Origin of the sequence: Mesorhizobium huakuii (genome assembly GCF_014189455.1) — a bacterium.
GTDB classification, from domain to species: Bacteria; Pseudomonadota; Alphaproteobacteria; order Rhizobiales; family Rhizobiaceae; genus Mesorhizobium; species Mesorhizobium huakuii_A.
This window is the reverse complement of the sequence record NZ_CP050297.1, coordinates 230,686-287,992: the sequence shown is the minus strand read 5'-3', so window position 1 is coordinate 287,992 and position 57,307 is coordinate 230,686. Positions and strand designations below refer to the sequence as shown.

General features: G+C 59.3%; 55 protein-coding genes and 4 pseudogenes (1 of these 59 cut by a window edge). 27 read left to right on the top strand and 32 right to left on the bottom strand.

Features of this window, described 5'->3' with window-relative positions:
- The 7 genes in view from tnpB (HB778_RS36085) to HB778_RS36060 are tightly spaced (at most 23 nt apart) and all read right to left on the bottom strand, a layout consistent with a single transcriptional unit that may run on beyond the window.
- Nucleotides 1-74, bottom strand: the beginning of a protein-coding gene (gene tnpB / locus HB778_RS36085; RefSeq protein ID WP_183465207.1) for an IS66 family insertion sequence element accessory protein TnpB. Its footprint begins 277 nt before the window's first position; only the first 74 of its 351 coding nucleotides appear in the window; the start codon lies at nt 72-74; the stop codon falls past the left edge of the window.
- Nucleotides 71-508, bottom strand: a complete 438-nt coding sequence (gene tnpA, locus HB778_RS36080) for an IS66-like element accessory protein TnpA (RefSeq protein WP_183457562.1) — start codon at nt 506-508, stop codon at nt 71-73. The genes tnpB (HB778_RS36085) and tnpA (HB778_RS36080) overlap by 4 nt, the downstream gene beginning before the upstream one ends.
- Nucleotides 509-526: 18 nt before the next feature.
- Complete coding sequence (locus HB778_RS36075; protein WP_183465401.1) at nt 527-1,141, bottom strand: DNA-binding protein; 615 nt, start codon at nt 1,139-1,141, stop codon at nt 527-529.
- Nucleotides 1,116-2,306 (bottom strand): helix-turn-helix domain-containing protein, encoded by a 1,191-nt coding sequence (locus HB778_RS36070; protein ID WP_183465400.1) that lies wholly within the window; start codon nt 2,304-2,306, stop codon nt 1,116-1,118. The genes HB778_RS36075 and HB778_RS36070 overlap by 26 nt, the downstream gene beginning before the upstream one ends.
- A complete protein-coding gene (locus tag HB778_RS42190; protein WP_244662049.1) occupies nt 2,290-2,886 on the bottom strand; it encodes a hypothetical protein in 597 nt (198 codons plus the stop codon). Before HB778_RS42190 ends, HB778_RS36070 begins: the two co-directional genes overlap by 17 nt.
- Nucleotides 2,840-3,649: a hypothetical protein gene (locus HB778_RS42185; RefSeq protein WP_244662048.1), complete on the bottom strand. Its 810-nt coding sequence runs from the start codon at nt 3,647-3,649 to the stop codon at nt 2,840-2,842. Before HB778_RS42185 ends, HB778_RS42190 begins: the two co-directional genes overlap by 47 nt.
- Before the next feature lie 23 nt (nt 3,650-3,672).
- On the bottom strand, nt 3,673-4,248 hold the full coding sequence (locus HB778_RS36060; protein WP_183465399.1) for a hypothetical protein: 576 nt from the start codon (nt 4,246-4,248) through the stop codon (nt 3,673-3,675).
- A gap of 171 nt (nt 4,249-4,419) precedes the next feature.
- Between HB778_RS36060 and HB778_RS36055 the strand changes: the two genes are divergently transcribed.
- Both HB778_RS36055 and HB778_RS36050 read left to right on the top strand, forming a co-directional pair.
- Complete coding sequence (locus HB778_RS36055) at nt 4,420-5,313, top strand: hypothetical protein (RefSeq protein ID WP_183465398.1); 894 nt, start codon at nt 4,420-4,422, stop codon at nt 5,311-5,313.
- 200 nt (nt 5,314-5,513) lie between these two features.
- Nucleotides 5,514-6,404: pseudogene (locus tag HB778_RS36050) on the top strand (IS1380 family transposase); the annotation flags it as partial.
- Between the two features lie 158 nt (nt 6,405-6,562).
- On the opposite strand, the gene HB778_RS36045 reads toward HB778_RS36050, so the two are convergent.
- Both HB778_RS36045 and HB778_RS36040 read right to left on the bottom strand, forming a co-directional pair.
- Entirely contained in the window at nt 6,563-7,657 is a 1,095-nt protein-coding gene (locus HB778_RS36045) for an IS1595 family transposase (RefSeq protein ID WP_183465397.1), read from the bottom strand.
- Nucleotides 7,658-7,772: 115 nt separating this feature from the next.
- On the bottom strand, nt 7,773-10,748 hold the full coding sequence (locus HB778_RS36040; protein ID WP_183465396.1) for a Tn3 family transposase: 2,976 nt from the start codon (nt 10,746-10,748) through the stop codon (nt 7,773-7,775).
- Nucleotides 10,749-10,902: 154 nt separating this feature from the next.
- Here HB778_RS36040 and HB778_RS36035 point away from each other — a divergent pair, with 154 nt between their 5' ends.
- Entirely contained in the window at nt 10,903-11,496 is a 594-nt protein-coding gene (locus tag HB778_RS36035) for a recombinase family protein (RefSeq protein ID WP_183465506.1), read from the top strand.
- 202 nt (nt 11,497-11,698) lie between these two features.
- Here HB778_RS36035 and HB778_RS36030 read toward each other — a convergent pair whose 3' ends face one another.
- The 20 genes and pseudogenes from HB778_RS36030 to HB778_RS35935 all read right to left on the bottom strand — a co-directional run bounded on the left by HB778_RS36030 (nt 11,699) and on the right by HB778_RS35935 (nt 32,728).
- Entirely contained in the window at nt 11,699-12,694 is a 996-nt protein-coding gene (locus HB778_RS36030; protein WP_183465395.1) for a tyrosine-type recombinase/integrase, read from the bottom strand.
- A complete protein-coding gene (locus HB778_RS36025) occupies nt 12,687-13,622 on the bottom strand; it encodes a tyrosine-type recombinase/integrase (RefSeq protein ID WP_183465394.1) in 936 nt (311 codons plus the stop codon). Before HB778_RS36025 ends, HB778_RS36030 begins: the two co-directional genes overlap by 8 nt.
- On the bottom strand, nt 13,619-14,869 hold the full coding sequence (locus tag HB778_RS36020; RefSeq protein WP_183465393.1) for a tyrosine-type recombinase/integrase: 1,251 nt from the start codon (nt 14,867-14,869) through the stop codon (nt 13,619-13,621). Before HB778_RS36020 ends, HB778_RS36025 begins: the two co-directional genes overlap by 4 nt.
- 144 nt (nt 14,870-15,013) lie before the next feature.
- Nucleotides 15,014-16,493, bottom strand: a pseudogene (gene ltrA, locus HB778_RS36015) (group II intron reverse transcriptase/maturase).
- A gap of 435 nt (nt 16,494-16,928) precedes the next feature.
- A complete protein-coding gene (locus HB778_RS36010) occupies nt 16,929-18,578 on the bottom strand; it encodes a hypothetical protein (protein ID WP_183465392.1) in 1,650 nt (549 codons plus the stop codon).
- 192 nt (nt 18,579-18,770) lie between these two features.
- Entirely contained in the window at nt 18,771-19,634 is an 864-nt protein-coding gene (locus HB778_RS36005) for a DUF3800 domain-containing protein (protein ID WP_183465391.1), read from the bottom strand.
- 46 nt (nt 19,635-19,680) lie between these two features.
- On the bottom strand, nt 19,681-20,190 hold the full coding sequence (locus HB778_RS36000; RefSeq protein WP_183465390.1) for a helix-turn-helix domain-containing protein: 510 nt from the start codon (nt 20,188-20,190) through the stop codon (nt 19,681-19,683).
- Between the two features lie 974 nt (nt 20,191-21,164).
- Entirely contained in the window at nt 21,165-21,611 is a 447-nt protein-coding gene (locus tag HB778_RS35995; protein WP_348524780.1) for an FAD-dependent thymidylate synthase, read from the bottom strand.
- A 34-nt stretch (nt 21,612-21,645) separates the two neighbouring features.
- Complete coding sequence (locus HB778_RS35990) at nt 21,646-22,272, bottom strand: UPF0149 family protein (RefSeq protein ID WP_244661595.1); 627 nt, start codon at nt 22,270-22,272, stop codon at nt 21,646-21,648.
- The gene (gene tnpC, locus HB778_RS35985; RefSeq protein ID WP_183457560.1) at nt 22,269-23,852 is read right to left on the bottom strand and encodes an IS66 family transposase; all 1,584 of its coding nucleotides are present in this window, start codon (nt 23,850-23,852) and stop codon (nt 22,269-22,271) included. Before tnpC (HB778_RS35985) ends, HB778_RS35990 begins: the two co-directional genes overlap by 4 nt.
- A 71-nt stretch (nt 23,853-23,923) precedes the next feature.
- Entirely contained in the window at nt 23,924-24,274 is a 351-nt protein-coding gene (gene tnpB, locus HB778_RS35980; protein WP_183465207.1) for an IS66 family insertion sequence element accessory protein TnpB, read from the bottom strand.
- On the bottom strand, nt 24,271-24,708 hold the full coding sequence (tnpA, locus tag HB778_RS35975; protein ID WP_183457562.1) for an IS66-like element accessory protein TnpA: 438 nt from the start codon (nt 24,706-24,708) through the stop codon (nt 24,271-24,273). The genes tnpB (HB778_RS35980) and tnpA (HB778_RS35975) overlap by 4 nt, the downstream gene beginning before the upstream one ends.
- 58 nt (nt 24,709-24,766) lie before the next feature.
- Nucleotides 24,767-25,293 (bottom strand): annotated as a pseudogene (gene thyX, locus HB778_RS35970) (FAD-dependent thymidylate synthase); the annotation flags it as partial.
- A 78-nt stretch (nt 25,294-25,371) separates the two neighbouring features.
- On the bottom strand, nt 25,372-26,400 hold the full coding sequence (locus HB778_RS35965; RefSeq protein WP_096460133.1) for a hypothetical protein: 1,029 nt from the start codon (nt 26,398-26,400) through the stop codon (nt 25,372-25,374).
- Nucleotides 26,393-28,492 carry an ATP-binding protein gene (locus HB778_RS35960; RefSeq protein WP_183465389.1) on the bottom strand — a complete coding sequence of 700 codons (2,100 nt, stop codon included), beginning with the start codon at nt 28,490-28,492 and terminating at the stop codon, nt 26,393-26,395. The genes HB778_RS35965 and HB778_RS35960 overlap by 8 nt, the downstream gene beginning before the upstream one ends.
- Nucleotides 28,493-29,761, bottom strand: a complete 1,269-nt coding sequence (locus HB778_RS35955) for a metallophosphoesterase family protein (RefSeq protein WP_183465388.1) — start codon at nt 29,759-29,761, stop codon at nt 28,493-28,495.
- Between the two features lie 330 nt (nt 29,762-30,091).
- Nucleotides 30,092-31,453 (bottom strand): ThiF family adenylyltransferase, encoded by a 1,362-nt coding sequence (locus tag HB778_RS35950; protein WP_183465387.1) that lies wholly within the window; start codon nt 31,451-31,453, stop codon nt 30,092-30,094.
- Complete coding sequence (locus tag HB778_RS35945; RefSeq protein WP_244662085.1) at nt 31,423-31,893, bottom strand: Mov34/MPN/PAD-1 family protein; 471 nt, start codon at nt 31,891-31,893, stop codon at nt 31,423-31,425. Before HB778_RS35945 ends, HB778_RS35950 begins: the two co-directional genes overlap by 31 nt.
- Nucleotides 31,894-31,970: 77 nt before the next feature.
- Nucleotides 31,971-32,426, bottom strand: coding sequence for a hypothetical protein (locus HB778_RS35940; protein ID WP_183465385.1), 456 nt, complete (start codon nt 32,424-32,426; stop codon nt 31,971-31,973).
- A 5-nt stretch (nt 32,427-32,431) separates the two neighbouring features.
- Complete coding sequence (locus tag HB778_RS35935) at nt 32,432-32,728, bottom strand: hypothetical protein (protein WP_183465384.1); 297 nt, start codon at nt 32,726-32,728, stop codon at nt 32,432-32,434.
- Nucleotides 32,729-32,914: 186 nt separating this feature from the next.
- Between HB778_RS35935 and HB778_RS35930 the strand changes: the two genes are divergently transcribed.
- From HB778_RS35930 to HB778_RS35915, 4 genes are all read left to right on the top strand, one after another.
- A complete protein-coding gene (locus tag HB778_RS35930) occupies nt 32,915-33,214 on the top strand; it encodes a hypothetical protein (RefSeq protein ID WP_183465383.1) in 300 nt (99 codons plus the stop codon).
- Nucleotides 33,211-33,858 (top strand): helix-turn-helix domain-containing protein, encoded by a 648-nt coding sequence (locus HB778_RS35925; protein WP_183465382.1) that lies wholly within the window; start codon nt 33,211-33,213, stop codon nt 33,856-33,858. Before HB778_RS35930 ends, HB778_RS35925 begins: the two co-directional genes overlap by 4 nt.
- Nucleotides 33,762-34,358 (top strand): ImmA/IrrE family metallo-endopeptidase, encoded by a 597-nt coding sequence (locus HB778_RS35920; protein WP_244662047.1) that lies wholly within the window; start codon nt 33,762-33,764, stop codon nt 34,356-34,358. The genes HB778_RS35925 and HB778_RS35920 overlap by 97 nt, the downstream gene beginning before the upstream one ends.
- A gap of 708 nt (nt 34,359-35,066) precedes the next feature.
- The gene (locus HB778_RS35915; RefSeq protein WP_183465380.1) at nt 35,067-36,833 is read left to right on the top strand and encodes a hypothetical protein; all 1,767 of its coding nucleotides are present in this window, start codon (nt 35,067-35,069) and stop codon (nt 36,831-36,833) included.
- On the opposite strand, the gene HB778_RS42180 is transcribed toward HB778_RS35915, so the two are convergent.
- Complete coding sequence (locus tag HB778_RS42180; protein WP_244662086.1) at nt 36,800-37,003, bottom strand: hypothetical protein; 204 nt, start codon at nt 37,001-37,003, stop codon at nt 36,800-36,802. The two genes, HB778_RS35915 and HB778_RS42180, sit on opposite strands and share 34 nt — an antisense overlap.
- Between HB778_RS42180 and HB778_RS35910 the strand changes: the two genes are divergently transcribed.
- Nucleotides 36,908-37,633: an ATP-binding protein gene (locus tag HB778_RS35910; RefSeq protein WP_244662084.1), complete on the top strand. Its 726-nt coding sequence runs from the start codon at nt 36,908-36,910 to the stop codon at nt 37,631-37,633. The two genes, HB778_RS42180 and HB778_RS35910, sit on opposite strands and share 96 nt — an antisense overlap.
- A 548-nt stretch (nt 37,634-38,181) precedes the next feature.
- On the opposite strand, the gene HB778_RS35905 is transcribed toward HB778_RS35910, so the two are convergent.
- A complete protein-coding gene (locus HB778_RS35905; RefSeq protein WP_010916042.1) occupies nt 38,182-38,871 on the bottom strand; it encodes a GntR family transcriptional regulator in 690 nt (229 codons plus the stop codon).
- A gap of 166 nt (nt 38,872-39,037) precedes the next feature.
- Between HB778_RS35905 and HB778_RS35900 the strand changes: the two genes are divergently transcribed.
- The 19 genes from HB778_RS35900 (at nt 39,038) to HB778_RS35815 (ending at nt 56,788) form a co-directional block, all read left to right on the top strand.
- Nucleotides 39,038-41,047 carry a hydantoinase/oxoprolinase family protein gene (locus tag HB778_RS35900; RefSeq protein WP_183465378.1) on the top strand — a complete coding sequence of 670 codons (2,010 nt, stop codon included), beginning with the start codon at nt 39,038-39,040 and terminating at the stop codon, nt 41,045-41,047.
- Nucleotides 41,044-42,414, top strand: coding sequence for a hydantoinase B/oxoprolinase family protein (locus tag HB778_RS35895; RefSeq protein WP_244662046.1), 1,371 nt, complete (start codon nt 41,044-41,046; stop codon nt 42,412-42,414). Before HB778_RS35900 ends, HB778_RS35895 begins: the two co-directional genes overlap by 4 nt.
- A complete protein-coding gene (locus HB778_RS42175) occupies nt 42,383-42,802 on the top strand; it encodes a hypothetical protein (RefSeq protein ID WP_244662045.1) in 420 nt (139 codons plus the stop codon). Before HB778_RS35895 ends, HB778_RS42175 begins: the two co-directional genes overlap by 32 nt.
- Nucleotides 42,799-43,689, top strand: a complete 891-nt coding sequence (locus HB778_RS35890; protein WP_183465377.1) for a 3-keto-5-aminohexanoate cleavage protein — start codon at nt 42,799-42,801, stop codon at nt 43,687-43,689. Before HB778_RS42175 ends, HB778_RS35890 begins: the two co-directional genes overlap by 4 nt.
- Entirely contained in the window at nt 43,686-44,462 is a 777-nt protein-coding gene (locus HB778_RS35885; protein ID WP_183465376.1) for an SDR family oxidoreductase, read from the top strand. Before HB778_RS35890 ends, HB778_RS35885 begins: the two co-directional genes overlap by 4 nt.
- A 35-nt stretch (nt 44,463-44,497) precedes the next feature.
- Complete coding sequence (locus HB778_RS35880; RefSeq protein ID WP_183465375.1) at nt 44,498-45,760, top strand: ABC transporter substrate-binding protein; 1,263 nt, start codon at nt 44,498-44,500, stop codon at nt 45,758-45,760.
- A gap of 67 nt (nt 45,761-45,827) precedes the next feature.
- Nucleotides 45,828-46,691 (top strand): branched-chain amino acid ABC transporter permease, encoded by an 864-nt coding sequence (locus HB778_RS35875; RefSeq protein ID WP_244662044.1) that lies wholly within the window; start codon nt 45,828-45,830, stop codon nt 46,689-46,691.
- A complete protein-coding gene (locus tag HB778_RS35870) occupies nt 46,688-47,623 on the top strand; it encodes a branched-chain amino acid ABC transporter permease (protein WP_183465374.1) in 936 nt (311 codons plus the stop codon). Before HB778_RS35875 ends, HB778_RS35870 begins: the two co-directional genes overlap by 4 nt.
- On the top strand, nt 47,616-48,374 hold the full coding sequence (locus HB778_RS35865; RefSeq protein ID WP_096459277.1) for an ABC transporter ATP-binding protein: 759 nt from the start codon (nt 47,616-47,618) through the stop codon (nt 48,372-48,374). The genes HB778_RS35870 and HB778_RS35865 overlap by 8 nt, the downstream gene beginning before the upstream one ends.
- Nucleotides 48,367-49,071 (top strand): ABC transporter ATP-binding protein, encoded by a 705-nt coding sequence (locus HB778_RS35860; RefSeq protein ID WP_010915900.1) that lies wholly within the window; start codon nt 48,367-48,369, stop codon nt 49,069-49,071. The genes HB778_RS35865 and HB778_RS35860 overlap by 8 nt, the downstream gene beginning before the upstream one ends.
- A 41-nt stretch (nt 49,072-49,112) precedes the next feature.
- Entirely contained in the window at nt 49,113-49,577 is a 465-nt protein-coding gene (locus HB778_RS35855) for an acyl-CoA thioesterase (protein WP_244662043.1), read from the top strand.
- A gap of 931 nt (nt 49,578-50,508) precedes the next feature.
- Nucleotides 50,509-50,946, top strand: a complete 438-nt coding sequence (gene tnpA / locus HB778_RS35850) for an IS66-like element accessory protein TnpA (RefSeq protein WP_183457562.1) — start codon at nt 50,509-50,511, stop codon at nt 50,944-50,946.
- Nucleotides 50,943-51,293, top strand: a complete 351-nt coding sequence (gene tnpB, locus HB778_RS35845) for an IS66 family insertion sequence element accessory protein TnpB (protein WP_183465207.1) — start codon at nt 50,943-50,945, stop codon at nt 51,291-51,293. The genes tnpA (HB778_RS35850) and tnpB (HB778_RS35845) overlap by 4 nt, the downstream gene beginning before the upstream one ends.
- A 71-nt stretch (nt 51,294-51,364) precedes the next feature.
- Nucleotides 51,365-52,948 carry an IS66 family transposase gene (tnpC, locus tag HB778_RS35840; RefSeq protein ID WP_183457560.1) on the top strand — a complete coding sequence of 528 codons (1,584 nt, stop codon included), beginning with the start codon at nt 51,365-51,367 and terminating at the stop codon, nt 52,946-52,948.
- Nucleotides 52,945-53,550, top strand: a complete 606-nt coding sequence (locus HB778_RS35835) for a UPF0149 family protein (RefSeq protein WP_183465373.1) — start codon at nt 52,945-52,947, stop codon at nt 53,548-53,550. Before tnpC (HB778_RS35840) ends, HB778_RS35835 begins: the two co-directional genes overlap by 4 nt.
- Before the next feature lie 175 nt (nt 53,551-53,725).
- Entirely contained in the window at nt 53,726-54,163 is a 438-nt protein-coding gene (gene tnpA, locus HB778_RS35830) for an IS66-like element accessory protein TnpA (RefSeq protein ID WP_183457562.1), read from the top strand.
- On the top strand, nt 54,160-54,510 hold the full coding sequence (gene tnpB / locus HB778_RS35825) for an IS66 family insertion sequence element accessory protein TnpB (protein WP_183465207.1): 351 nt from the start codon (nt 54,160-54,162) through the stop codon (nt 54,508-54,510). Before tnpA (HB778_RS35830) ends, tnpB (HB778_RS35825) begins: the two co-directional genes overlap by 4 nt.
- A 71-nt stretch (nt 54,511-54,581) precedes the next feature.
- A complete protein-coding gene (gene tnpC / locus HB778_RS35820) occupies nt 54,582-56,165 on the top strand; it encodes an IS66 family transposase (RefSeq protein ID WP_183457560.1) in 1,584 nt (527 codons plus the stop codon).
- Nucleotides 56,162-56,788, top strand: a complete 627-nt coding sequence (locus HB778_RS35815; RefSeq protein ID WP_244661595.1) for a UPF0149 family protein — start codon at nt 56,162-56,164, stop codon at nt 56,786-56,788. Before tnpC (HB778_RS35820) ends, HB778_RS35815 begins: the two co-directional genes overlap by 4 nt.
- A gap of 22 nt (nt 56,789-56,810) precedes the next feature.
- Here HB778_RS35815 and HB778_RS35810 read toward each other — a convergent pair.
- Nucleotides 56,811-57,059 (bottom strand): annotated as a pseudogene (locus HB778_RS35810) (transposase domain-containing protein); the annotation flags it as partial.
- Nucleotides 57,060-57,307: the final 248 nt, after the last annotated feature.

Below are 57,307 nucleotides of genomic sequence, written 5' to 3'. Positions count from 1 at the left end.
CTGTTGATCCCGCGGCGCATGTCGGTCGCGCCGCAGCACAGATAAATCCGGTCGGTCGGCACCACCGTGATCACCTGGTCACCTCCGCCAGAACGATGCGCAGTGCTGTCGGATCGACGATCCCGTCGATCCGCAATCGCGTGCCGCTCGGAAAGGCCACGACGATCCTGCCGGCCGGGTCCGGGCAATCGGCGACCGGACGCTCGACCTCGGGCAGATCGTTCACTTCGATCCGTGCGAAAGTTGCCATCGCCTGATCGGTATCGAGCTCGCCGCCGGCCATCTGCTTGCGCCAGGCATAGAGCTGGGATGGAGCTACGCCGAACGCTTCCGCGACCTCCGTCACCGACGACCCCGCCGCGCTCGCCAGGTCGACCAACGCGCGCTTCTCGGTGCAACTCCATAGCCTCCGTTGCCGCGAGCGCCCGGGCATCGTTGCACGATCTTCGGCCGCCGCGGCACCGCTTAACTCGGCGACCAGATCGCCCCTTGCATGTTCCAATGTCATGGCCCGAAAACTCCATGTTCATCGGCCTATTGCAAGGTGCCTTCGCGCACCGCTTACGGTGCAATCGTACGAACGTTCCATGCCAATAAGTGCGATGATATTGTCCACACTTTCCGATGGGACTCGCATGCGTCCCTCGCGAAGGGCGAGGTAGAGCGCTTCGATGACAAGTTGATCGCCGAGGACGGCAATTGCCGTCGGATGATGGAAAAGGTCTAACGACCAGCCAACAGTTCGCGTGTTCATAAGGGCGCTGGCGCGCCGTCGCCCCCTCCGTTCGTCGATAACGGGCAAAAAATTTCTAGCCTCAGCGATGGCGATCGTCGCGGCTTCGCCGTCGTCGAGGGAGGGCGAGGTGGACGTGAGCTCATGAAAAATTTCATACTCCGCGTCGGTCATAGTGGCGAGCGTCACGATTCCACCTGTCACGAGGCCATGCAGAAAGAGATGCTCGCCGTTCCGGCGGCTCGTCTCGTGCTCCAGTTCTCCAGCTACGATCTCCGGCACGACGACATCGTTAGGAATGGCCGAGAGGATGCGCTCGCCATATTTGCAAGCGTGAAGGTTGATCAGAACACTCGTGTCGAGAACCAGCGGATCCGCGATATTAATCAGGGAGCTTGAGCAACTCATCCGTGCCTCTTTCCTCAAGCTCGATCTGGTCGATAATACCGCGAAGCTCCACTCTGCCCACCTTCAGAAGCTCCGCCAATTGTCCTTCTGACATCAGCTCACGTTTCCAGGCGGCATGCGCCATCAGGCTCAGGCGGTGGGAAATGGTTCGGTCCGCGTCGCTCTTCGCCGAATCGCGCCGATCGGCCATCTCGCCCATAACTTCTCTGACATGGTCATCGGTGATGCCTCCGTTGTTTTCGAACCATGCCCAGGTACCCTTCTTGGCCAGGCCTAGTTCCTCGAGCCGAAGCCCGCATGCTTGGCGCGAGATATTATATTGCTGGGCGAGGAGAATGATCAGGCGCCGGGTAGTTTTGCCGGTGATCTCCTTCAGTTGGCGGAAGCTTTCTGAGAAGCTCTCGGCTGGCGTCAGGAATGCACGGCCAAAGGCGTTGGCGTAGCGTTCATCGCGCGAGAGGAATTTCTCATCGTCTTCGAGCACTTCGGGAGTTTGGCGGGTACCATAGAAGTGGCCGACCTCATGCGCCGCCGACTGGATGCGCCTCGGCAATGGATGATTGGCGTTGAGAAGAATGCAGGCGCCGACGCTCTCATCGTGGCTAAAGAGGCCGGCAACCTTTGAACTGGAGGAGAGACGGCGCTGATACAACCGGATGCCGAGACCCAGTTCAATGACCGAGAAGATGTCGGCAATCGGTCCCGGGCCGAGGCCCAGCCAGTCGCGCAATTCCTTGGCATGCTTTTCGGCGAGAGCCACAACGTCGCCGTCGTTGATGCCGCGCTCTGGAGGGTAATTTCGCCGCCGCTGGATTCCGAGGATATTCTCCATTTCAACGTCGGCTTTGATCAGGTCGTTGAATAACTTAACGGCTTCAGTGGTGTGCGTGTCCTCGGTCTCGCGCAGCTTGCGGAAGCGCGGCATCAAATCGGTATGCACTGCCTCGCGGCGGAGAAGGGCATTTACCGATACGCCGTAGCGGCGGGCGAGCATCTGGATTTCCTGGATACGCACACGGCGCACACCCTTCTCGATGGATACGAGGGTGGGACGGGACATGCCGATGACCTCGGCGGCGTCATCCTGGCGGATGTCTGCGTTCTCCCGTGCTATCCGCAAGCGGCGTCCTATCTCCCGTGCGCTCAGCTCATTCAGATCGGCCATAGCGCCCTCCATCCATCCAGCTATTCAAAAACCCTTGATCTCCTTGTGCGGATAGAAATACCCGCCATTCCGCGGCATGCGTCACCAACATCGTCCTCAGTTTCTTCAGAGTTTCCTCGTAGGTTGCCTCAGTCGCGGCCGCGATTTGCGAGGCGTGAACGCGAAGGGCGTCGTCCGGCAGGTCGGCCATTTCCGCAAGATGCTGCAGGTGCCGCGCGCCAACGCTTCCGTACTCGACCATGATGTCCCGATCGGCCTTTTGGGGTATGACCGACAAAGCATTGGATGCGTCAGAAGCGGCAAGGTTGGACACGACGTACGTACCGGACGCTTCGTTGACGCCAGCGGCATGCAGGCTGAGGCGCCTCAGCAAGCATGCAGCGCACAGGCCACACTGCTTCCTGCCGCCTACATTGACGATGCGGCGCGTTTGCCAGCAAGAATGGGTACTCGTCAGGTGCTGTTCGGACTTTCCGACTATGCCCAAAAACGCGCGCAACGTTTGGCCTTTCGTCGACCACAGGCGTGGCTGCTCAAACCGGACCCGGTGGCCCAGCAATGCCTTGGTGAATCGCTCCATTTTCCGGAAGAACGTCGGATGGTTGCGATAGTCGGCGTAGATGTTGTGCAGCGGAAGCAGCACCGGCCCGAGTGCGCCCTGGCCGCTCTCCGGAACAATGATACGCGTCACACCTGAGAGTTGTGCGGCAATCGCCGTCACCGCCGCAAACTGAAATCCCCCGCGAGCGGAAGCTGCTCTCGTTGCCGCGATACCCCTTCACCTTGAACGGAATCTGCGTGAAATAGCTATCTTCCTTTTTCCGGCTTTGACGATTGCCGGCGACCCGGATGCACAGTGCCTCGTCCTCGTTCCCGCTCAGAGCCGAGACGGCACGCGAATCCAAACCATCGCTGTAAGCGACGGCGAACGTCTTGGCCTTGCCGAAGTCCAACGGAATCTGCCGTGAGCCGATTGGCGACAGGTTCTTCGCCTGAACAAAGGTCAGTCGCCACGCGTCGCCGGTCAGGTGATTCAAGACACTGTGCAGGGTCTTCAGAACGTCCGGCTTTTGCCACGTCTTAAGGTCGATTACTGGGACCGTCACATCCAAGGTGCGGCGCCATCCCAACGGGCGCTTCCAACGCCGGTCGGCGAACTCGATCGCGGCGCTGAGAACGAGCATGTCATAGTGCCGCGGCTTGCATCCCTTCACGTCGAAGGTATCCAGAACCGCCGCGTTAAAGTGAATATGACGGCCGACTCCCGCGATCGCAGCGTCCTTTGGGAGCATTCGACCCGGATCCTGCCTCTCCTCGATAACGAAGAGGCGCTTATCCGCCATTGGTGACATTTTCGGATCGGCTCTCACTCTTCCGGCCCTACATCCACGCTGCCATTCTTCTGAACCGCCTGACGGAAAGCGCGCTTGTTGCAGGTTGCCAAGGCATCACTGAGCTCGCTGGACTTGATCGCAGCGAACGTCTCGCGATTCCGCTCGATTCCTTTGCGGTAATCTTCTCGGCTCATATCGCCGAGTTCACGGGCACGGATGCATTCCTCGTCGAGCCTGTTCTTGGTGGTGCCGATCCACTCTTTCGCCGTGGTTTCGAGTGCCTCACTAAGTGCCCTATCGGGAGATATTTGATCGCGGAGGTTGGCTATCAAGTGCCGTTGCAACGTATCCGCCAAAGGCGATGGCACATGGTTCTCGAAAATCGTTTCGACCATCGTGACAGGGTCCAGGTCCATTTGGGCACGCTCTGCGTAGGTTTTGAGTTCGTCGAAAACAGGACTGAATGCCTTCATGTCCACATCACCAACCATGCTGTGGCAGGCATGCATCGTGCGCTCTTCGAGGCTCGCGGCATCGCTAACCAGTTCTTGGCCGTACCGCTTCCAGCGGCTGGGCAATTCCGCATTCCTGAACGGTCCATCAGTCATGATCACCTCCCGTGTCGGGAAAGTAGGCGCAGGAGCTGACAAAGTCAATATATCGGTTCCAATTTCTGACATCGCCACGTAAAGTCGAGGAAGAGCCAATTCGCGTGACGCGTCTTACAGGTTTGAGTGCTAACTTCCGATCGGCTAGTCGAACAGGGGAAGAGACGATCCATGGCTCAAGGCCAGTTGCAGGCTAGCAAGCTCGAAACACTCGCTGCCAGACTCCAGGAGCTGCTGACGGATGAGTTTTCTACTCAGGTCCTATCAGGCTCAATGATGGCTTTGTGGGTGACGGCGAATCCATTGAGGCTTTCGCACTTTTCCGCGGGGCTTCGAGAACTATATGGCCACACACTCCATACTGTGGCCCCAGACGACGAGGTGAAAAGCTGCGAATGGTTCTCGGCGGAGACACAAGATGGTCGTCCCAGTCGTCGTCAGAGAATCAGATTTGGCATCCAGGGAGGCCTATCAGACGAGGCGGTAGCAGCCTTAGGCGTAGAATCGAATGAAATCCATGGCGAGATGCTCGCGGTCATAGACCAGCTCAGCAAATTCACTCACGTACGTCCCAACACCATCGAGGTTGCCCCCGAAGAAGCAGAGGCCTTCGCGTGCGATGCCGTTGCCACGTTTGTGGCCTTTTTCGAAACGTTGGAGGAATGTCGCAGGGGGGTGCGCAGAGCCGTCGAATATGCCGTCAATGACCATGCATTGGAAGTATTTACTCAGGAGATGTTCAGCGAGATCGACATTCTTTCGACCCGATCCGCCGTCGATGGAGTTCAGATTGGAAGCCTGGAAATTACATCCATTGGTCCAGCCCTAGTCAATTATCGCGTGACCGGAGATGTCTATGTCGAACTGTCTTACGGATCGAAAAGTGACTTCCAGAGGGACATGGGAGCCGAGATCCGCACGGATTTCCCCTTTCTGCTCACCATGTCGGCGCCAGTCGGCGCGTTGAAGGCGTTTCAGGACCCCAACCCGTCAATCGACACGTCGAGCTGGTATGACGACGGGGATAGCGAGGACGACAATTTCGCGAAGATCACGGACTACTAGGCACTTGTCAGGCTCTTTATCAGGTGCCCGCTAGAAACATCCATCTAGCCCGAAAAATTCATGGTGGGTTGGCGGATGTGGTGCAAGCCGTTGAAATGACGTAGATTTGGTTGCTAAGGCCGATCCGTATCATTTCCCGGAGACCACACCCGCCATGAACGATCCTACGCTGCCGCTGAGCGGTTTGTCATCAGTGGGCGGTGCTCGACATCGACGATACTTTTGATGCCGTGCATGGCGGTCAGCAATTGCGCCTGTTCAACGCGCATTACGACGAATACGGCTTCCAGCCGATCGTGGTGTTCGATGGCGATGGCCGGTTCGTCAGCGCGATCCTGCGGCCGGCCAAGCGGCCGAGTGGGGCAGAAATCCGCCCCCACCTGCGCCGCCTGGTGCGGGCGATCCGGAGCAATTGGCCGAACACACGGATCCTGATCCGGGCCGACAGCCATTATTGCAGTCCACTGGTCATTGGCTGCTGCCGCGCCAACGGTGTCGACTTCATCCTCGGCTTGGCGCCCACCACGACCCTGCACAAGCATGTCGCGCATTTGGAAGCCACCACGCTGGCGCGTTTTGAGGCGTCGGCGAAAACAGCCAAGGTCCGCCGCTTCAAGGAGTTTGTCGACGGCGCCGGCAGCTGGAGCCGCGTCGAGCGGATCATCGCCCGCGTCGAGGTCGGAACTCAAGGGACTGAGACCCGCTTCATCGTCACCAATCTTGCCGGTGGGAAGGCCAAGGCGCTCTACGAGGATGTCTACTGCCAGCGCGGCGCAGCCGAGAACCACATCAAGTCGTGGAAGACGCATCTTGCCGCTGACCGCACATCCTGCACCAGAGCGACGGCCAACCAGTTCCGGCTTCTCCTACATGCGGGCGCCTATTGGCTGATGTGGGGCCTGCGCGCTGCGATGCCGAAACGCTCGAGCTTTGCCGTCGCCCAATTCGACACGCTGCGATTGCGCCTCATCAAGATCGCTGCGCGGGTGGTCGAGATGAAGACCCAGATCCGCCTGCACCTGCCGACATCCTGCCCTGACCAGCGCATCCTGCGCATCGTCCTCGACCGCATCCCGCGGCTTGTGACATAGCGACGGGGCCAAGATGCCCCGAACCGAACCCGCCAACATCAACCCGCAAACCCCGCCTCCCATCACCGACGGATCAGCCCCGCCGCCCGACCAGGCTTGTCAAAATGCACCTACATGGGGTCAGAACAAGAACTGCTCGAAATCATACGCGGCCTTTATCAACCAAAGACAGCTACGGCTGATTTGATGATGATGCCGCCATGCGGGCTTCGGCGCATCTGACGACCCGTGGCGGTGCGAAAAACATTCGTCAATTGCAGCGCAGGCGGCACGCGCGACCACAAGGTTCGCACGCTCTCCCGGCCATGCCGGGTTTTGCGAATGACGTTTCCTGTGACGACGCGCTGCGACCATCGGAAGCCGATCTCGTGGAAATACAGGTCGGCATGCTGCGGGCTGATATGATGAAAGACGCCGGCGATGGTACGGCGGACGCGGGAGTTGAAACCTTCGACCGAATTGACGTGGACGGCGTCCCGGACATACTCACCGCTGGAATGCTTCACGGTCTCGTGCTTGGCAAAGCTCTCACCAATGGCCATGAATGCCTTCCACTCGTCGCTCATCAAATGAGCTCCCAATTCGATCTGCGCTTCAGTGACGCGTTCGCTTGCTCGCGCCGAGAGACTGGTCACGACCGCGGCACGCGCGTCACCGGACGGAGCGCCAGGCGTGACGTCGGTCGGCCGCTGCACCATGGCCATGACTGGCGTTTTGTCCGTATTCGCCTGGCCTTTCCGGCCCCGTCCCGGAGGTGGGTCATCCGGCCGCTTTCGGGGACTTCCCCCGAGATGGAAATGGTCGATCTCAACCGTGCCGACGAGCATGTTTTCCCGCGCCACCATGAGACGCAGTGCATGTCCCATCCGCCAGGCCGTTGGCTGGCTCACCCCGAGCGCCTCGGCCAGGCGCACCGACGACAAGCCCTTGTCGGATTGCAGTAACAGCCACATTGCCTTCAGCCAAACACGCATGGGAAGCTTCGTGGAGTGCAGAGGCGTGTGTGTCGTCACCGTGAACTGGAACCGGCAATCGCCGCTGGAACATTGATAAAGGCCCGGTCGGGCGCGACGCTTGCCGGTATCGCGACCGGCAAGCGCGATCGAACGTTTGTATCCGCAGGCGGGGCAGATCCGGCCATCCGGCCACACCATGCTTTCCAGCAACCGACGGGAATGCTGCTCATCCCGGAAGGCCGCGATCATTTCTTCAACAGTCCGAATGTTGGAAAGCGCTGCAAGTATTTCAGGCATTCTCACCTCCTTCAGACCAGCCCGAAGAATCGCATGAAAAGCTATAGGTCACAAGGATATTGCGGTCTTTGGTTGATAAGGGCCTCATACGCTAAGGTCGAACGGAGCATGAACATTATGCCGCCCAGAGCAATTTCGTCGGCAAGCGGAGCGGCCTGAAGCCTTCCGGGAGGTCCGGCGCAGCGTCCCAAGCGTAAATGCCGGTGAGATTGATGTGCTCCCAACTGAGCGGCGAGACGTGCTTGAGCAAGATATCGGGAATATTCCGACCATTCTGCCGCAAATGGGCGACGGCGCGGCTAAGGTAGACGGTGTTCCAATGGACGATGGCACTGACGACCAGATTAAGGCCGGAGGCGCGGAATGCCTGGCTCTCGAACGATCGGTCGCGGATTTCGCCGCGCTCATGGAAGAAGACGGCACGCTTGAGTTTGTGCGCGGCCTCGCCCTTGTTGAGACCGGCTTGGCACCGCCGACGCAGGGCCGGGCTGGAATACCACTCGATCATGAATAAGGATCGCTCGATACGGCCGAGTTCCCGCAGGGCTTTGGCCAACTGACTCGGATTCGGTGACGCTGCCAGCTTTTTGAGAATCGTCGAGGGTGCAACGGCGCGCGTGCGGATCGACGCCGCCAGATGCAGCAGATCATCCCAATATTCCATGATGAGCGCGGTATTGATCTGCACGCCGATATGGTCCGCGAGGGCCGGATGGATATCGGCTTTTTCGAACGTGTGGAATTTTCGGTCCTTGAGATTGCGCAGGCGGGGCGCAAAGCGTTTGCCGATCAGGGCAAAGAGAGCAAACACATGGTCGCTAGCGCCGCCTGTGTCCGTAAAATGCTCATCGATGTCGAGGAAGGTGTCATGATCGAACAGCCCGTCCAGAACATAGGCCGCCTCGCTTTCGGTCGGACTGATCGGCAGGATGCTGAAGTAGCCGTACTGATCGGAGAGATGGCTATAGAATTTGGTGCCTGGCTCGCTGCCATAGTGCAGATTGATGTCGCCGCGCCCTGCAGCACGATCACTGGCCCGGAAGAATTGACCGTCGGAAGACGCGGTCGTTCCATTGCCCCAGAGCAGAGCATGGGGATGACGCGCATGGGCGTCGGTCACGCTTGCCTGCGCCGCCCGATAAGTTTCGGTCCTGGCATGGAACATGCGCATCCAGCCGATCTGATGGGCGCTGATCCCTTTCGATGCACCCGCCATGCGTTTCGGCCCGAGATTGGTGGCGTCCGCGAGGGTGCCGGCGAGCATAGCAGCGATGTTTTGCGGCATGTCGCCCGTTCGCACATGGGTGAACTGGTCGGCAAAGCCCGTCCACTCATGCACCTCTCTGAGAAGATCTGGCACCTCGACGAGCGGGTACATGTCGTTCAGCTCAAGATTCAGTTCCTCGGCTGCGGCGGGAACCTCGCTGGCCAGCGGCGTCACCAGCAGGGTTCCGGCCTCGAGACGGACACCCTCAAGCTTGCCGTTCCGGGCGCGGTGTGCGAGGCGTTTCAGATTGAAGTCGAGCAATTGCTGCATTTGCGCGAGCCATGCCGCCCCGTCGCGCTGTACGCCGAGACCGAGCTGGTCGGTTTCTTTGAGATCGGAGAAGGCCGGACGCGGCATAAGATGCTCATCCATCGGGCGAAATGCCCTGCTGCCTTCGACCCAGACATCTGCTGAGCGAAGGCGCTCCCGCAACGCCGCCAGCGTGGCAATCTCGTAGAGACGACGATCAGGTTTTGATCCGCTGAAGATCAATTTGCGGGCCGTCGCGCCGAGATGGGCAACCGGAACCCGATCTGGAAGGCTGCGCCGCCCATCTTCGTAGAGGGATTTGAGGGTCTCAATCGCCGCAAGCAGGGGATCGTTCCGGCGAGCCGAGCGGAAAGCGAAGGTCCGTAGGAACAGCGCCGCATATTTGCGGACGTTCGCGTATTGCTCCACCGCCACAAGCAATGGATCAGGATCTCCATTTTCCACCATGGCTTCGAGAGCGGGCTTTACCTGCAAAAGACGATGCCAGCCGACGTGCCGGTTGATCGTCTCGATCGCATCCTCATCGTTGTCGTTGGCGGCCTGAAGGGCGGAAATCGTATCGAGAAACAGCCGGAGCACCTTCGCCGTCTCTTTGCGCGTTTCGGCATGGCGCTGCTTCTTGCGATTGTTGGCCTGGGAAAAGAGCCTGCCGATCAGCTTGATGAACATGGTGATCGCGTCGTCGGTCAGCTTGTGGCCGAGCTTGATAACCTGGGCGACGATCGTCGCGCGTCGACGGCTGGCGTTGAAATCAGCGGCAAGCCAAGCCGGCGTGACATCGCCCTCCCGGATCATCTGGTCCCAGCGTCCGGAATGGATACGGCCCTGCAGGCGGGGATCGATATCAAGGGTGCGAATGAAGGAGAGCCTTTCCATCATCGCGACCAGGTTGCTGGCGCCGGGTGCGTCCGGGGCCGATCGTAGCCAATAGAACCGCGTCTGTGCAATTGCAGGATCGACCTTCAGCAAATCGTCGAGGCTCTGAAGCTGCTCAGGGGAAAAGCCGGAGATCAACGCCGCTTCCGCACGCCGTCGCGCTATGGCGCGTGCCGCCAGCCCGATCCGCTCTATGGTGTCCGGCGTGGGAAGCACCACATTGCGTTCCCGCATGGTGGTGACGATTGCCTTGGCAATAGGAGACCCCTTGTCGGTTGTCGCTGCCGTTTCGATTGCGGACATCAAGGCGGCTCGCCGGTCCGGAGCTGCCGCGGTTCTCATCCCAAGATAGGCGAGGAGGTGCGAGACGTGTTCCAGTCGGGTCGGCTCTCGCCTCGCATAGGAGCTAAAGCTTTCCGGATCGGCATCCAGTTGCTCGGCGATATAGTTGAGCATTGCCCGCGGCGGTATTTCGGCCGCCATGAGCGTCCTGCCCGGATATCGCATCATGCAAAGCTGGGCAGCAAAGCCGAGTTGGTTATGTTTTCGCCTGCGCACTTCGATCTCCAGCCGGTCGACCGGAGACAGAGTATAGTGACGGATCAAACTGTCTTCATCGGTTGGCACGCCGAACAGCTCCTGTCGATCCTGAATTTTGAGAAGCTTCCGCCGGGCCATTTCTTTACTCCATGCAACATCGCGCCGATGGCCTCCGGCATGTCCGAAAACGACCGGTTCCGTACAGGGTGAAATCGCACTGTCCACAAATTAGCTTGACATAATTACGGACATGCCCGACATTTCGGACAGCCTATTCGGACGAATCGAGCTTATGCCACGCACCTTTGCCTACGTCCGTGTCTCCACGACCGGCCAAACGACTGAAAACCAGATCCAGGAAATCCAGGCCGCCGGGTTCCACATCGAGCCACGTCGCATCGTCACCGAAACTATTTCCGGCAGTATCGCCATTGCGCGGCGCCGGGGCTTCATCCGGCTCATGGATAAGCTCGAAGCCGGGGATGTGCTCATCGTGACGAAGCTCGACCGTCTTGGTCGGGACGCCATCGATGTGAGCACCACAGTAGGAAAACTGGAGGAATTGGGTGTCCGGGTTCACTGCCTCGCTCTGGGTGGTGTCGATCTCGCAAGCTCCGCTGGCAAAATGACCATGAACGTCATCAATGCCGTCGCACAGTTCGAACGTGATCTGCTTATCGAACGCACGCAGTCTGGCCTCAAACGGGCAAGATCAGAAGGAAAGACCCTTGGCCGACCAGCGCGGCTCAACGAAACGCGGAAGCATGATGTTCTTCAAGGGCTGGCCAACGGGATGAGCGTTTCAGCTCTCGCCAGAAAGTTCCAAACCAGCCGACAAACCATCATGCGCGTCAGAGACGACAGTTCACGTTCCGTTCAACCTTAGCGTATGATTTCGAGCAGCTATCGCGGTAGGGATGCCCATTACTGGGTACCCCCGCACAGATCCGGACGAGCGGAATTCCGGCATCAAATGTGCTCAAACACATTTGATGCGTAATGTGGCTTCGGTAGAGATGTGGCGTCGGCCGCCGCGGGCCAGAAGCGGCAGGCCGGTGAGGATGCCGAGCGCCACATAACAAAGCGGGTTACAGGGACCGAAGGAAGTCCATCAGCGCCGGTTGGTCACGCCATCGTTTTGGGATCTTGCCGAGACTCGGCGCCTCGCATTTTTCGAGCGCCTTAGCCTTGGTCTCGAAGTCGACCTCTGCATAGACGTTCGTGGTGTCCAGCGAGACGTGCCCGAGCCATCCGCGGACTGTGTTGATGTCGACGCCGGCGCGCAGGAGATGGGTCGCCGTGGTGTGGCGGATAGAGTGAGGGCTTACGCGCTTTGTCGCCAACGACGGCATTTTGGCGACGACCTTGAGGCCATAACGCTCGACGGCGGTATGGATCCCGAAGCGAGTGATGGGTTGGCCGCAGCGATTGAGGAAGACGGATCGAGAAGGGGCTCCGTCAGCGACGAGTGCCCGTAACTCGACGACGGTGGCGGTCCACAATGGGCAGTATCGCTGCTTGCCGCCCTTGCCATGGATTTTGACGCTGGGGGCGTTCAGGTCCAGGTCCGCCACCTTGACGCCGACCGCCTCTGACGCTCTCGCACCAGTGTTGTAGAGGAACAGCAGCAGGGCGTAGTCGCGCCGACCCTGCTCCGTCCGCCGATCTGGAGCGGCGAGCAAGGCGTCGATCTCCGCCTTTTCGAGGTAAGGAACGACCGCCTGATAGGTCTTCTTGAACGGGATCGAACGGATCTGGCCCGACCATTCGATGTGGACGGGGCTATGCTCACCGACAAAGCCAGCGAACGCCCGAACGGCGGCAAGACGTTGATTTCGGGTGGCGATCGAACATCGACGCGTCACTTCGATATCGGTCAAGAAGGCGCGGATTAGCTCGGCCGATAAATCGACGACATTCAGGCGATCAATAGACTTGCCGACCCGCTTCGCAACGAACGGGAGAAGCTGACATAAGCCGTCGCGGTAACCCTGCTGGGTGTTGCGGGCGAGATTGCGTTCGGCAACCACGTGTTCGAGTAGGAACCGCCGGATCCAGGGGCCAAGGAGCGCCTCGTCACGCATTGGGCATCTCCATGGCGTAATGCTCGAAGCGCGCGCTGGCCTCACGCAGAAGGTCCGGGGTTAGGGTTAGGTATCGCTGCGTGCCCGAGATGTTGACGTGGCCAAGGTAGGTTGAGAGCTTGGGCAGAAGCCGTTGGACGTCGGCGCCTTGGCGATACCAGGAGAGGAGGCGGTGAACTGCAAAACTATGACGAAGGTCATGCAAGCGAGGCTGATGTCGCGGCCCGGCGCCGGCGCAGACGACATTCGCTTTGACGCGTAATCGGCAGAACACCCTCTCAGCGTGTTGCAGGGTCACAGGGGCGCCCCGGCGCGTGAGGAACCAGAGGGATTCTGCAGACTGGCCTTCGCGGCGGCGAGAAGCGTGCCGGGATAAGATGCGCACGAGGTCGTGGCCGATCGGAGCCAGTCTGGTCTTGTAAAACTTGCTCTCGCGGACGCACAGGACCCCTTCCTCGAGGTCGACGTCGGCTAAGGTGAGGGACAGTGCCTCGCCAAGGCGAAGCCCCGCGCCGTAAAGGACAAGCAGGAGCGTTCGGTATGTGTCCGGATCAATAGGACAGCGAGGATGGTCGATCAGGACGACGGCGTCGAGTAAACGACCGATCTCCTCGCGGGAGTAAATATAGGGAACGAAGGCTTCCGTCGGCTTGGGGACGGCGCGTGGCAACGGCCATATGTTTGTATGCCCCCGGGCCATCGCGAACCGATAGAAGCCCGCCAGAACAGAATGCTTTCGTTCCCAGAAACGGGTCACCGGGCCGCGTCCCGCCAGAAAGGGCAACACTCGGTCGGCCGTCACCTCCGGCAGAGGTCTGTCGCCGACGAAGCGACAGAACGACTTGAGCGTGCGCGCCTCCGTGCGGAAGCGCATTCCGATTGCTTGCCGGTGATCGACAAAGCTGGCGATAATTTCTGAAAGGATCATGCCAGTCCTCCCAGATCGAACGCCCCGACCTCGCGCAGTCCGGCAAGGTCGACCCTGGCGTAGGTGCGGGTCGCAAAGGCGCTGCGATGGCCGAGATGGTCCCCGATCTCCTTCAGGCTCAGACCTTGCGCAACAAGGTGGGTGGCGCAGGCGTGGCGAAGTCCATGAGGGCCAAAATGCATCGACTGAACGCCCAGGGCGCTCAGTCGGCTTGCAACCACATGGTACACTGCGCTCGCCGACAGCGGCCGGAACGGGGCCTTGAGGGTGAGGAAGACCTCATGGCGACGGCAGCGGGGGCGCGCCAGCTGAAGGTAACTCACAACAGCGTCGCCGACGGAGGTCACCAGGGGGTAGTATTGCGTCTTGCGCTGCTTGGACCGGGTCACCTTGATGACCTCTCTCGTCCAATCGATGTCTTCGAGACAAAGACCGCGGACTTCGCCGCTTCGCAGTCCGTAGATCGCGAGCAGCTTTAGAATCGCGTGGTCACGGACGTCACGCGCGGTCCTGTCCCTCGTGCTCTCAAGGAGCCGCTGGACATCGGGCCATGCCGGGCCCATCGGCAAAGCTTCTTCCCTGAACAGTCGCGGCGCGTCGATCGCTGCGGCGATTCCGGGGCAACACCATTGTCGACGCTGAGCATGGCGGAAGAACGCGCGCAGGGCGTGCGCGCTCGTCGCTACCGACACCCGAGACCACCCGCCACGACCCTTTACGTTGAGGAAAGCGTCTACGTCTGCAACGGTGATGTCGGCGATCGAAGATTTTTCGACGCCTAAATGTTCGAGGAAAGTCTCTACCTGCCAGCGTTGGTTGGCTAGGGTGCTCGCCGACAAGCCACGCTCATCATGTTGATAGGCGATGAAGTCGTCGACCTTTTCACAATGGGCCTTCGGTTCGTTGGGAGCCGGTTCGTCAAGCTGGCCAAGAAAGCAAAGCCACGCTGCGGCGACGTCATGGAACAAACGCCGTGACCACTTCTCACCGCAGGCTCTGTTTCGCGCGTGCTGGTATCGGGCCCAAGATTGAGCGGCCGCGTCGATCTCGGCCTGCCTGACGCACCTGCCGCCGGACAGGTCCAGCCGCTCCGCAATGACCAGCAGTTCGCGGGCCGTGCGCAGCAAAGTCTCACGAGCCGCACGCTGATCGGCGAGATGCTTGAGATAGCGCAGCCGCTTCGAGGCCTCGGGCCCGTCATGGTGACGCGCTACGACCTTCGGGTAGGCGAATAAGTCCTCGAACATGCCTCGGATCTCCAGTGAGGTGGGAAATCCGATCACCTATATCCAGTTTGTTATGTGGCGCTCGGCATCCTCACCGGCCTGCCGCCTCTGGCCCGCCGCGGCCGACGCCACATCTCTACCGAAGCCACATTACGCATCCGGCTCCTACCTTGGGTGTTTGACGGCGAAGCGTATACGCGGCCAAGGATGAAGGATCCGGGGGCGCGGGAGCCAGTCATTGGCAAGCCGTATCATTCTCTCCCAGATCAATCGATGTCTCTGGCTCCGCCGCCGAAGCGTCTGAGCCCAGAGCCTGATGATGCGGTCGCGAAAGACGCCGAGCGACCGAAAATTGGTCGGTACAGCGTGATAGGCATAATAGCCAGTAAGCACCTGCTTCAGCCATCGTCCCTGCTCTGGGATGGGCCAATGCATGCGCCGTCGCAACTCGTTCTTGACCTCCGTCAGCTTCGCCATTCTGCGGTCCCTCCGGCTTTTCCGGAGGATCTGGAACCGGCCATGCCGGGTCTTGCCGCAGATGTGCGTAAAACCGAGGAAGTTGAACGTCTCCGGTTTGCCAAGCCCTTTCCTGCGGCGGGCCTGAGCCGCATAGCGGCCAAACTCGATCAGTCGGGTCTTTTCCGGATGGAGTTGCAACGCAAACTCCTGCAGCCGTTGCCGCATCATGTCCCAGAAACGCCGGGCATCGGCTTCGTGTTCGAAGCCAACCACGATATCGTCCGCGTAGCGCACGATAATCACGTCGCCGGTGGCCTCACGTCGTCGCCAACGATCGGCCCAAAGATCAAAGACGTAGTGCAGGTAGATATTGGAAAGTAGCGGCGAAATCACCGATCCTTGTCCCGTTCCCCTTTCACTTACAGTAACGATCCCGTCTTCCAGAACACCCGCCCTGAGCCATTTGCGGATCAGGTGGATGATGCGCCTGTCACCGACGCGGTGCTCCACGAAACGGACCAGCCAATCCTGGCTGACGCCGTCGAAAAAAGCCCGCAACGTCGGCGTCCAGAATGAAGCTCACCTTCCGCGTTTCGATTCCGACAAACAGAGCGTCCAGCGCATCATGCTGGCCGCACTCTGGTCGGAACCCATAGCTGAACCCGAGGAAGTCTTCCTCGTAGATTTGGTTCAGCACCGTCGCCGTCGCCCTCTGGACAATCTTGTCTTCAAGGGCGGCAATTGCGATCGGTCGCTGCCGTCCGTCTGGCTTCGGTATATACGTCCGCCGGGACGGAAGGGCACGATACACTCCCCGTTGAACCCGACTATGCAGGTCCACGATCCTTTGATCGAGGTCTGCTTCGTAGGTTCGCCACGTTTGTCCGTCCACGCCGGGGGCTGCGTTACGCTTGAGTGCGTAGAACGCCGTCCTCAGCATCTCTGGATTGATGTGATGGAAGAGAGCGGTGAACTTCTCCTTCTTCCTTTGCCTTGCAGCATTCCGTATGCGGTCCAGCGCATGGGACACACTTTCCCGGTCCTGTGCCCGGCGCGTGCTTTGCTGGTCCGCATTCCCCTTGGTTCCTGCCCTTGGCTCCCCTTGCTCCGCCACCGATACTCCGGCGTTGTTCGCAAGGTTCGTTGCTACTATGGCAGGATCTGACTCCTCGAGATCGTTCTTCACCGGATTCGGCTCCTCGCCTTCCCGATGCGGACCAGCAGTGGCATCCCACTCTGGCCAATCCCGAGGTCTCCCGGTTCCCGCGCAAGGAGCGTCCATGCATGCCAGGGTCTCAGACCACGCCGGGTTGAATCGACACTCGCGCTGTCGCACCGATTCATATTGCCTTCCGCACACAAGACGAACGTCGGCACCCGAGAAGCGTCAATTTCGCGGTTCAATGGCTGGCCTACATGCTCCCCTGTCAACGCTTCACGCACAGCCTCACGGCTGCCCGCGCATGACTCGGGGTCAATGTGGATCGCTACTCCTTCATTGCAATGGACTTTCACCATCTACTCCTTGCCGGTTTCTACCGGCGCACCTTGTTCTGACCCCTACATCGCGACCAAATCGTCGCTCAGGCCGCCGAAAACTCATCGCTGTGCATCAAGGCGGCTAGGTCAGCTCGAAATCGTCTGGGTGGTGGCCAAACGCCGCCTTGAAACCATTCTTGGCCCAGGTTTCCATGGCTTCGTTTTGAACGTTGCCGGTCAGCGATTGAAAATCGTAGTGAAAGGGTCCGTCTCGAAGAACCCATTGAAATGTTAGGTCGTAGAGAACCGTCGACACCATGAACGTATCGAGCATGCGCTTCAGCGCGGTGCCCTCTCGGCCCGCAAACGCACGGGTGAAGATTTGCTGTGTGTCAGCGCGATCCGTGAAGAGTGACAAGTGTCGCAGGAAAAGCTCTTGGAACACCTGAGTGGTATGGCCCAGAGCTAAGGCCTTGCCCGCCCAGCAGAAGAAGTGTGGACGGGTGAGTTTGCTCCTACAGAAATCCACAAAATGTGAGGTCATGACGCGGATCGGCAGATTGCCGGTCGAGTACGCGAAACTCGCCCATTCGGCCATGAGGGCTTGGCCCGATGCCGTCTCAGACAAGGCTATAACTGCTTGCAGGGCGACAACCGGATCATCGTAGCCGCAGCGGTTGGTGAGGACGCGCGAAACGAGTGCGTATTCTTCAAAGCTATAGGCCTGGATCGCTTGCTTCACTTCAGGATGCTCTCGGGCGGCCTGACAAAGCAGAGCGAAGCGCGCGCCAGGATCGACGTCTGAAATGAAATCCTCGAAACGATCGATATCGAGGGGAAAGCCACGGGTCGGGTTTATCGAGAGGTCACAGATCAGCAGAAACAGCCCGACGAGGGGGCTGTCGATCGTGTCGGGCCATTCGGATTCACTGAGGCCAAGGAATTCTGTAAACGCATCGACGTAGATGCCGCTCAGATAGCCATCAGCGGCGTAGGCTGCGCACGTCGACGGACCGCCAGACGCAGCGAGAAACTGAAGTTGGATGAAGCGCGCCTGGCCCTCGAAGATTGCGTGGAGCCCCACGTTACCGCGGGTGATCGGCGACCCGTGGTAGAAGCCCTCGTGGCGCGTAACCGTGAGGCGGTCGAACTCTGTTTGCCATCGCTCCGGGTCAGGCAAGCTATCGGGCGCGAGATCACAAGACTGCAGGAGTGCCATCAGCGTGTTGCTGTAGGCGATACGGTATGAATGACCGACACTTTCAAAATGCTGGTTCTGCTGCAGCTGGAAGGAGAGATTTGGGCTATGCGCAAAGCACTTGTAGAACTCGACGTCCAGCGCATTGTTGACGGCAATGTTCGCCTCGGCAAGTGCCTCAGCCGAAGGCGCCGTGCCGTGGCGAAGCGCATCATCAGCCCATCGTTTTAGCGATTTCTTTGGCCCAATCGCGGCGATAGCGTTCTGAAGATGCTCGAGGCTGCTTGAGAATTGTGCCGGGTAGCAGAGGCTGAAAATAAGGCCTGCGGTCGAGCCCACATGCTGCCACCAGTGGACAGTCTCGTGGATGTAGGTCGAGTAGGCTTGGATGAGGTCCGCAGGGTCATGACTCTCAAAGTCGCCCGAGGCAAGGGCGTCGACCAGTTCATGAACACGCGGGCTCAAGCGCAGCACGAACTGTTTGGTGCTGTAGAGACCATGGGCTTCCAACGTCGCCGCGAACGTCGTAGGAGCCACCGAGACGTCGCCGTGCGGTTCCAGCAAATCCTGTTTGAGGTCGTTGAAGACTATCATATAGCGGCCCGTGAAATGGCAGCGCCGTCGCGCGCATGGTTGAGGCAAGGTTTGATCTGCGGTACCCTGCGGAGGTTATGTGGTTTCGCCGTCGGTATCCTGGGCGATCTGCGGTAAGGTTGACATTAGCGCCCCCATGACATAGATGTCTCCTCGGAGGCTTTGTACGCGGAAACGTGGGCATTGCCTTTTTTATGCCGGGTTGAGGGGAATTGGCCTCAAATCCCGAATGTGCTTGATCCCCCAGATTTTTTCACCTCCTTCGGTCTCGCGACTGAATCGGATTCGCTTCACGCGATCAGCTAGTCCCGCCAGTTCGGGTCTGGCGGGCAGGGTCATGCCATTCAATCGCAAGCCCCAACTGATCACATACGCAACGATGTCGGTCAGCTGAATTAGCGTCGTTAGATCGCTGTGCACGAAGAAGGGCTCCGGGATAATGAGTCGGGAGCGCACCCTGCCGTTCCGCGTTCTTATGAAGTAGTTCGACACCTGCCCAAGCAGGACATGGCTTTGAGCTTTGTCGAGCTCGTCGAACACGAGATATCCCATCGGATCGTCCGGCATTCCATTCAAAAAATAATAGAAGCGCTCGAATAGGAAAGCGTAGTCCTTTCGCATCGCGTCATCGCTCGGCGGCCGCGGTGCTGATTGCGGGACCATAGTCGCGAAGACCTGTGCGCCGTGACTACGAGCAAGGTTGAGCGCAAACTCGCAATAGGCGATCTTTGCCTGAGCAAGCGCAGTCAACCGATCGCGTGTCACTGCTGTTCCATCAAGAAGGATTTCCCGCGCAAGGCGACTGCGGGTGTCCTGCTCGAAGGCTGGCAATTGTGCAGCGTGTCTGAAAGTTTTTGGCTTGAGCAGCTCCTTGGCTTTCGCCTCCTGGCCGTAGGCCTGATAAAGACGCATCCCGAAGATATGCTGCTGAGCGTCGGACAGTTGCCGGATGAGGGGCCATATCTTTCGGTCCTCGATCGCAACGCCTGCCAGCACTTCATACGGCGAATTCCTGCGATCTTGGCCTGACTCGTCAATAAATAGCGCCCAACTCATGCCAATCCCTCGCTCGCGTTCTTCTTATCCGCCGGACTCGAGGCGATCACCGTGCGGCCTCGCCGCTCGGTTTGGCTGCCGCCTTGTAGCCACGCTTCATCACTGCCTTACGGGCTGCCTTGGCCGACTCTTCGATTTCGCGGAATTCAGGTTCGAGTTCCTGAAGGCGCTTCACCAGACCGCTCAGGTCGTAGGTATTGCTGAGCTTGCCGCCGTTGCTGCTGCGACGCTCGATCCGCTGAACCAATCCAGCCTGCTCGAGTTCTGCAATGTATCGTTGCACCTGGCGTTCACTCAGGCTCAACCGCTGGGCGAGGGTCTCCTTGCTCGGGAAAGGTTTCCGCTCCTTGTCCCACCAGAAATCGCACAATTGCAGGAGAACTGCGAGCTGGGTGGGATTGAGCCCAATGCGCTGCTGCGCGCGCAGCAAAAGCGAGGGGACGAGACAGAAGCCCAACTCGATCACCTGTTGACCCCATTTATCGGCGGAGGCTTTGTTGGTTTTGATCGTCGGCGCCAGCTTTGCGTCGTCTTCTTGTGGAGGAATTGCGGTCATGGTAATGTCCTTTTGTCAGCTTCTGGGACACAAATGCGCAGTGTTGGCGCTGTCCGCAAGGGCGCGCAACCGGACGTATATGTCTTTAGGGACCAGACATAAGTGTCGCTAGGTCACCAGTCAAGGATGGCTGGTAAAGAAAGACGTATCGTCTAATCGCAGATGAAAGCGGATTGCACATAAACGAGTAGTAGTTCCGCACCAGGCGCCCATGACCAGTGGGAGTGCCAGTTTTCCGATAATCAGTCTTGTTCTGTCTGATGGTGACCCTGTCCGGGGCTCATTGCGGCCAATGCCCGGCCGTGGCCGCAAAGAGAAGCAGGGCGACGAACGGTTTGCGTTTGACCAGCTTCAAGGTTGCTGCCCCTTTTCTCGATGCTATCCCCAAAGGGGTACAGCGTCAGGGCATGTGGCAGCCATGGTTCACTCAACCGGTCATATCTTGCGGCCAAGCCGTCTGAAACAGACCGCGAGAACACGACGGTCATTGCGGGACTTCAATCCAGGTTCCGCCAATCGGGCAACGACCGCAGTGAAGGGCGCTTCCAGATTTCGACGGGATCGAGGGTAGCGTTATGCAACAGACCAACATGACGACGTCACAGAGACCTTCAGGTTTGATAGTTCCGATCCGCTGACTGCGCCCAGTTGTGAATCGGCGGGCAATTTGTGACCCCCTAGACGGGAGGATAGGCGTCCAGTTTTGGGCCCCTCATGAAGTCGATCTGCGACCAAGCCTCTCACTGCTCGAACACATGCTTCGTCATCACGCGATGAAGAGGAGCATGGCGACCAAAGCTAGCCCGAAGATGCTTTCAGGCAGGCGACGGTCAGTCGTGACACTTTACCAGAATAGGAGGGTTAATCGCCGATGACGATGGACCTTGTGCCGCCGCCGATCGAACGCCCCAGGCGTAGTCACCTGAATGCCGGCGTTCGCCAACATGGTGAAAATTCTACCGTGGAGATGCGTATCAACTTAGTTCCAGCTTCGCTAAGAATTCCTCCCACTCACGCTTAGACATTGAGGTGTCAAGTTGCTCGACGTGTTCGCCCGCAAGCATGCGGCGAAGTGCCTTAAGGGCCTCCCCGGAAAATGTCGCCGCTTCCAGTCGATGCTCGCGAAACGCTTCGTAGGTCAGCGGGACCCATTTTTTCAGGATGTCCAAAATTACCTCCGCATACACCCTGATCTCATACTGCGCATGGGGATCAGCGCGAAGCCGGAGAAAATTCATGAGGTTGTGCAGATCGGTCTTCCAGTACCACTGGGTATAGAAGTTGAGCGACAGGTTCATGCGAGCAAGCTCTCGTGCTAGCCCTTCTTGGTCATCACGAAGCTGCTGGCCGCCTTCATCATGATTTAGCAGATCGAGATAGTGATCGTAGTTGGTAAGCGGTGCGCCAAGGCACCTCCCAATATCGTCTTGTGATGCGTCTATGGTAGGTCAGCCGTTAGTCGGCGCGCCGGCGGCGATCACTCCGGGTTGCCATAGCCATAGCGGGTGACGTAGTGGAGTTCGCGCAGTGCGGGGATGACGAGGGCGATGTCTTTGTAGGCCTCATGCTCGATGAAGCGCGCGGTCTCGGGCCCCGGCCTGGGCTTGCCGAGGACGGGCCTCCCCTTTTGTCGACGCAGTAGATCAGGATCGGCAGCAGCAGGCCGTGGTTGGGGTTGTCGAGGTCGAGTAGCCGTCTCCAGCTTTTGATGTTGAGATTCATGGCCGCGTAGAACCCCTGGCACCACGGCCGGGGGTCGATGCCGCCGCTGGGCTTGGTTGCGAATCGGGGCGCATAATCCTGCGGTCTGTCGAAGAGCGTCTCGTTGATCCGGTTGTGGATCCTGGCGACGCTGGCAAACACGGCGTGATCGGTTGCAGACCCTTTGGCCAGGACGTCGCGCGGCAACCCCATGAGCGGGCACATCCAGTCTTGCGGGTCCGGGTAGCGCGGCCCGGTGACCGCCGCCGTTACGAAGCCATCCAGCGCCGACATGGTCCGCACCAGCGGGCGGTTGGTCTTGGCGGCCATCCAGGCCTCGAGCGCCTCGTCCGACAGCGCCATGTCATCGAGCGCGCTCATGCCGCCAAGGAGAGCTGCATCTCTTGGCGGCGCACCCAATTCCACGGCATCAGTTCGTCCCAGCGCGAGGCTGGCCAATCATTCTGGATGCGCTCGGTGACGTCGGCCATGTAGGCTTCGGCATCGACGCCGCAGAGCTTGCAGGTCTCAATGATGCTGAGCACGACCGCTGACCGCTCTGCCGCGGCGAAGCTGCCCGAGAAGAGCCAATTGCGCCTGCCGACCGTAAATCCACGAATCGCCCGCTCCGCGATCAGGTTGTCGGGCTCGAGCTGGCCATCGTAGAGGAAGCGATTGAACGCGCGCCATCGCCTGGTGCCATAGGCGAAGGCCTTGGCGATATCGGCATGGCGCGACAAACCCTTGCCCTGGCGCATGAGCTGTCGTCGCAGCGCGCGAACCAGTGGTCGGGTCCGCCTTCGTCGTGCGGCCAATCGCTCGGCGGGCGGGAGCCCCCGTATCTCTTCCTCGATCCGGTAGATCGCCTGGATACCAGCCATGGCCGTCGTGCTGAGCTCGGTCGGCTGGCTGTCGTGAACGTCGAATATCTTGCGACGCAGATGGGCCAGGCAGGCTGCTTCTCGAATGGCGCCGCCCTTGTAGAGCTGGTTATAGCCGCTGAATCCGTCGGCTTGGAGGGTGCCGGCAAATCCGGCGAGTTCGCTCATCACGCTCTCGCCGGCGCGGCCCATGGTGGCGCGATACCAGGCGATCGGCGGCTCCTTCGAACCCGAGTTGCGGTCGTCGGCGACATAAACCCAGAGCGCGCCCTTGTGGGTCTTGCCGGTGCCGGGCGCCAGGATCGGAAGCCGCGTGTCGTCGGTGTGAATCTTGCTGCGGGTACGGCCGATCTCACGGATGCGATTGTAGATGGGATCGAGCAAAGCGGCGGCGTAGCCGGCGCTGCGCGCAAGCGTGGAACGCTCGATATCGACGCCCTTGGCGGCCATCATCTGTACCTGACGGTAGAAGGGCAGATGATAACCCCACTTGGCCATCATGATATGGGCGAGCGCGGCATAGCTGAGCTTACCGCGTGCAATGGCCTTGGCTGGCGCCGGCGCCTGGATGATTTTATCGCAGGTCCGGCAGCTGTACTTGGGTCGAATGGTCTCCATAACCTGCCAGGCCTGGGCGACCAGATCGAGCATCTCGTCGCCATCTTCGCCCATGGCGCGCAGATCGCCGCCGCAGCCCGGGCAGCATGCGCAAGACGGCTCGCGAACGACCCGCTTGCGCGGCAGGTTGGGGTTGAACTTACGCACCGGCAACACCCGGACCTTGTCGGTGTCAGCAACGATGGGCAGCTCGAGATCCGGCACGCTGGCGGCGAAATCGGTCTCGAGATCTTCGAGTTCGAGCAGCATCTGGCCGAGCTTCTCGGACGAACGGCCGAAGGCCTTGCGGTTGAAGCGATCGATCCGCAGCTGCAGGCGCTGGATGCGAAGTGCGGCCTCGGCGCGCTCTCTTCGAAGCTGCTCATCGCGTTCGGCGATGGTGATGTCACGGGCAGAAACGGCCGCCTCCAGAAGGGCGATCCGGGCGAAGAAATCAGCGGTTGAGGGAGCTTGTTCCGACACCCAAATTACATACCCGAAAGACCCTCGTTACGGAAGAAGAATCAACACAAAATCAATTAGAAACATCAAAATCAGCCAGCCAAACGCGGTCGATAAATCTTGCTCGGTCGGCGCCAATCGATCCCGTCCAAAAGCAGCGAAAGCTGCGCCTTGGTGAGCGACACGGCGACCTGATCCCTGGTAGTTGGCCAGGCAAAACAACCATCGGTAAGCCGCTTGGTGAACAGACAGAACCCCTGGTCGTCATGCGCCAGAATCTTGATGATATGACCCTTGCGTCCACGGAAGCAGAAGATCGCGCCGGTGTGCGGGTTGAGCGCGAGCACCTGCTGCACCATCCGCGCCAGGCTGTTGATCCCGCGGCGCATGTCGGTCGCGCCGCAGCACAGATAAATCCGGTCGGTCGGCACCACCGTGATCACCTGGTCACCTCCGCCAGAACGATGCGCAGTGCTGTCGGATCGACGATCCCGTCGATCCGCAATCGCGTGCCGCTCGGAAAGGCCACGACGATCCTGCCGGCCGGGTCCGGGCAATCGGCGACCGGACGCTCGACCTCGGGCAGATCGTTCACTTCGATCCGTGCGAAAGTTGCCATCGCCTGATCGGTATCGAGCTCGCCGCCGGCCATCTGCTTGCGCCAGGCATAGAGCTGGGATGGAGCTACGCCGAACGCTTCCGCGACCTCCGTCACCGACGACCCCGCCGCGCTCGCCAGGTCGACCAACGCGCGCTTCTCGGTGCAACTCCATAGCCTCCGTTGCCGCGAGCGCCCGGGCATCGTTGCACGATCTTCGGCCGCCGCGGCACCGCTTAACTCGGCGACCAGATCGCCCCTTGCATGTTCCAATGTCATGGCCCGAAAACTCCATGTTCATCGGCCTATTGCAAGGTGCCTTCGCGCACCGCTTACCGTAGTTGCGTTGCGCATCGTCTGTGAGAATTCGCAGTACTCGCTCCGCCTCAGCAGCTCCCACGACCTCTCCGCGACCTTGGCGATTTTGCACCGATTGTGCTGACAGATGTTCCGGGGCGGGAATGTAGAATTCGCGATCGAGAATAGAATAGCGGGCCGAATATTCATTAACGCTCGCCATCCGATGCCGGATCCACTGGCGTGCAACGAAGATCGGCAGCTTTACGTGGAACTTGATTTCCGCCATTTCGAACGGCGTGGTGTGCCAGTGGCGGAGCAGATAGTGGATTAAGCCCCGATCTTCAGAGATTTTTTCGTGCCCCGGCCGTAGGATACACGCGCCGCCTGCACGACGGCACCGTCGTCGCCCATATAGTCGACGACACGTACAAACCCGTGGTCGAGAACCGGAACGGCTTGATAGAGAATTTCCTCAAGCCCCTCGGATACAACGCGGCGTGTCGCCCTCGAGGCAGCGCGCGCCTCCTTGATCTCGAGTGACTGTTCTTCCGTAAGATTGGTCATCGTGTCTCCAAGTTTGGGCTAGCGTGCGCTCGAGTTTTACACTTCGGCTCATAAGAAAAATCGAGACGCTCGCCGCTTTCATTGGCTCCAGAAAGAGGCGGGATCGAAGCGGTCGTTGATGCGATAGAAATAGATATTCCCAGAAGCCTTCACCTCATTCACGACATAGGTCGTTGGAGTCCGGCAGACGACCTGAATCTGGTCATCGGCGAGCGCCGCAATCGCGAATGCGACAGCATGAGTCTTGGGGCCGATCGCAAAACAAGTAGTGCCGGCTGAACGGTTTTGAAGGACGCTGAGGGCGACAGCGGCAATTTCGTGAAGCTCGAATTGCTCCTGCCTGACGCCAGGAAAAGCCGCCAGTTGCTGAAGCGCCGGCCGCTCCCGGTCGATCACCGACGAAGGCAATCTGCGATGCCCTTCGGTAATGTGATAAAGGACCAAGCCGTTGGGCTCAAAACGGTCGACGATGGGACTCGCCTGCGTGAGCTCGGCACCAACGGAAATATAGAGATTTCTCCGATCCGGTACGTAGTCTTCCGACTCCAGATAGGGAATTTGCGACGTCGTCCATTCGCCTTCTGATATCAGCCCAAGCGGTTTGCCAGCGACATCGATCTGTGCGGCCCGCATCTCGTACTTCTCAGCCTCCGCATAGACAAGGTCGATAGAGGTGAACAGTTCGCGACGGAATCCCAATCCGAGCAAAAAAAGCAAATAGCGTTTTGGAATGCACGTCATGTCCATCAGCACCCGGAGAGCGTGGCCCTTCTTGCGCGCGACCCCGAAAATTTCCTGCTCTAGCTTCTCAGCGTTGTCTGTAAATTGTGCAGACCGTTCCAGATCTAAAATCCGGCAGTCGGCCATCGCGCCCTCAATCGTGGCGCGATTGCCGCTCTTGCGGCTCTCCATTTCGGTATCAGACGATGCGAAATGGATAATTAAACTCTCGTCGCTGCGCCCCGAGAGAAGCGGGCTACAGGCGTGGCAGCGGCTCTCCCAGCTGACAGCCGCGATGACGAGATCGTATTGTTCGCGCAGGATGCTGTGATCTTTGAGGATCGTCTGCGATATGCTGAGCGTCCCGATCGCTATCTCGTCAATCATCGAAACTCGGAACCTCGTGAGCCAGGGGGAGCGTCAGCTGTGAGCTCGAATTCGGTCGTCGCGCGAACTGCTTTGCCCAATCATCCGCGTCGACCTCAGGTGAGCCGATGCAGATCTGGTAGAGGATGTCCTCGGTCAGTTTCACAGGTTCGTAGGCACCCCGGTATGAGAACATAAAGCGAGGCGCGAAGCGTCGATGCAGCCGGAAACCAGAGATCTTCGGAGCCTCATCGTCCTCTCCGGACTTCGCCCCCCGCTTTGATGTCGTAGCGCGTAAATACCCTGACAATTCGGCGCGATGGATGATCTGGTTAATAAGCTCAATCTGGGTGGCGTTTGCCGGGTAGCTACGAGCTGGGTCAATGAAGAAAAGGCCGCGCTCGGTCGTTGCCAGCGACGAAGGATCTTCGAAATTCGCTTGGAGATGGTGCGTTAGGCGCCCGAGAACCGTGATGAATCGCATCACTGCTTCGGCATTGGAGTCGGTAAGAATTCCGATGCCGTCATAGAAGGCCTCGCTAGAGGCATAAATGCCATCAGTCTGAGTCTTGGCAGCAATCTTCGTTCTCGAGCGAGCAAACTTCTCCAGGACTTCTTCGGCCGAAAGCGATCCGCGGTCCTTCGAAAAGCGGTCGAAAATCTCGGCCATGATCTCCAAGAAGTCGCGGATCGAGCCGTCGGCCAGCGACGTGATCACACCCACCCCAGACATCGGCAATCTGCGGAAGCCGAGCCGGTTTGCAATATGGAGCATTGCACCGACGCTCTTGCGCCGTATCCAGGCCTGCTGGCTTTTGGCTTTCATCACCTTTGCGTTCGTTGCGATCCTACTGAAATCCTCAGGTCGCGAGATCGGCGAGAAATTCTCCTTTTGACCAGTCCAGTGCCAAAGCACATAGGTCTGATAGTAAGGGAGAGCTCCGGCTGGAGTACGATCAAGCCCATATTGACCGAGATCCAGGCCATGAAGGAACTCGGCAGCTTCGCGAAGCTGCCGTGCAAGCGGGCTAGTCGAGCGCGATATCATCGTTTCGATGATGTCGTTCACTACAATCGTCCCGAGCCGGCCTTTGAGCGAGAAATAGCGCTCGACCTCAGAACCCGTCACCAGGGGGCGTCGATCTTGCCTCAAAGAGAAATACACCCGCAGACTGGCGACCGCCTCGCAGAGCGCCTGGAATTCTGGCCGGTCTCTGTCGTCGAGCGATACGACACGGCGATCAGCGTCGGTCAAAGGCTGTTCATCGATGAAAGTCTCGCCTGCCTCTACCGCCTCGCCCACCGAGCAAATGACCCAAGAGGTTGGAAATCTGCTTTTGCGCACGAGCGTATTCACCGATTTTCTCTGAAGCGGGCTCATCACCTCGCAATCGTCGAGGCAAAACTTAAAGCCGAGCCTCTGGCCGCAGGTAAGCTTGCTGTGGGCCATGGATTGCGACAGACGCTCGATCACGAAGGAAAGAAGTTCATGCGGCTCGCGGACCGGAAGCTTTTCGGCCAGACTCTTGACGTAACCGCGGCCGCAGGCTTCGTTCATTCGCCTGACCATATTGCGAAGCGCTCGCGAAAGGTCGACAAACGTCTTTGGGGGCTGCTCTGTGAAGGACAAGATTTCTGGAAACTCCGCCGTCGTGTCTGCGACAATTGAAAGCTCGCTGCCAGCCGACAGCGTCAAGACGTCCTCGACGCGTAAGGTATGGGCTGCAGAAAGTGCCTTCTCGACGGCAATTAATTCGAGCGCGAGGGAATAGAAGCGGAAGAACTCGTAATCAGGACGCGGCGAGTCCGGAAAGATCTCGGACCAGCGCATATAGCCCATCGAGCCCGAAACATGATCCGGCAGGCGTATATAGACGCCAATGTGGTTGAAGTCCGAGATGGTCTTCTGGATTCGCAGTGAAGGATTGGAGAACAGATCCTCCCAGCAAATGCTCCGAAGAAGCGTAGTCTTGCCGCTGCCCCGGCTTCCATAAACGAACACCGATTTGTCGGCGGCCAAATGTGCCGCAGTCGGCGTAAACCATATTAGGGGAGAGCCGGAGCTCTCGTGCTCCCATCGCGTCGGTCGGAAAGGGTTCACGACGGCTGCCACCTACTTCTCCGCTCTTAAAATCCAATGCGTCGGCGAAAGATCGTAGTTGTCGATCGTGATACTACTTTCAGCCTGCAACTCCTCGACGATGATCGTCAGTCGTCGTTCATCCAAGCCGTTCGCCTCGTTCAGAAAATGTTTTGTCAGCTCTGGCCAATACATCTGCCCCACTTCCAGCACCTTTCCATAGATAATACCGGTGTTGCGATCGGAGCTGCGTCTACGCCCAAGGGCGATCGATATCGCGGTTTCCCGCTTCAAGATCCCTGATTTGTCGACCCGGTAGGGAGTGATGTGACAGGCAAGCGGAGCCGTGTTCTCGCCGAAAAGAATATCGACCAAATTAAAGCCCTTCGGAATGTCAGGGGCACTGATCGAGACAACGGGGAAGCCGCCCGGAAGCTGCAAAACCTCGACTGGATCCTCATGGATATGGCCGTGCAAATATATCGCCGGCCGCCCGAGTTCTCCGAGAGCGCCACGCAACGCACCGCCGTTGACGAGTTCGGTATAGGGCGCAAGACGCGGCCGCCTTTGCGGAAGCAAATTGTGGTGGGCGACGAGCACCGGAATGGCGCCCCCCGATAGGGCTTCCATTTTCGTTACAACACTCTCGATCGTTTCCTCGGAGATCGCAGGAGTGTCCAACTGGCGATCGTAGTAAGCCCGCATCGCGGCGTCCGAATCAGGCCCGCTCATGACAGTTTTAATTGCCTCGGCAATCTGGAAGCGAAACTCGGGCGGAATGTAGCTTTCTTCGCCGCAGCCCCAGCAACTGTTGAGAAGAAAAAGCTCTATGCGAGCATTCTCTTTTTCGAGCGATCGATGCATCGCCTTGTTGATCGGCAAGGCGGGCAGCCCCGCCGCGATTAAGGCCTCCACCAGTGGTGTGAACTTGGTACTAATGCCTGGTTTAAGGGCAAGAGTGCGGTTGATGTCGTGGTTTCCGGGAACAATCCCGACCGGGATATCGCGAAAAAGGCCATTTGACCCGATCTGCAGCGCACTGGCGATGTAGTTTGCGCAGGCCGCGTAGCCGTCAAGCTTGCCATAGTCGGTCAGGTCGCCCATGAAAAGGACGGCATCGATATCTTGTTCCTTTATGATCTCAAAGATGCGCCGGAAGACGGTCTTTATCGGGCTGCGCGATATGATGTTCTTCAGGTTCAGCGGAAACGTTGTGTCCTTATCGTCCACGAAGGCCTTATTGCCAGCGTTGGAAACTAGGTGGATGTCGCCGATCTGCAGAAGCCGAATTTTTGGTAGCACTGCATGTCCCCCTCCCGAAGACTGCAGTATCGTTCTTGTCGGTGCATTGCAACGTCAAGGCGGGAACTTGAAACTCTCTCAGTGCAAGAGGCGAACGACGTTGCGGTTTGGGGTAAGGCCCTAGCAATACCGCCTTCCCCTAAGAATCGAGCCTCCGCGAACGGATCAACGAGAACTCGTGGAAACTTGCAGCCTGTCACGTTTTGGAAGGTCTATCCGAGAGGCTCGGTGGACACCGCTCCCGGACCAAAATGCCCGCTTTTCACAAGATCCCGTTGCCGTCCATCGGCCCAGCTCATTTCTTGACGGTTGGTCCTCGAGCTACTGCGGCTATCGCCCGACTTCCGCCTGGCCTACGAACACAACATAGCGCGAGCCCGCGACTGCGGCTATGTGCACGCTTTTGTCACGACCCTCGCATAGGCAGCCAGTACGATGCGGAATCGGCGTGCCGATCAACAGCGGCTGGCCCTTGAGGCCAAGCATTACTCGTTCGGCCGAGAACGGGTAACCGGGAGCGTTTAGCTTGAGAACCTCTGCTGCGGTCATTAGACCCGCGGCGAAGGAGAGGAAGGGCAGAGCCGCGTCGGTGCGCTTTTCCTCGACCGTCGTCTGGGACGCGGTGGACCCGTCTGTGGCGCACGTAGTTGGAGCGTACTTCTCGTCGGGCGGGAACACGCAGAGCGAACACGCTTTCGCTCCGGGTACATGCCGCATCAAGGTCGCCTGCCAATTCCGACCCGTGGTGGCGTAGAACTGGATCGGAGGGAACCCCATCTCGATATGGTAGCGCACGTTGAACTCGTTGGCGGCCGAGATCAGAATGTCCGTCGAACCGGCCTCACGGAGACTCCAGAGCGCGGACTCATGCAAGGCGACCGCGTCGACCGCTACGTCCTCGACACCGGCTCGGCGCAGAAAGGCGGCGACGGCGTCGACTTTGGCCATGTCGACCTTAGCATGGGCATCTGTGAAGATGGGTGAGCGGGTGATGTTATGGATTCCGATCCCGTCGTGATCGATGAGGCTTGCGCGGAAGTCCCTCGTCGCAAGCGCCAGAAAGTAGTTGGCGGCGGACCCCACCGAGCCGAGCCCTGCAGTCATGACGTGGCCTAGCGAGACCTCGACTGGGGAGAATTCCACCCGCTTGGGGACATCGGTCCAATCCCAAGCGTTGCAGGCGAAGGACTCGGTCATGGCGCCGAAGCGGGTGCGGAACAGATGCGCGGCACCCAATACCACGGCCAGCGCCGCGCCTATTCCGACATCCGATTCGATCGGGGATAGCGGCGACGGCCCCGGACCAATGTAGGCGTTCCACCCAGAGCCGTGGATGACAGTGTTGTGGCCGTCGGGTCCGAGATGGAAGCGAAAATCGCCTGCGGTCACTTGGCGTGTGCCGTAGCTGCCGAACGGGTCGGCGGCTCTCATTCCATCAAGGGCATGCTCGACAAGCGAACGGCCGGCCCATGGAAGGCGCGGGTGGATAGGTATGTCCGGGAAGCCTACCTGCACCGAGGGTGACAGCCGTCCCAACAGGTTGGAGGCGACGAGCGTTGCCACTTGCCCATCGTAACTGGCGAGGTAATCGGGCGACGCGGTGATCGCGACGACCTGCGTTTGGTCGAGTGGCGACGCGCCGTAGCGAAGCATGCGATCGTTCAAACGGTCGTAAAACTGTTGCTGGTCCATGGCCCGCCTGCCGGAATGATAATGATGTCGTCGTCCGAAAGCTCGATCCAGCCGTGCGGCTTCTGCCACAGATAGGCGGCGGCGCCAGCCAGCGAGGGTAGAAACCGTCCATAATCAGGCAGCACGAGTGAGGCGTATCCCGGGTAACGGATCTTGGCGCCTTCGACGTCGCCATCGCTATGGAAGGCTTGGCCCGGATGGGTGTGGACCTGGGCTACCACCTGCAACTCGAACCGCGCCGCCGCCTGCATGCAGGACACCATGGCGCGAGGCGGAACATGAAAACTGCCCGCCGTCGTCCGCGCCTCGGGCGCGAAGACCGCTACGGCAAGAGTGACGGCACCGTCGGTCCGGCCGAGCAGATAGGCGATCCCCTCATGCCGCTGCTGTTGAGACCGGACCAGCGCGGCCATCAAGTCTTGGAGCGCATCCGTGGTCACCAGCAACCTGGCCGGCTGTGGCGAAATTGCAATGCTCTTTGGCTTTCGGCCGAGAACACGCTTGAGCCAACCGGGGATCATGCTGCCAGCCTGCCTTCGTAGCTCTTCATCAGTTCGCAGGCGATACGCAGGGCCATGGCACCCAAGGTGCGGCACGCCCTCGTGTATGCGTTGTTCTGCCAGGCGCCGATCTGCCAATCCGAATGCGGTCCGCGGGAATAGACAGTTTTATAGGCGAGGCGATTCCATGGCGCGCAGATCACGCCGTTACCGTGCAGGAAATTGCCGCCCCGCGGCGTATCCGGCCGATTGTCGATCCTGCCGGTCGCCGGGTTGAACCAGTGCCAGGCAGGAGGTGTGGCAGGATAGCCGTCACACCTCACGCGCAGGTGGTAGGTCAAGCCGTCCTTAGCAGGGAGCCCGAGGACGAAGGTCAGGTCATCGATCTGCTCGATCGACCAGCCCATAAGGCTGGCATTCTCCTTAAGCGCGTCGAGTTCAACCTTCACCAGCAGGGCAGCGGGGGTGCTCATGATGATCAGACCCCGGAACCAGTGGCGACCAGCGTCAACTTGTACCTGCCCTTCTTGAGCCCGAAGCTCACCAGCGGACGGTTGACAGGCTCGAGGTGGACGTCCCCGTAGTAGAGCTCGAAGGCGTCGCCTTCGGCGAGGTCGCGGTCCTTGACCACTTCCTTGATCACTTTCTCCACCTTTTCGTTCTTGTCGAACGTGCCGCGGAATACGCCGTTCGGCGTCGCGATCTCGAGCACGACATCGTCGTCGTTATGATCCTTCCCCGAATTCTCGCCGGGGCTTTTGTTGTCCTGAGACATTCGCCAACTCCATTGTTGTCGCCCCGAATCTGCGCAGGGGAGGGCGGAGCAAACCCCTTGGCCCCAGCGTCGTTGCATGTTAGTCCCACTTCCGGGAACACTAATTCCGATATGGCATAGCGTGAGGTCAAGTGCAATAGTCGTCCCACATTTGGGAACCATTTTGTATTGGAGCCGCGGTTTGCCATGAAGCTGATAGGGATATCGAGATTGCGCGAACTTGCGCGTCGTACCCGTGGCGACCTTGATGGAGCCGTACCGGCGCTCGTTGCCGAACTTGAGGCCGGGTCATGGCGTTCGATGGCTGAAATCGCGGAATTCTATCCGTCAGCCCTGATCAAAGGCATCAAGGTCCGAATCCCACTCAACGCTGACTATCGGGTCGATCTCGTCGCTGACTGCGAGGCGCAGATAGTTCTCATCGAATATGCGGGCGCGACTACTGGGGCACGCGCCACGACCAAGGCAGGGAGCAAGGTGACATGACAGTTCGACCTATACGCACTGAGGAAGACTACCAATCGGCACTCAAGCGTGCCACTGCGCTGTTCGGGCACAAAAGCCCGAAAGACCGCGACGAGCTCGAAGTGCTGCAGGCCGTCATCGAACGCTGGGAACGATCCCGGCATCCCATTGAGGCACCGACGCCTGTCCAAGCGATCAAGTTTCGCATGGCGCAGGAGGGATTGTCACAACGCGATCTGATTCCATACCTTGGAAGTAAATCGCGCGTATCCGAGATACTCAACGGTCAGCGACAGCCCACGGTCGATCAGATCAGGGCACTACATCAGCATCTAGGCATTCCCGTCACTTCGCTGATTGGCTCGTCGAAGCACGAGCCTGCGGCCGGCTCGTCGAGTACCTCGATAGCAGCCGAAGGAAAGCTTCGTACGCTTGGCGTGATGAAAACGAAGGAGAATCTCGCCGGCTTCTTATTGCGTTCGAAGGCCTCTACTCCGGCAATCGCCATGTTGCGCAAGACCAGGACTGAGCGCACCAACGCTAAGACGGACATGGCGGCACTCGAAGCATGGTGCGCAGCCGTATTAGTTCGTGCAGAAAAGATAAATGTCAAAAAACTAAGATCGGCGATCCAGAGAAAGCGGCGCGGCAACTGGCACAGCTGAGCCTGTTGGCTGACTGGCAGGATCAGCTCGTCGCTGCGCTACATCGTATGGGAATAATATTGGTCATATTGGAGCACCTGCCGGGAACATTTCTCGACGGGGCAGCGATGTGCCGCAGCGATGGTGTTCCGGTGATTGCACTAACCTTGCGTCACGATCGATTGGACAATTTCTGGTTTACGCTGTTGCATGAGTTCGCCCATGTGGTTCGTCACTTGACCACTGATCGACAGGTTATTCTGGACGATCTGGATGTGGCGAGTTCGGAAACCATCGAAGCGGAGGCGGACTCGTTTGCACGGCACGCTCTTATCCCTCCTGCCATGTGGAAGGGGATCGACAGGGGCAGCAGCACGGAGGAGGTGTTGCAGGCGGCGCAGAAAGCTGGCGTGCATCCCGCGATTGCCGCCGGCCGCTGGCGGTTCGAACATTCGGACTATCGTCGTTTCTCCAAGCTGATTGGTCGGGGCAAGGTGAAGATGGCTCTAATTCCGACTTAATTTCTGTTGGTGGCGCGAAAGTGGCCCCAGAGCAGTCGACCGTCAAAGCACCTATGCGACCTCCATGTTCATGATTTGTGCTTCGAAAGAAGCATAAATGACAGTCTGGTGTGACGTCCGGAATTATTGGGCATTTCACGGGGTTTACCAGTCCGGAATTATGGGTTGCTGGCGGGCGGGCTATGCGATTGAAAACAGGAGAGTTTTCTGGCTGAGGGTAGGGGTTTCCGATCCTCAGACCGGGTTTACCAATGGCCTTTATGACAGTGTGACGTCCGGAATTATTGGGCATTTCACGGGGTTTACCAGTCCGGAATTATGGGTCGCTTGTGGGTGGCCTATGCGATTGAAAACAGGAGTGTTTTCTGGCTGAGGGTAGGGGTTTCCGATCCAAAGATCGAGTTTACCAATGGCCTCAATGACAGTTAATTCTGGATTGGCATTAAGTGATTGGATTTGCGTAGAATATAGCCGCCCTTATTGGTAAACCCGCTCACGGTCGACAACGGATTGGTCAACCTCAAGACGACAGGATTGGTAAACCGGAGCAGCCCTTTCGACCAAGGTCTAGCTATGCACCTTCAGGCGGCCTTCGCAGGCTGCGTGGCGATGCAAGGTGTGATTGTCACGACAGATATAACTCCAGCTGCTACTCGGTGGTTCTGTTCTGCCGCTAGGGACTAGCGCACGATGTCGAGGAAAGAGTTCGTGCCACTCAACCTGCTCGCCAAGTTGGCAGGAATCTCTCGACAGGCAATTTGGAAGGCTTGCCTGCGTGGCAACTGGCGAGGGCACTCCCTGGAGGTGCGCGTCATTCAGGGTAAGGGCGGCAACGCGGGCAACCAGTATCTTGTCAGTTTGACTTCACTCCCACCGGAGTTGCAACTCCGGTTAAGGCCCATTCAAACGCCGGTCCAAAACCCTTCGAAGCAGATCGCAAGCCGAGGCCGGCACGGCCGAGCGGACAAAGGCAAGAAACGTGTTGTCATCAGTCGGCAGTGGGATGCTCTGGTACCGTTCGACGTTCTAACCAAGGCCAAGATTGCAGAGGATCTAAAACAGGAAATCCGAGGCCTTCTGGCGGCCGGCGCAGCTTGGGGACACGTCAAGGTCTTGGCCCGCAACTTCCTAGTAGAGACCACCAGGTCATGGGGGTTCCGTCCCAGTGATCCGGCGAGTTTTGAGCAAGCCTGTTCGATCCCGTGGACACTCGTTTCGGAAGAGCTTCATTATCGGAAGGTCCACCAGTTTCGAGCGAACCGCAAAGCCTACGAGGACAGCCGCCCGCGAGGGCGGCGCTCCATCGAAGGCATGCGCCCGATGGAATTGGTCGTCGGAGATGTGCACCCCATCGATATCCACCTGACGCGGGCGGACGGCTCTATTTGTACTGCGAAGCTGATCGGGTTCCTTGATTGGGCGACTGGTCGCGTCTGGTGTGACTTGATCGCATTCGACACGCGGGGCGGCGTCAACAACCGCGATGTGATCGAAGTATTTGCGGCCATGGTGGAGCACCCCGCCTTTGGCCTGCCTGAAGCCCTCTACATCGATAACGGCAAGGAATACGGGTTCGCGACGTACCTGGACGACGCCATGACACTGACGGTGCCAGGGTTCCATGGGCCGGGTCGCTCGATGCGAGTTATAAACGCTTTGCCCTACAACGCCCCAGCAAAGCCAATCGAACGCTGGTTCGGCGACTTCGAGTCCCGCTATCTGAGCACGCTGCCGGGCTGGATTGCCGGCAACCGTATGAACAAGCGCCAGGAGGCGATCGGCCGGACAGTTGCGCCATACGGCACCTTCGACGATTTCGTTCCGGCGTTCTTCGGTCTTTTGAAGGCCTATCACAGCGTACCTATGGGAAAGCAAAGCGGCCTCAAGGGGCTTTCGCCCAACACCACTTTTCAAAAGCACGTGGCTGCCGGTTGGTCTGCGATCACCATGAGCCGGGACGAGGTCCGGGCGGCTGTCGCACGCCGTGTCGAGCGCACCGTGATCCAAGGCGCGATCAAACTCCGTGGACGTCGCTGGACCTGCGAAGAGCTGTGGCAGTACGCGCATGAAAAGGTGCTGGTCTGCGAGCCTGTCTATCCCACGCCGGCCGAGCTGTTGTTGCTGGACATGAAGGGCAAAAGGCTCGGGATCGCAACCCCCGATGTCGCACTTCATCCACTTGATCATCGTGGCACCCAAAGCACGGCAGCACGAGCAAAGGCGCATCGCGATGCGATCGTGGAGATGGCTCGCTCGGTCCCGAAAATCGACGTTGCAGCTCGGCTGATAACGCTTGGTCGGGCTCAACCTGTCGTCATCCCCAACCAGCCGACGGGCAAAATGTTGCTCGACCCGTCTGAGCGGCCGGCCCGGATCGTGATGCCGAAGAAGCCTTCGAGCTCCGAAGAGCGCCGTCGCGAACAGGACGAGCGCATAGCCGCTCAGATGGACTTGGTGAAGAGGATCGTGGGATGACGATGTTCGTTGAAACCCGCGCTGCGCTCATCATGCGCGCCGCCTTCGATGTGGCGGTCAAGATGCGATATCCAGTGCTTGCGGTCGGCAAAGCCGGACTCGGAAAGACTGTAGCGCTCAGGTGGATAGCCGACCAGAGTGGAGCTGCCTACTGTGAGGTTGCGCAGCATACCAGGGCCATCAGGCCAATGTTCAAGATGCTGCACGACGCCTACGGCGTCCAAAAGGACAGCAAGCACACATACGATCTTGCGAAGGATTGCATGAACTTTTTGGGCGGCCGGTACGGCCCAACGCGCCCGTTGCTGGTGGACGAATATCAGAACTTCACGCCCACCGTGCTGCGGGAGCTGCTGCATCTCCAGGAGCGCTGCGGTTTCCCGTTGCTGCTCGCGGGTAACACCCATCGGTTAGCGAGCACGAGGCGTGACACCCACGCTATGGATCAGATCGAAAGCCGTATCGGCATGCGTTTCGAGATCGGCCAGCCGACGCGGGAGGACTGCGTGAGGATAGGCGCCGAACACAACGTTGAGGGAACCGACAGCTACGAAGCGATTGCCATCTACGGTGAGAACACCTCCCTACGAGCGCTTTGCTACCTTCTCCAGAACTGCGCTGCCGGCACCAGCGGCTTCGGCAGCATTCGTCTTCCCCGGATCGAGACCACGCTTCGCGGCATGTCGTGCGCCAGCGATGTACTCAAGCTTCTGCACGAGCGCCGAAACGGCCGTCAGCCCCAACCGCAGGCGACCAGGAGAAGTAAGCGCGCGAACGGGGAAACCGTGTTGTCGCGTTAGAATACTGAGAGTCAGTTGAGATACGAGCCGCCGGGAGCGGTTCGGAGATGACCAGGTTCCAATCTCAATCAGCCATCCATGGTTGCATGCGGGCGACCGGCAGCCGCATGGCCGCCCGCGCAGACCCACGGGTTGCCATGGTACGCACAGTACCGGGCACGACCTCCGAAGCCCGGCTTAATTCCGGACAACGACAGATAATTCCGGACGGCACACTGGTATGCCGTCCAAAATTATCTGTCGTTGGTGAGACTTCAGAGTCCAGAATTATCTGTCGTCGGCCTGACTAATAAGCGGCTCATATTCCACCCTTTTCGCCAGAAGAGGTTACCAATGCCCTTCGGTAAACAGGTTACCAATGTGCCCCAACGACAATCAATTCCGAACTGGCGCTAAGCAGCTGTGTTCATTAAGCTTATTGCGGCGCTGATTGGTAACCTGAGGCCACCCATTAAGCTCGGCTCAATTTCGGACAACGACAGATAATTCTGGACGGCACACTGACTATGCCAGTCGTCATTCGGCGTAAAAATGCCGTAGGCCACCCGCTATGTGGATGGCCTGAATGCGTCCGCACTGGCGATTGCGTTGCCGGCTTCCTCCAAGTCCGCGACCAGGCTCTTGATGGCGGAGTCTTTGTCACCCTCCCGAACCGCATCAATTATCTCAGCATGGTGCCGATGCCCTGAGAAAGATATTGGTGTGGTCTTTAGCAGGCTGAGCAGCGGACCGTAGCGCATCCACAAAAGTTCAATGAGGTTTACGAGCTCCGGGTTGCCGCAACGCTCGTAAAGGGCAAAATGGAATCGGTGATTGAGCTGAAGATAGGTCCTTGTCCCCAGCGCGCCGCGGGCTGCTTCCACATCCATTCTGGCGTTGATTTGCGCCAAAATGTCCGCGAGGTTCGGAAGTCTCTGTGCGACTGTCATCCCAACGGCCTTGCCCTCAAGATCCGTGCGCAACGTCAAAAGGTTCCGAAGTCGCTCGACACTGGCGTCCGGGATGAACATTGAACGGCGCGGCGCTGACTCGAGCGCGCGTGCCATTACAAGGCGGTTGAGCGCTTCACGAACCGGCATGTGGCTCGTCCCAAAAGCGTTCGCAAGTTCCTCCAATTTTAGCTTCTGGCCCGGTGAAAACTCCGCCATCATTATCGACCGCTTCAGCTCCTCGTAGACGTGCTCGAGGTCCGAATTGGTCTGGCGCGGCTTCAGCGATGGTAAAGTGGTGGCAGGCATTGTGACTCCGGAGAAGACAAGGCCAGTCACACATATCGCGAACGCATTGCTTGATCAACGATCAAAGAGAGTTTTCTCGACGCTAGCGGACAATCGCGAAAATTGGGATTGACAGGCGCCATATTTTGACGGCAAATCCTTGATCAACGATCAAAGGGGAACGTCAATGTGGAAGGTTGGAGTTGATGTCGGAGGGACCTTTACCGATCTGTTCGCGGTTAACACTTTTACGGGAGAGGAGCGAACCGGCAAGGTTCTGACAACGCCCGAAGAGCGGTCTAAGGGCGTGCTCAACGCGATCGCCAATGCTGAGCTTAAGCCAAACGAGATTTCTCTACTCGTTCACGGAACCACGACTGCAACAAACGCACTTATCGAGCGTAGCTTCCCTGATGCCGCGATGATTACGACCGAAGGTTTCCGGGACGTCCTGGAGATCGGCCGGATGCATCGCGAGCACCTTTATCGGCCGTATCAAACGAAGCCGGCTCCACTGATAAGAAGGCGCTATCGATACGCGATAGCCGAACGAACCAATGCAAAGGGCGAGGTCGAAGAGGACATCGACGCCGCACAGCTCAAGCCGATCATCGCCTCGATCTCTGAAGCAGGCATTGGTTCGGTAGCCGTCTGTCTCATCAATTCGTACGCCAATCCGGCAAATGAGCGGAAGGTTGCGAAGATCCTATCGGAGGCGCTTCCGAATATTCGTGTGACGACTTCTGCTGACGTAAAGCCCGTCTTCCGGGAGCATACGCGTTTCACGCTAGCTTCAATCCGCGCAACCATTCTACCTGTAATGGCCGATTACTTCGAGCGGCTACAGGCTCGCCTACTTGAGGGCGGGTTCTCCGGCAACCTCATGATCCTCAAGAGCAACGGTGGGATGATGGGTATCGACCAAGCACGGCTGCGCGTTGAGGAGCTTGTGGAATCCGGTCCTGCTGGTGGTGTCGGGTACGCCACCGAGATAGCGCGCACTGCTGGTTCCCCGAACATTATTCACACCGACATGGGCGGAACCAGCTTCGACGCGTCAATCATCGAGGACGGCCAGGGCCTCATCACTCGGGAGTACGAGATCGAATTCGATATGCCCGTCGCGGTTCCAATGCTGGACATTCGATCGATTGGTGCCGGTGGCGGTTCTGTCGGATGGGTTGATAGTGGCGGTTCGCTCAGGGTCGGCCCGATGTCGGCAGGTTCTGTGCCAGGTCCAGCTTGCTATGGACGCGGAGGTACGAGACCTGCGATTACCGACGCCAACCTAGTCCTTGGCCGGATCAGTCCAGATCTCTCAGGAAAGTTCAAGCTGGACGTTCAAGCTGCCCGCGACGCGATTGAAACGATCGCAACCAAGCTCAATCTTACTATCGAGCAGTGTGCTGAGGGTATGATCCGGATCGCGACAGAGGCGATGGCGCAGGCCGTGAAGCTCGTGTTGGCGTCGCGTGGTCGCGATCCGCGTGACTATTGCTTTGCCAGCTTTGGTGGGGCAGGCCCCTTGCACGCTTGCGCAGTTGCGGAAGCGCTCGGCACGCCCACTGTCATTGTTCCACGGTATTCAGGCGTGGCATCCGCATACGGGGCTCTGCGTCTCGCGATCAAACACGACGAAGAGGTGTTTCACTACGCGCCGCTGACGGCAGAGGAACTCGATCGGGTTGGTGTGAAACTGCAGTCGCTTGGCGAAGCCGCCGTCGACGCGCTGGTCGCCCAGGGCGCGAAGGCCGAGGACTTAAGGGTCAGTTTCGTGATGCGGATGCGGTACGCGGGGCAGACATTCGAGGTCGACGTTGTTCAAGATCGCGGCGCAATAGACGATCGCGATGTTCAACAGCTGGCCTCGGCATTTCACGAAGCGCACAAGCGCGAATTCGGCGTGAGATCTGACGATTTTCCGGTAGAGATTGTGGCCTTGGCAGTAACTGCCGAAGCGCCTTCGCCCGCCGGCCCCCTGGAATCCGAGCAGAATTCGCAACTTGCTCCTTCACAGCAGAAAGGTCGCAAGGTGTGGTTTGGGGATTGGACCGAAGCTCTCGTCCATGATGTCGCAGGTGCTCAGTTCGTGAGCGGTCCCGCTCTCATTGAGGATCCGCATACCAGCATTGTCATTCCTCCGGGTTGGGCCGCTCGGTTTGACTCAGCCCGAAACTGCATTCTGGAGAGGGCATGATGGCTAATCCAATCGATCCCATCACGTTTGAAGTTCTGCGTAACACGTTTGAACACGTCTGCCGCCGGATGACGGTTATCCTCCAAAAGTCCTCCTTCTCGCCGATCCTGTCTGAGAACCTGGACTTCTCCAACGCAATCTACGATCCGACGTTGCGCTTGGTTGGACAGACGGCCAACTGCCCGGTGCACCTCGCCGCGATGCATTTCAGCGTCCAGGCGGTGGCCAGGAAGTTCGGCATCGAGACTTTGCGCCCTGGGGACGTGGTGATCCTCAACGACCCGTACGACGGCGGTACGCACATCAACGACGTGACGCTGACGATGCCTGTCTTCTACGAAAATGAGCTGATCGGCTTCGCGGTAAGTCGTGGCCACTGGATGGACCTTGGCGGAGGTGGCCCGGGCGGGCAGGGCTTTGGTACGCATGTCGCGGGCGAAGGTCTTCGACTGCCTCCTTTGAAATTGTATCGCGACTACAAAGTCGATCAGGATCTGCTCGAAATTCTGCTTCGGAACACGCGAACGCCTCACTACGTCAAAGGCGACCTTCAGGCTCACATGGGCGCGCTACTTGCCGCTGAGGACGAGCTCCGCGCGACAGCTCGTAAGTACGGTCGGGCAACTCTCATCCAAGGAATGGGTGACATGATCGGTTACACCGAGCGCATCGTCCGGGCGGAGATCGAAAAAATTCCAGACGGCGTGTACGAAGGAGCCGATTACGCCGATTCCGATGGCATCACCGACCAGAAGGTTTGGGTTCGCGTTAAGCTCACGGTTTCGGGGTCCAACCTACATGTAGATTTCGCCGGTAGCGACCTACAGGTCGCTGGCGCGATCAACTCTCCATTCGCGAACACAACTGCAGCGGTTTACACCGCTTTACAGTTCTTCCTCGCGCCCGATGCTCCGCCCAATGCTGGGATGTTCGCTCCGATTTCGTTGAGCCTGCCGGACGACTGTTGGCTCAATGCTCGTTGGCCTGCTCCGGTAGTCGGTTGCACGACCGTGACATCGGGCAAAGTGCAGAGCGCCATCTGGCAAGCTGTCGCCAAAGCAATCCCGAGTCTGGCGATCGCTCCAACCTGCGCAGACGCAAATTGGTTCGTCGCCGCTGTCCGTGGCCCAGGAAACCGCATCGATGTGTTCTCAGACATCCCTGCTGGCGGCTGGGGCGGCACGCCATTCAACGACGGGCTAAACGTCACGCTGGATCCTCTGGGCAATTGCACAAATATGCCAGCGGAGGCAGCGGAGCTGCTCTACCCGGTGAGAGTCGAGGCATTCGACTTGCGCCAGGATTCTGGGGGGTGCCGGCGAGAACCGTGGAGGGTTGGGCGCAAGGTTCAAGTTCCGGTTCCTTAACGGTGGCGAACTCTCGATCGAGACATCCCGTACCATTGAGGGTAGCCCGGGCGTCAACGGCGGCGGTATGAGCCCCGTCCAGCTTCTCGTTCAAGAATATCAAGACGGTCGGCGGGAGATTATCGGCGGACCTCGTCCCGACGGAACGTGGCGCAGCCCGCTTCTGTCCTCGCACAAATTTGGACCCGGTGACGCCTTCGAGTTTCTGTCGACCGGAGGTGGTGGCTGGGGCGTGGCTCTATCCCGAGACCCAGAGAGAGTTCGGGAGGACGTGATCGACGGCTATGTCTCGCACCTAGCTGCCCGTCGAGATTATGGGGTCGCGCTGGACCCCAACACGTTCGAACTTCTTCACGATGAAACCTCAAAGTTGAGAAACCTGGCATGAACAACGAGATATTTATCACTTGCGCCGTAACCGGCGCTGGGCCGGGGCCCCAAAAGAACTCGAACGTACCTGTCACTCCTGCGCAGATCGCTCAAGACGTGCTTGCCGTTGCTGAGGCTGGCGCCGCTATCGCCCACGTCCATGTTCGCGATCCTGATACGACCGAGGGATCTCGCGATGTGAGGCTATACGCCGAAGTACTCGAGCGCGTTCGCGACAAAAACAACGATATCATCGTGAACATGACCGCAGGTATGGGAGGCGATTTGGTCCTCGGCTCCAATGACCCGACCCAGCCGCAACCTGGCACCGATCTGGTCAACCAGAAGACTCGCCTCCTTCATGTCGAAGCGTTGCGGCCAGATATCTGCACACTGGATTGCGGTTCCTACAATGTAGGCGAGGGCAACCTCGTCTACATCTCCACGCCGGAACAAATCCGCGAAGGTGCGCAGACCATTCGCGGGCTCGGCGTGAAGCCTGAACTTGAGGTCTTTGACCTTGGCCACCTCGACTTTGTGACGAAACTGATCGGGGAAGGCGCATTTGCCGGTCCGGCAATGATTCAGTTCTGCCTTGGCGTGAATTACGGAGCTCCTCCCACCACCTCGGCGATGAAAGCGATGGCGGACGCGGTTCGAGGGTCGGACGTTGTCTGGTCAGCGTTCGGGGTCGGCCGGATGCAAATGCCGATGGTAGCGCAAGCAGTTCTTCTCGGCGGCAACGTACGGGTCGGTCTCGAAGACAATATCTGGCTCGACCGCGGCGTACCAGCGACCAATGTTTCGCTGGTGAAGCGGGCGCGTGAGATCGTGGAGAGGATGGGTGTGCGGATTATGTCCTCATCCGCAACGCGTGATCGCCTCGGCCTAGGTGCAGCCGCATGACTGCCCTTAAAGACAAGCGCGCGATCATAACAGCCGGCGCGAGTGGAATCGGTCGCGTAGTTGCCAAGAAAATGATTGCAGCCGGCGCCAAGGTCGCTGTCTGCGATGCCGACGCAGATGCCGTCAACTCCTTCGCCGCCGAAAACCCTGACTCAACTGCGGTCGTATGCGATGTGGCCGATCCTGCGAGGGTTCCAGAAGCAATCGAGACGATGTTGAAAGGCCTCGGCGGGGGTACTGACATCCTTTTCAACAACGCTGGAATCGCGGGACCGACGGCTGCTATCGAAGATATCTCACCAGAAGAATGGGTCAGGACCGTCGATGTAAATCTTACGGCGCAGTACCTGTTCATTCGAGGCGTTATGGCTGGGATGAAGGCTCAGCGTTCAGGGGTCATACTGAACATGTCTTCGGCAGCTGGTCGTCTCGGCATGCCGATGCGCACGCCATACGCAGCGGCAAAATGGGCCGTGATCGGATTGACGCAATCCCTGGCGATGGAAGTCGGCAAGTTCGGAATACGGGTCAACGCCATTCTTCCAGGGTCTGTCCGCGGGCCACGGATGGAACGCGTAATGGCGGCCAGAGCCAAGTTGACCGGACGGCCACTCGCGGAAATCGAGGCTGAAGAAGTGGCAACGATGTCTTTGGGACGAATGATCGAGCCAGAGGAAATCGCTGACCTAGCGATCTTCGTCTCGTCTGACGCCGGTCGATCGATCTCCGGGCAATCGCTGGGGGTGTGCGGCAACACCGAAATACTCAGATAGCTCATCTTGGGGAATCCAAAACTAGGGAGAATAAAATGAACTTGATGACAAACGTAATTGTCGCTGGCGTTTTCGCTTGCGGGCTCACGGGATACGCGACTGCACAAGAAACCATCAATGTCGGCGTCGTCCAGCCTCAGGCCGGTGAATGCGCTCAATGGGGCGTGCCGATCACCCGCGGAGTGCAGATCTGGGCCGAAGAATTCAACGCAAATGGCGGCATTGCTGACTCAACAGGTAAGAAACACCAGATCAAGGTAACTGCGTACGACAATAACTGCTACACGGCCGGCGATGAACTGACTGCCTTCCGGCGCGCAATCCTGGACGATAAGGTCAACTTCATTCTGCAAACCTTTACGCCGGCTTCTCGGCAAGCCGTTGCGCAGATCGCGACGGAAAACAAGGTTCTGACGACAAGTTACGGTGCTGGCTATCTCAATGCCAAGTATCCCTTCCTGATCGGGTCGGTGACTGGTTCGCCGGCCTCGTATATGTTGTTGGTCAGCCACCTTCTTGAGACCCGGCCCGACATCAAGAAAGTCGCCATCGTGACGGCGGATCATTCGTTCGGCCAGGCTGCGCTAGCCTATTACAAGGCAGGTATCACTCCCTACGCGAAGCGCGTCGAGATCGTCTACTCCCAGCCATATGATCCAGCAGCGACATCCGACATGCTCGGGCTTGCAACGCCGATTTTTGCGTCCAGCCCAGACCTGATCGTCGAACTCGGGTTCACGCCGGGACAGCAGGCGCTGTTTATCGAAGCGATGGAGCAGCTTGGATACAAGGGGCTCTATGGTAGCGAGGGTTGGACAATGGGCTTGGTTACCGAGCGTGTTCCTGCCGCCCAGCTCGCGGGTCGCGTTTTCAGCGCATACGTGGTTGATGCCTCTGAGCCGAGCTTCAGCCCTCGCGTCTCGAATTTCTACAAGTCGTATGTCGAAAGGTACGGTCAGAAAGAATGGTCAGTGCTGGCCTCTGTGGCCTACGCGGCAATGACTACGGTGGAAGCGGGCATTCAGAAGGCATCTGCTCCCACTGGAGATGCAGTCAGACAGGCGCTGTTCGCGACCGATACGGTTGACCAGCCTCTGTTCGGCAAGTCTCGCTGGGGTGGTGCAGAAATGTATGGTGCCAACAATTGGCTGCTCACGCCGCTACCAGTCTACGTGACTGACGACAAAGGTGGCGTGAAAGTGGATGCGGTCGTCGACGTTGCCAAATGGTGGAACGCGAACAAGGACGCGGCGCTCCCGGTCCTCGCACAGGGCGGTCAGGTTCCGGCCAACAAGTAGAAACCCCAGCAAGCGAAGTGGTCGCGCTGATGCGACCACTTCTACGCCGCAGAGGTGGTCGACGCTCATGCAAATCGTCCTGAATTGTCTCTCGCTCACGTCGTTCTACCTTTGCTTCGCCCTGGGCCTGGCATTGGTGTTCGGAGTGATGCGGATCATCAACTTCGCTCACGGCGAGTTCTTCATGATCGGCGCCTACGCGACGTATTTGTGCGTCGCCACGCTTGCACCCCAAATCGGAGGACCAAGCGCCTGGCTCGTCGGCGCAATCGTGGCAGCAGGGGTAACCGGGCTGCTAGGTGCCGTGCTTTACAGGACGGTGGTCGTTCCATTGGCTGACAAGCCGCTTGCGATTTTCATTGCGACGCTCGCGCTCTCGTACGTTCTGCAGACGATTGTCGTCCAGATATTCGGTCCGGTTGGCCTCTCCATCTCGCCCCCACTGCGCGGCGTCGTGAGCGTGGGAGGGGCAATCCTCCCAGCCTCGCGGGTAATGGTCATTGTAGCCGCGGCCGCCCTTTCAATAGGTTTATGGATCTACCTCATGAGAACTGAGTCAGGTCGTCGCATCCGCGCGGTCGCTCAGAATCCTCGAGGCGCATTGCTGCAGGGCATTAAGACGCGGAATGTTGGCAATCTGACGCTGATTATCGGATCGGGGATCGCAGGCATCTGCGGGGCAGCGATGGGACCGATAAGCCAGATATCGCCCTACATGGGTGGTCCTGCTCTCTGGAAAGCGTTCATCATCATAATTGTGGGCGGGATCGGCAATGTCTGGGGAGCGGTGGCGGCGGCGGCAATCTTTGGGGTGCTTGATACACTTATGTCGCAGTTCGGCGGCGGGCGCTTTCTTGCTCTGACGAGTGCGGCCATCATGCTGTTCGTTCTTAGCGTAAAACCCTCCGGTCTATTCGGGGAAAAAGAATGATGGGCGCTCTGCATCGGGACATCGCAACCATCATCGTTGTTGGGCTTGCACTTGTCGTCGGCGGGCTCGTCGGCACCCCATACATTCTGGCAGTCTTGGTCATCTTCGGCATGGTCTCAATTCTGGTCTTGTCCTATCGGACTATCACCACGATGGGTGGCTGGTCGTTCGCCCACGTCGCCCTCATGGGCATAGGGGGCTACTCAGTAGCTATCTTCTCCAAAGCGCCTTTTGAAATTCCAGTCCTCGGAGCGGTGGCGCTTGGCGGGGTCTTTGCTGCGTTCTTCGCCGCAATATTGTCTTGGCCTGTTCTTCGCACCCGCCAGTACTACTTCTTCTTATCGACGTTCGCTGCGGGCGAAGCGTTGCGCCAGTGCTACATCCAAATCAAGGAAGTGACCGGCGGTACAGCGGGAATTGCTTTCATAGCCCGCCCTGGAGTCCTGCCAGATCCGTCATCAGCGTTTCAGTTTCTGTGCCTTGTCGCGGTCATCCTTGTATTGCTGGGCCTGTTCTACGCAGCTCTGGACGCGTCCGACACTGGCAAAAAGATCAAGGCCGTTGGTGAGGACGAAGCCCTGTCGTCTTCGCTCGGTATAGACGCCTGGGCGCTTCGTGCACTCGCCTTCATTCTCGGCTCGTTTGGGGCTGGCATCGCTGGTGGGCTTTTTGCGTCCTACAACGGCATCATGTCTCCCTCCGACATCAACGCCATGCTGATGTTCAAGATTGTGGCCGCGTGTGTGATTGGTGGCACCGCCCGATTTTCAGGGCCGCTGCTCGGTTTGCTCTTTCTAACCCTGATTGAAGAGATATTCCGGTTTGTGCCTGAGTTCGTGCCAATGATCTGGGGCATGCTCGTCATCGCCGCCGTCATTTTCAGCCAGCGCACCGGCGGAGGCTTCAGGCTTCGTAAGGTGACAAATGCTTGAGGTAAGGGAAATCAGCCGTGCCTTCGGACGCCTCAAGGCAGTTGACGGGGTCACACTTTCGGTAACGAAGAACCAAATCCGCGGTCTTATCGGCCCAAACGGATCGGGCAAGTCGACGACGATGAACCTAATCAGCGGCAGTCTTAAGCTTTCCGCTGGAAAAATCGAGCTCGAGGGGCAGCGAATCGAAGGCAAGGAGCCGCACCGAATCGCGCGGCTCGGCCTCATCCGAACCTTCCAACTGACCAGGGTATTCACGTCAGGTACCCTCCTAGACGCGGTCGCTCTCGGAGTCCGTGCCGCCAGTGGATCGCCGTGGAGTCCGGCCCGTTGGATCCCAGCGGGCGATCAGGCCGAAGTCAATCAAGCCGCGTTAGTTGCTTTGGAACGAATGGGGTTGGCACATCGCGCCAACGAACTCGCGGGCAATCTTCCTGGCGGTCTGCGACGGATCCTCAGCATCGCGACAGCGTTGGCAGCCAGGCCCAAGATCATGCTTTTGGACGAGCCGCTGGCTGGGCTGAACGCGACGGAAAAAGCGGAAGTTGCAAACAGAATCGAGAAGCTCAGGGCCGACGACGTTTCCATTCTGCTGGTCGAGCATGACATGAGGTCCGTCATGCGTTTGTGCGACCGAATTACAGTGCTGAACTTCGGCCAAGTCATTGCAGAAGGTACACCGGCCGAAATCGGAAGGCACCCGGACGTGATCAAGGCCTACTTGGGTCAGAAGAGGGATCGCGATGCTTGAAGCGCAAAATATCGTGGTCGAGTATGGCGGCGTGCGCGCGCTGGATGAGCTGAGCTTCTCGGCTCAAATTGGGGACGTCACCGCTGTTGTGGGCAGCAATGGTGCTGGCAAGACCAGCCTAATGAACACCATCTGCGGCTTGATAAAACCTGTATCAGGTGAGATCCGGCTGGATGGGGAGCGGATAGATAGTCTTGCTCCGGATGAAATCGTGCGCCGCGGCATTTCCTTGGTACCCGAGGGCCGAGAACTTTTTCCGCGTCTTTCGGTGCTTGAGAATCTGTTGCTTGGAGCGACAGTACGACCGGACCCCGCTACGAGGCGAACGACGCTGGGGCGGATATACGAACTATTTCCAGTGCTAGCGAACCGACAGAACCAGAAGGCTGGCCAGTTGAGTGGCGGCGAGCAGCAAATGCTAGCGTTTGGCCGGGCGCTGATGTCGTTACCGAAGTTGCTCCTGTTGGACGAGCCATCGATTGGCCTTGCGCCCATGGTCGAAGAGCAGCTCATCTTGGCGATAAGGGACTACTCGCTTGAACACGGGATCGGCGTCTTAATTGTGGAGCAGAACGCGATGCTCGCGTTGGAATACGCGCAACACGCGTTCGTGGTCGAGCAGGGCAGGGTTGCCCTCTCAGGACCAGCGGCAACCGTCAGAGACGATCCGGCAGTCATCGCAGCGTATCTCGGCTAGCACCATTGCTGGCGGTCGTCCAAAACCGCATGGAGTTCCGATTGAACACTCAAGACGCAGATCTGCTTTGGCAACCCAACTTGACCGCCGGTGTAGTGCATCCATGGCATTTGGACCAGTTAGGTCACATGAATGTTCGCGGCTATGCGCCCTTCTTCGATGACGCTTCCTTCCTGTTTTGGCATCAGTTGCAGCTGAACCAGCAGAAGATGATCGATGAGTTCGGCGTTCATTCTGTGACACTTCGAGCTTCCACGGAGTTCAAAGCCGAGCTTAAAAAGGGCGACTGCTTCTCAATCGTTGGCAGCGTTCAAAAGATTGGCAATAAGAGCGTCACGCTCCAATTCTCTATGGTGGACCAGAAGAGTGAAAGACTTTTCGCTGTCTATGAAACCATCGAGGTATTCGTCGAGGCGGAAGCCGGATCCTCGGTCACAATTCCGCAGCCAATACGTGACCGGTTATTGAAGTTCCACAAGGAGGCCGGCGTCGCTGGCACAATTTGACTATGAGCAGCGGCACGGAAGAAAATCGGGTGAAGAATGCGCCTCACGCCGTCATGGGTGGCGCGTTCTCCTGGATTGACGTTGCGGCTGGTCACTCAGATCCAGATAGCTCTTGGATCGAGATTCTAGGTTCTCTCCTATCGAAGATCTGGCTCCGCCGTCGTCAGTCAGTCGATGAACTGGAGGGCAAGCCTTCGATAGCTGCTTGCTCCCATCCTATCCTAGCAGTCGCGCCCGATTGCATCGTTTGCGTAGACCGTCCTGGGCCGGGTTGAAAAGCCCGATCGTTTTACAAAACTCGATTCTCGGAGAGCTCGCCCGTGACGTGACTCTCGCGCTAGCTTCGTTGCGTGCCTGTGAACTGGAGGGCTCCGTGTAGTCGCGGGCGCCATTGCGCGGGCGCGCGCGGGTCGCGACTACATTGAAGCCTGATTGAACTGAACTGCGGAATCCTGGCGGGGCCATGGGGTTTTGGGCTCGGCAGTATGCCCGAGGCGCCGGAGCGGGCTCGCTGATCGCTCTTGGGCGGTCGCCCGTCGTCGCGACGCGGGATGATGGCGACGCGAGAGTCGGCGCCATTGGGTCATTGATGCTGAGGTGCAGCGTTTATGGCGATGGCCTTGGCTGGCGGCGCGCAAAGTTCGGGGGAGCAAGAGGATTTGTGGGCGCGCTCGCACGAAGTATGTCGTCACCGTTGAATTTTGAGTAAGACCTTATGTCCTTTCTGGTTGCCGGCTGTGAGGTGGTTCGCCCTACACTGGCAGTGTTGAAACGAGGGTTGCTCGTCGAGCCTATCCTCATGCCAGGAGGACGAACCATGGAAGAATATAGCGAAGTTTTCGTAGGATTGGATGTTGCGAAGTAAGCGCCTAGCGTAAGCGGTGCGCGAAGGCACCTTGCAATAGGCCGATGAACATGGAGTTTTCGGGCCATGACATTGGAACATGCAAGGGGCGATCTGGTCGCCGAGTTAAGCGGTGCCGCGGCGGCCGAAGATCGTGCAACGATGCCCGGGCGCTCGCGGCAACGGAGGCTATGGAGTTGCACCGAGAAGCGCGCGTTGGTCGACCTGGCGAGCGCGGCGGGGTCGTCGGTGACGGAGGTCGCGGAAGCGTTCGGCGTAGCTCCATCCCAGCTCTATGCCTGGCGCAAGCAGATGGCCGGCGGCGAGCTCGATACCGATCAGGCGATGGCAACTTTCGCACGGATCGAAGTGAACGATCTGCCCGAGGTCGAGCGTCCGGTCGCCGATTGCCCGGACCCGGCCGGCAGGATCGTCGTGGCCTTTCCGAGCGGCACGCGATTGCGGATCGACGGGATCGTCGATCCGACAGCACTGCGCATCGTTCTGGCGGAGGTGACCAGGTGATCACGGTGGTGCCGACCGACCGGATTTATCTGTGCTGCGGCGCGACCGACATGCGCCGCGGGATCAACAGCCTGGCGCGGATGGTGCAGCAGGTGCTCGCGCTCAACCCGCACACCGGCGCGATCTTCTGCTTCCGTGGACGCAAGGGTCATATCATCAAGATTCTGGCGCATGACGACCAGGGGTTCTGTCTGTTCACCAAGCGGCTTACCGATGGTTGTTTTGCCTGGCCAACTACCAGGGATCAGGTCGCCGTGTCGCTCACCAAGGCGCAGCTTTCGCTGCTTTTGGACGGGATCGATTGGCGCCGACCGAGCAAGATTTATCGACCGCGTTTGGCTGGCTGATTTTGATGTTTCTAATTGATTTTGTGTTGATTCTTCTTCCGTAACGAGGGTCTTTCGGGTATGTAATTTGGGTGTCGGAACAAGCTCCCTCAACCGCTGATTTCTTCGCCCGGATCGCCCTTCTGGAGGCGGCCGTTTCTGCCCGTGACATCACCATCGCCGAACGCGATGAGCAGCTTCGAAGAGAGCGCGCCGAGGCCGCACTTCGCATCCAGCGCCTGCAGCTGCGGATCGATCGCTTCAACCGCAAGGCCTTCGGCCGTTCGTCCGAGAAGCTCGGCCAGATGCTGCTCGAACTCGAAGATCTCGAGACCGATTTCGCCGCCAGCGTGCCGGATCTCGAGCTGCCCATCGTTGCTGACACCGACAAGGTCCGGGTGTTGCCGGTGCGTAAGTTCAACCCCAACCTGCCGCGCAAGCGGGTCGTTCGCGAGCCGTCTTGCGCATGCTGCCCGGGCTGCGGCGGCGATCTGCGCGCCATGGGCGAAGATGGCGACGAGATGCTCGATCTGGTCGCCCAGGCCTGGCAGGTTATGGAGACCATTCGACCCAAGTACAGCTGCCGGACCTGCGATAAAATCATCCAGGCGCCGGCGCCAGCCAAGGCCATTGCACGCGGTAAGCTCAGCTATGCCGCGCTCGCCCATATCATGATGGCCAAGTGGGGTTATCATCTGCCCTTCTACCGTCAGGTACAGATGATGGCCGCCAAGGGCGTCGATATCGAGCGTTCCACGCTTGCGCGCAGCGCCGGCTACGCCGCCGCTTTGCTCGATCCCATCTACAATCGCATCCGTGAGATCGGCCGTACCCGCAGCAAGATTCACACCGACGACACGCGGCTTCCGATCCTGGCGCCCGGCACCGGCAAGACCCACAAGGGCGCGCTCTGGGTTTATGTCGCCGACGACCGCAACTCGGGTTCGAAGGAGCCGCCGATCGCCTGGTATCGCGCCACCATGGGCCGCGCCGGCGAGAGCGTGATGAGCGAACTCGCCGGATTTGCCGGCACCCTCCAAGCCGACGGATTCAGCGGCTATAACCAGCTCTACAAGGGCGGCGCCATTCGAGAAGCAGCCTGCCTGGCCCATCTGCGTCGCAAGATATTCGACGTTCACGACAGCCAGCCGACCGAGCTCAGCACGACGGCCATGGCTGGTATCCAGGCGATCTACCGGATCGAGGAAGAGATACGGGGGCTCCCGCCCGCCGAGCGATTGGCCGCACGACGAAGGCGGACCCGACCACTGGTTCGCGCGCTGCGACGACAGCTCATGCGCCAGGGCAAGGGTTTGTCGCGCCATGCCGATATCGCCAAGGCCTTCGCCTATGGCACCAGGCGATGGCGCGCGTTCAATCGCTTCCTCTACGATGGCCAGCTCGAGCCCGACAACCTGATCGCGGAGCGGGCGATTCGTGGATTTACGGTCGGCAGGCGCAATTGGCTCTTCTCGGGCAGCTTCGCCGCGGCAGAGCGGTCAGCGGTCGTGCTCAGCATCATTGAGACCTGCAAGCTCTGCGGCGTCGATGCCGAAGCCTACATGGCCGACGTCACCGAGCGCATCCAGAATGATTGGCCAGCCTCGCGCTGGGACGAACTGATGCCGTGGAATTGGGTGCGCCGCCAAGAGATGCAGCTCTCCTTGGCGGCATGAGCGCGCTCGATGACATGGCGCTGTCGGACGAGGCGCTCGAGGCCTGGATGGCCGCCAAGACCAACCGCCCGCTGGTGCGGACCATGTCGGCGCTGGATGGCTTCGTAACGGCGGCGGTCACCGGGCCGCGCTACCCGGACCCGCAAGACTGGATGTGCCCGCTCATGGGGTTGCCGCGCGACGTCCTGGCCAAAGGGTCTGCAACCGATCACGCCGTGTTTGCCAGCGTCGCCAGGATCCACAACCGGATCAACGAGACGCTCTTCGACAGACCGCAGGATTATGCGCCCCGATTCGCAACCAAGCCCAGCGGCGGCATCGACCCCCGGCCGTGGTGCCAGGGGTTCTACGCGGCCATGAATCTCAACATCAAAAGCTGGAGACGGCTACTCGACCTCGACAACCCCAACCACGGCCTGCTGCTGCCGATCCTGATCTACTGCGTCGACAAAAAGGGGAGGCCCGTCCTCGGCAAGCCCAGGCCGGGGCCCGAGACCGCGCGCTTCATCGAGCATGAGGCCTACAAAGACATCGCCCTCGTCATCCCCGCACTGCGCGAACTCCACTACGTCACCCGCTATGGCTATGGCAACCCGGAGTGATCGCCGCCGGCGCGCCGACTAACGGCTGACCTACCATAGACGCATCACAAGACGATATTGGGAGGTGCCTTGGCGCACCGCTTACCGCCTAGCCGTGGCCGTTCAGTTTGCGTGATGAGTAAGCGGTGCGCGAAGGCACCTTGCAATAGGCCGATGAACATGGAGTTTTCGGGCCATGACATTGGAACATGCAAGGGGCGATCTGGTCGCCGAGTTAAGCGGTGCCGCGGCGGCCGAAGATCGTGCAACGATGCCCGGGCGCTCGCGGCAACGGAGGCTATGGAGTTGCACCGAGAAGCGCGCGTTGGTCGACCTGGCGAGCGCGGCGGGGTCGTCGGTGACGGAGGTCGCGGAAGCGTTCGGCGTAGCTCCATCCCAGCTCTATGCCTGGCGCAAGCAGATGGCCGGCGGCGAGCTCGATACCGATCAGGCGATGGCAACTTTCGCACGGATCGAAGTGAACGATCTGCCCGAGGTCGAGCGTCCGGTCGCCGATTGCCCGGACCCGGCCGGCAGGATCGTCGTGGCCTTTCCGAGCGGCACGCGATTGCGGATCGACGGGATCGTCGATCCGACAGCACTGCGCATCGTTCTGGCGGAGGTGACCAGGTGATCACGGTGGTGCCGACCGACCGGATTTATCTGTGCTGCGGCGCGACCGACATGCGCCGCGGGATCAACAGCCTGGCGCGGATGGTGCAGCAGGTGCTCGCGCTCAACCCGCACACCGGCGCGATCTTCTGCTTCCGTGGACGCAAGGGTCATATCATCAAGATTCTGGCGCATGACGACCAGGGGTTCTGTCTGTTCACCAAGCGGCTTACCGATGGTTGTTTTGCCTGGCCAACTACCAGGGATCAGGTCGCCGTGTCGCTCACCAAGGCGCAGCTTTCGCTGCTTTTGGACGGGATCGATTGGCGCCGACCGAGCAAGATTTATCGACCGCGTTTGGCTGGCTGATTTTGATGTTTCTAATTGATTTTGTGTTGATTCTTCTTCCGTAACGAGGGTCTTTCGGGTATGTAATTTGGGTGTCGGAACAAGCTCCCTCAACCGCTGATTTCTTCGCCCGGATCGCCCTTCTGGAGGCGGCCGTTTCTGCCCGTGACATCACCATCGCCGAACGCGATGAGCAGCTTCGAAGAGAGCGCGCCGAGGCCGCACTTCGCATCCAGCGCCTGCAGCTGCGGATCGATCGCTTCAACCGCAAGGCCTTCGGCCGTTCGTCCGAGAAGCTCGGCCAGATGCTGCTCGAACTCGAAGATCTCGAGACCGATTTCGCCGCCAGCGTGCCGGATCTCGAGCTGCCCATCGTTGCTGACACCGACAAGGTCCGGGTGTTGCCGGTGCGTAAGTTCAACCCCAACCTGCCGCGCAAGCGGGTCGTTCGCGAGCCGTCTTGCGCATGCTGCCCGGGCTGCGGCGGCGATCTGCGCGCCATGGGCGAAGATGGCGACGAGATGCTCGATCTGGTCGCCCAGGCCTGGCAGGTTATGGAGACCATTCGACCCAAGTACAGCTGCCGGACCTGCGATAAAATCATCCAGGCGCCGGCGCCAGCCAAGGCCATTGCACGCGGTAAGCTCAGCTATGCCGCGCTCGCCCATATCATGATGGCCAAGTGGGGTTATCATCTGCCCTTCTACCGTCAGGTACAGATGATGGCCGCCAAGGGCGTCGATATCGAGCGTTCCACGCTTGCGCGCAGCGCCGGCTACGCCGCCGCTTTGCTCGATCCCATCTACAATCGCATCCGTGAGATCGGCCGTACCCGCAGCAAGATTCACACCGACGACACGCGGCTTCCGATCCTGGCGCCCGGCACCGGCAAGACCCACAAGGGCGCGCTCTGGGTTTATGTCGCCGACGACCGCAACTCGGGTTCGAAGGAGCCGCCGATCGCCTGGTATCGCGCCACCATGGGCCGCGCCGGCGAGAGCGTGATGAGCGAACTCGCCGGATTTGCCGGCACCCTCCAAGCCGACGGATTCAGCGGCTATAACCAGCTCTACAAGGGCGGCGCCATTCGAGAAGCAGCCTGCCTGGCCCATCTGCGTCGCAAGATATTCGACGTTCACGACAGCCAGCCGACCGAGCTCAGCACGACGGCCATGGCTGGTATCCAGGCGATCTACCGGATCGAGGAAGAGATACGGGGGCTCCCGCCCGCCGAGCGATTGGCCGCACGACGAAGGCGGACCCGACCACTGGTTCGCGCGCTGCGACGACAGCTCATGCGCCAGGGCAAGGGTTTGTCGCGCCATGCCGATATCGCCAAGGCCTTCGCCTATGGCACCAGGCGATGGCGCGCGTTCAATCGCTTCCTCTACGATGGCCAGCTCGAGCCCGACAACCTGATCGCGGAGCGGGCGATTCGTGGATTTACGGTCGGCAGGCGCAATTGGCTCTTCTCGGGCAGCTTCGCCGCGGCAGAGCGGTCAGCGGTCGTGCTCAGCATCATTGAGACCTGCAAGCTCTGCGGCGTCGATGCCGAAGCCTACATGGCCGACGTCACCGAGCGCATCCAGAATGATTGGCCAGCCTCGCGCTGGGACGAACTGATGCCGTGGAATTGGGTGCGCCGCCAAGAGATGCAGCTCTCCTTGGCGGCATGAGCGCGCTCGATGACATGGCGCTGTCGGACGAGGCGCTCGAGGCCTGGATGGCCGCCAAGACCAACCGCCCGCTGGTGCGGACCATGTCGGCGCTGGATGGCTTCGTAACGGCGGCGGTCACCGGGCCGCGCTACCCGGACCCGCAAGACTGGATGTGCCCGCTCATGGGGTTGCCGCGCGACGTCCTGGCCAAAGGGTCTGCAACCGATCACGCCGTGTTTGCCAGCGTCGCCAGGATCCACAACCGGATCAACGAGACGCTCTTCGACAGACCGCAGGATTATGCGCCCCGATTCGCAACCAAGCCCAGCGGCGGCATCGACCCCCGGCCGTGGTGCCAGGGGTTCTACGCGGCCATGAATCTCAACATCAAAAGCTGGAGACGGCTACTCGACCTCGACAACCCCAACCACGGCCTGCTGCTGCCGATCCTGATCTACTGCGTCGACAAAAGGGGAGGCCCGTCCTCGGCAAGCCCAGGCCGGGGCCCGAGACCGCGCGCTTCATCGAGCATGAGGCCTACAAAGACATCGCCCTCGTCATCCCCGCACTGCGCGAACTCCACTACGTCACCCGCTATGGCTATGGCAACCCGGAGTGATCGCCGCCGGCGCGCCGACTAACGGCTGACCTACCATAGACGCATCACAAGACGATATTGGGAGGTGCCTTGGCGCACCGCTTACCGTGATGATGCCAGGGCAGGAGTTGGTCGAGATCGCGGTTCGGCCAGCCGTTGGCGATGCGCTCAAGCGTTTTCGTGAGCCAAGCGAAGGGGTCGACGCCGTTCATTTTGGCGGTCTGCAGAAGCGTTGCGACGGTCGCCCATGTCCGCCCGCCGCCATCGGAACCGGCGAAGAGGGCGTTCTTGCGGGTGATGGTCTGGGGCCGGATAGGTAAGCGATGCGCCAAGGCACCTTTCCCGAAATAGTGCTCTATAGTAGATAATAGGAAGCCGTTGGTCCGCGTCGCCGCGATCACTGCGGATCGTCATAACGGGTGACGTAGTGGAGTTCGCGCAGGGCGGGGATGACGAGGGCGATGTCTTTGTAGGCCTCATGCTCGATGAAGCGCGCGGTCTCTGGCCCTGGCCTGGGCTTGCCGAGGACGGGCCGCCCCTTTTGTCGACGCAGTAGATCAGG

Bases quoted from the DNA above. Each gene is read 5' to 3' on its own strand.
- tnpA (WP_183457562.1), bottom strand. From the start codon at position 24,708: ATGACATTGGAACATGCAAGGGGCGATCTGGTCGCCGAGTTAAGCGGT.
- HB778_RS35900 (WP_183465378.1), top strand. From the start codon at position 39,038: ATGTGGAAGGTTGGAGTTGATGTCGGAGGGACCTTTACCGATCTGTTC.
- HB778_RS35865 (WP_096459277.1), top strand. From the start codon at position 47,616: ATGCTTGAGGTAAGGGAAATCAGCCGTGCCTTCGGACGCCTCAAGGCA.
- tnpA (WP_183457562.1), top strand. From the start codon at position 53,726: ATGACATTGGAACATGCAAGGGGCGATCTGGTCGCCGAGTTAAGCGGT.
- HB778_RS36025 (WP_183465394.1), bottom strand. From the start codon at position 13,622: ATGATCCTTTCAGAAATTATCGCCAGCTTTGTCGATCACCGGCAAGCA.
- HB778_RS35895 (WP_244662046.1), top strand. From the start codon at position 41,044: ATGATGGCTAATCCAATCGATCCCATCACGTTTGAAGTTCTGCGTAAC.
- HB778_RS36030 (WP_183465395.1), bottom strand. From the start codon at position 12,694: ATGCGTGACGAGGCGCTCCTTGGCCCCTGGATCCGGCGGTTCCTACTC.
- HB778_RS35905 (WP_010916042.1), bottom strand. From the start codon at position 38,871: ATGCCTGCCACCACTTTACCATCGCTGAAGCCGCGCCAGACCAATTCG.
- HB778_RS36045 (WP_183465397.1), bottom strand. From the start codon at position 7,657: ATGCCTGAAATACTTGCAGCGCTTTCCAACATTCGGACTGTTGAAGAA.
- HB778_RS35950 (WP_183465387.1), bottom strand. From the start codon at position 31,453: ATGGACCAGCAACAGTTTTACGACCGTTTGAACGATCGCATGCTTCGC.
- HB778_RS36010 (WP_183465392.1), bottom strand. From the start codon at position 18,578: ATGATAGTCTTCAACGACCTCAAACAGGATTTGCTGGAACCGCACGGC.
- HB778_RS35880 (WP_183465375.1), top strand. From the start codon at position 44,498: ATGAACTTGATGACAAACGTAATTGTCGCTGGCGTTTTCGCTTGCGGG.
- HB778_RS35860 (WP_010915900.1), top strand. From the start codon at position 48,367: ATGCTTGAAGCGCAAAATATCGTGGTCGAGTATGGCGGCGTGCGCGCG.
- HB778_RS35965 (WP_096460133.1), bottom strand. From the start codon at position 26,400: ATGATTGACGAGATAGCGATCGGGACGCTCAGCATATCGCAGACGATC.
- HB778_RS35925 (WP_183465382.1), top strand. From the start codon at position 33,211: ATGACAGTTCGACCTATACGCACTGAGGAAGACTACCAATCGGCACTC.
- HB778_RS36035 (WP_183465506.1), top strand. From the start codon at position 10,903: ATGCCACGCACCTTTGCCTACGTCCGTGTCTCCACGACCGGCCAAACG.
- HB778_RS36005 (WP_183465391.1), bottom strand. From the start codon at position 19,634: ATGAGTTGGGCGCTATTTATTGACGAGTCAGGCCAAGATCGCAGGAAT.
- HB778_RS36055 (WP_183465398.1), top strand. From the start codon at position 4,420: ATGGCTCAAGGCCAGTTGCAGGCTAGCAAGCTCGAAACACTCGCTGCC.
- HB778_RS35815 (WP_244661595.1), top strand. From the start codon at position 56,162: ATGAGCGCGCTCGATGACATGGCGCTGTCGGACGAGGCGCTCGAGGCC.
- HB778_RS35930 (WP_183465383.1), top strand. From the start codon at position 32,915: ATGAAGCTGATAGGGATATCGAGATTGCGCGAACTTGCGCGTCGTACC.
- HB778_RS36075 (WP_183465401.1), bottom strand. From the start codon at position 1,141: ATGAGTTGCTCAAGCTCCCTGATTAATATCGCGGATCCGCTGGTTCTC.
- HB778_RS35870 (WP_183465374.1), top strand. From the start codon at position 46,688: ATGATGGGCGCTCTGCATCGGGACATCGCAACCATCATCGTTGTTGGG.
- HB778_RS36020 (WP_183465393.1), bottom strand. From the start codon at position 14,869: ATGTTCGAGGACTTATTCGCCTACCCGAAGGTCGTAGCGCGTCACCAT.
- tnpA (WP_183457562.1), top strand. From the start codon at position 50,509: ATGACATTGGAACATGCAAGGGGCGATCTGGTCGCCGAGTTAAGCGGT.
- HB778_RS35875 (WP_244662044.1), top strand. From the start codon at position 45,828: ATGCAAATCGTCCTGAATTGTCTCTCGCTCACGTCGTTCTACCTTTGC.
- HB778_RS42190 (WP_244662049.1), bottom strand. From the start codon at position 2,886: ATGGAGCGATTCACCAAGGCATTGCTGGGCCACCGGGTCCGGTTTGAG.
- HB778_RS35890 (WP_183465377.1), top strand. From the start codon at position 42,799: ATGAACAACGAGATATTTATCACTTGCGCCGTAACCGGCGCTGGGCCG.
- HB778_RS35885 (WP_183465376.1), top strand. From the start codon at position 43,686: ATGACTGCCCTTAAAGACAAGCGCGCGATCATAACAGCCGGCGCGAGT.
- HB778_RS36070 (WP_183465400.1), bottom strand. From the start codon at position 2,306: ATGGCCGATCTGAATGAGCTGAGCGCACGGGAGATAGGACGCCGCTTG.
- HB778_RS36060 (WP_183465399.1), bottom strand. From the start codon at position 4,248: ATGACTGATGGACCGTTCAGGAATGCGGAATTGCCCAGCCGCTGGAAG.
- HB778_RS35835 (WP_183465373.1), top strand. From the start codon at position 52,945: ATGAGCGCGCTCGATGACATGGCGCTGTCGGACGAGGCGCTCGAGGCC.
- HB778_RS35990 (WP_244661595.1), bottom strand. From the start codon at position 22,272: ATGAGCGCGCTCGATGACATGGCGCTGTCGGACGAGGCGCTCGAGGCC.
- HB778_RS42185 (WP_244662048.1), bottom strand. From the start codon at position 3,649: ATGGCGGATAAGCGCCTCTTCGTTATCGAGGAGAGGCAGGATCCGGGT.
- HB778_RS42180 (WP_244662086.1), bottom strand. From the start codon at position 37,003: ATGCTGCGCAACCTCACAGTAGGCAGCTCCACTCTGGTCGGCTATCCA.
- HB778_RS36000 (WP_183465390.1), bottom strand. From the start codon at position 20,190: ATGACCGCAATTCCTCCACAAGAAGACGACGCAAAGCTGGCGCCGACG.
- HB778_RS35935 (WP_183465384.1), bottom strand. From the start codon at position 32,728: ATGTCTCAGGACAACAAAAGCCCCGGCGAGAATTCGGGGAAGGATCAT.
- HB778_RS35940 (WP_183465385.1), bottom strand. From the start codon at position 32,426: ATGAGCACCCCCGCTGCCCTGCTGGTGAAGGTTGAACTCGACGCGCTT.
- HB778_RS36040 (WP_183465396.1), bottom strand. From the start codon at position 10,748: ATGGCCCGGCGGAAGCTTCTCAAAATTCAGGATCGACAGGAGCTGTTC.
- tnpA (WP_183457562.1), bottom strand. From the start codon at position 508: ATGACATTGGAACATGCAAGGGGCGATCTGGTCGCCGAGTTAAGCGGT.
- HB778_RS35920 (WP_244662047.1), top strand. From the start codon at position 33,762: ATGGTGCGCAGCCGTATTAGTTCGTGCAGAAAAGATAAATGTCAAAAA.